The following is a 55379-nucleotide window of genomic DNA, read 5'->3' as shown; positions in this document are numbered from 1 at the left end:
GAGTTGGTCTCACTCCGGGCGGATTCGCTCCAAGGCCGCATTCGCTGCTCTGGCCGGTACCAGCCCGTTGCCGGCCAGCAGCGGGCAGGTCACGCGCTTTCGACTCAACCGTGGCGGCGACAGGCACCTCAACCGCGCCCTTCACCAGGTGATGATCACTCGACTCTCCTGCCATTCACCAACCCGCGAATACGTCCTTCGCCGCGCCACCGACGGAAAGACGCAGCGCGAGGCCCAGCGCTGCATCAAGCGCTATCTGGCCCGACGGATCTGGCGACTGCTCGACCATGGATCAGCAGTCGTCGCCGCTACTTGACAGGCATAGGAGCGTCATTTTCCCGGCAGGTTCCCCTGCGACAGATAGGCCGCCGCCCGGCGCAGAACCTCGTTCTCCTGCTCCAGCAGCCGGATCCGCTTACGAGCCTCCCGCAGATCCGCGTTCTCCACGGCCGCCGTGCCGGGCTTGACCCGTCTTCGACGTCGGCGGTCTTCATCCAGTTCGTCAGGCACGACTCGCTGATGCCGAAGTCGGCCGCGATCTGCTTCGGGTGCTGGCCCGGCTCGCGGTTGCGGGCGACGTTGACGACGTCGTCGCGGAACTCCTTGAGGTAGGGCTTGGGCACGGTAAATATGCTTCCACCGGCACCTCTGGGCACCACAGACCGTCTCGTAGAAAGGCGGCTGCGTGGCCACGAACCGGCCATCGCGCAGCCCACCGCCTTTCACGTAAGAGGCTAAGCAGTCGTCATCCTGCTCGCGAGCAGCAATCGCCATAAGCGACCAACAGGCTGACACGCGCGACGACTTGAGGCCCGCAATGATCAACTCATACCGATCGCGGTCAAGTCTTCACTGAAGAACGGCACGCATGCTACCCATAGGGGTAGTCCGGGCCCCGCTTCGCGGGGCCCATCGTCGCTTCTGGGGGTGACGTGTTGGTCATTGTTGGGTGGCGCTGAGAATGCACGGCGGATTGAAGGTCTACGGTGGCGCCGCTTCGGCTGCCCGCCACTACGTGGAGGCCGGCCGGGGCCGGGCCGATGACTACTACCTCACCGAGGGCATCGGGCTCGCCCGGCGCTACACCGCCGGCGGCGGACGGGTGGCCGAGCTCGCTGCGCTGGCTGGCGACGGCTACGAGGCGTGGGTCGCCGGTACTGACCCCGATACTGGTGAGCCGCGCGGTCGGCTGCGCACCGATGACCGGGCGGTGCGGTTCGTCGAGGTGATCGTCAACGGGCCGAAGTCGTGGTCGCTGGCCGCCGCCTTGCACCCCGACGTCGCCGCCGCCTATGACGCCGCGCAGGACCGTGCCGCGGTCCAGGTCATCGGCTGGCTCGCGCAGCACGCGACCACCCGGATCGGGCCGCGCGGTGGGCAGGTGCAGGTGCCGGTGGAGCGCCTGGAGGCGGTGACGGTGCGGCATTACACCTCCCGGGCCGGGGATCCGCACCGGCACCTGCACCTGCAGGTCAACGCGCGGGTGTTCGCCGCCGGGCGGTGGCGGGGATTGCACACCGTGGGCGTGCGGGACTTCCTCGCCGCGGTCAACGGGATCGGGCACGCCGCGGTCGCCTGTGACCCGCAGTTTCGGGCCGCGCTGGCGGCGCACGGCTACACCGTGGACGGAACCGGAGACGTGCCGGAGCTGGCGGCCTACGCTGCGGCGTTCAGCGCCCGGGCGGCCCAGATCGCCCGCAACGTGGATCGGTACGAGCGGGAGTGGATGGCCGCGCATCCTGGCCAGGTGCCGGGGCCGGGGCTGCGGCGGGCCTGGGATGCGCGGGCGTGGGCCGAAGGCCGCCCGGACAAGGTCACCCCACGACCGGGCACCGATCTGACCGCCCGGTGGGTGGGCGAGCTGGCCGCCCTGGGCTACCGCGGCCCGGGACGACCGGTCGCCCTGACCCCAACTCTGGTTGGCGGGCTGGACCGCGACGGAGCGGTCGAGCGCGTGCTGGCCCGGCTGGCCGCCACTCGGTCGGCGTGGAACGCCGCCGATGTCCGCGGCGAGGTCGAACAGCTGATCGCCGCCACCAGCATCGTCATCGACGCCGGCGTGCGCATCGAGCTGGCCGCGGACCTCACCGCCCGCGCGATGACGCGGTGTGTGTCGCTGCTGGACCAAGCCGGGGCTCCTGAACACATCCGGGCGTGGACCTCCCAGCCGGTGCTCGACGTCGAGGCCGACCTGACCGACCGGCTGGCCGCCCGGAGCAGGACCGCCGCTGACGTGGACTGGCCGACGCTGCCGGATGCCGTGCGCGGACGGCTGGATGCGGGTCAGGCGGCGGCGGTCACCGCGCTGACCGGTGACCGGCCCCTGGTCGTCGTCGAGGGCGCGGCCGGGGCGGGCAAGACCACCACCCTGGCCGCCACCCGGGCGCTGCTGCACGCGCGCGGGCGCAGGCTGGTGGTGGTCACCCCAACGCTCAAGGCGGCCAGGGTCGCCGCCGCCGAGGTCGGCAGTCATACCGGGTCGGCCGCAGGCCTGGCCCACCAGTACGGCTGGCGCTGGAGCGACCACGGCGCCTGGACCCGGCTGGCCCTCGGCCAGGTCGATCCGGTCACCGGCGTGCCCTACACCGGCCCCCGGGAGGCGGCGCGCCTGGGCGCAGGGGACCTGCTGGTGGTCGACGAGGCCGGGATGCTCGACCAGGACACCGCCCGCGCACTGCTGACCGTCGCCGACGAGGCCGGAGCCCCGCTGGCGCTGCTGGGCGACCGGCACCAGCTGGCCGCGGTCGGCCGCGGCGGAGTGCTGGACCTCGCTGTGCGCCGGGTCGACCCAACGGCGCACTTCACCCTGGATGCGGTGCACCGGTTCACCCGCACCGACCAAACAGGCCAGACCACCCCAGATGTCGAGTACGCCGAACTGACCTTGGCCATGCGCACTGGGGAGGATCCGGGCGCGGTGTTCGACGCCCTGTTCGCCCGCGACCAGATCCGCGTGCACCCCGACCCGGCGGCGCTGCAGGAGGCGCTGGCCGCAACCGCCGCCGCACACCACGGCGGCGGCGAGCCGGTGGCGGTGGTGGTCGACACCCGCGAGCAGGCCGCAGAGCTGGGCGCCGCCGTCCGGGACCGGCTGGTCGCGGACGGCAGCGTCGACGATCACGCGGTGGTCACCACTCAGGCCGGGCAGCGGATCGGCGTCGGGGACCGGATCGCCACCCGCCGCAACGACCGCGACCTGGCCGTGGCCAACCGCGACACCTGGACCGTCACAGCCGTCGGCCACCACGGCGAGCTGGTGGTCGAAGGCGGAGATCTCGGCCAGATCGAGGGGACCGCCGCAGGTATCACCCAGTCAGCGGTGGACGGTGTCACCCCGGCCGTTGCCGGTGTCACCCCGGCGCGGGCGGGAGAGCGGGTGCTGCCTGCCGGCTACGTCACCTCCCACGTGGAGCTGGCCTACGCCTCGACCGCGCACGGCGCGCAGGGGGACACCGTGTCAACCGGACACCTGGTGGTCGGCGAGCACACCGGCGCTGCCGCTGCTTATGTCGGGATGACCCGCGGCCGCACCGCCAACACCGCCCACCTGATCGCCGCTGACCTGGACCAGGCGCGCGAGCAGTGGATCGCCGTGTTCGCCCGCGACCGGGCCGACCTCGGCCCCGCCCACGCCGCCGAACTGGCCGCCGCCGAAGCCGCCCTCTACGCCACACCCCGCCCGCTCGAGCAGGTGCTGGCCGATCTGCAGCAGGCGTGGACGGTCGAGCAGCGTTGTGTTGAGCGGCTGGCCGTGCTGGAGCCCTGGTGTGGCGACCTGCGCCAGGCCGTGAAACTGGCGGCCGCTCACGGCGGCGAGCTGGCCCGGCTGGAGGACCACGTCCGGCGAACAGCCCACATCGCCGAGCAGGCGGCGCAGGCGGTTGAGGTCGCTGACGCCGTCCTCACCCAGGAGGCCGAGCGGATCCGCGAGCGCTTGCTCGCCGCCTGGGACACCGACCGCGGCGCCGCTCGCGCCGCGGCAAAGGTGGTGCTCGAAGGCCCGGGCTGGTGGGGGCTCAAGCGTGCCCCCGTCGCTCGGGCCGGGGAGCAATTGGCCGGCTGGGCCCACCGGTGGCGCGGGCACCTACCCGACCTGCCCACGGAGGGGGCGCAGCTGGCGCGGGTGGCCGACCGGTTCGACGACCGGCCGGCGCTGTGGCGGGCATTCGACGTCACCGCCCGCCCCGCCGCCGAAGCAGCTCACCCCGACCGCGCCGGGCTGCACGCCACCGCTCGGGCCGCCGTCCGGGCCAACGAACAGGCCCAGGCCGCCCTGACCGACGCCCACCGTCGGTACACCGAGCGGCTGGCCCCGCTCGGGCCGCTGGCCTTCACAGCCGACCCTGCCGGGACGCTGACCCGCTTTGCGGGCTATGCCGCCACCACCCAGCACGAGCTGGCCACCGCCCGGGCGCGCATCGCCGACCTGCGGGCCGATCCGGCCCTTCTCGGTCAGCCGCCCAACCGGCTCACCGCAGCCCGCGACGCCTGGCGTGCCCACTACGCCGCCGAGCGGCAGCGCGCGGCCGTGACGCCGAACCCGGCCGGCTACCCGGCGGGCGTCTCGCGGCCCGAATTCGAGCGCTACGGGCCACGACCGGTACGCGATGTCACCCCGAGCCTGGGGCGGTGAGCCGGGCTGGTCGCCACTGGACGGCGACCGGCCGGGTCAGCGGGCACTGCAGGAGAACTGCACGAGAACTGAAGGACCACGTCGGGACCTGCCGACCACGGGCGGGTCACCGCTGAAGCCAGCCACCCGGACGCCGTCACCGGCGCCGGTCCCGGCGCCGAGCGGTGGCCTGCAGCGCTCCCGCCCCCGGCCCGGCGACGCTCGGAGTGAGGCAACAGGAGGAAAACAGGAGCTCGACCGAAGAAGTTGGCTGTGGCCTGTCAGCAACGGCCCGCGAACGGCGCCTTCCAGGGCTGGACAGCCGCCCCGACCCGTCGAGCCTCTGGAGACCAGCCATGACCGACCAGATTTCCGCCCCTGATCGGACCGCCGAGCTGCTCACCATCGGAGAAGCCGCCCAGCTGCTGCGCGCCCCGGTCGCCACCCTGCGGTACTGGCGCCACCCGGGCACCGGCCCGCACTCCTTCCGGCTCGGCCGCCGCATCGTCTACCGCCGGGACGACCTGGGCAGCTGGATCGACGGACAAGCCGCCTCCGGCTCGGGCACCTCCAGCGGCCCGCTCGACGCACGGCGCCCCTAGCAATCGGCATATCGCGGTGCATCCGCGTTCAAGGACGGCCGACGGCTTGCTCACCCCGAGACGCGAGTGTCCGTCATGCGGCCATCTCCTCGAACGCATCCCTGCCGCCGCCGGTTATTCACCGGGCGGACAGGAGCAGGACGACCCGGGTCGGCACGGGCGCTGACGACCTCCGTGTCGGTGGTCCAGGCCAGAATGCGCAGCTCACGGACAGGTCCGCAGCGAGGAGGCAGTGAGCGGTGGCATCGATCGCGCGACGGTCGGACGGCACCTACCGACCGCGGTACCGGGACGAGAGCGGCAAGGAACACGCTCGCCACTTCAAGCGCAAGGTCGACGCCCAGCGGTGGCTGGACGAGGTCACCGCGGCGATGGTCACCGGCGACTACGTCGACCCCGCGGCAGGGAGGATCACCTTCAGCACGTGGTTCACGGAGTGGTCCGGTCGGCAGGTATGGGAGCGCGGCACGGTACTTGCGGCCCGCCAGGCCGCCGACTCGGTGACGTTCGCCGACATGCCGATGCGCCAGATCCGCACGTCCCACGTGCAGCAGTGGGTCAAAGCCATGTCTCAGCCGGCGAGCACGCGGAGGACCGGGCTGGCACCCAGCACCGTCCGCACCCGCTACAACTACGTCCACATGGCGCTGCGGGCCGCCGTCGTCGACCGCGTCATCAAGGCAGATCCGTCGGCCGGCGTGCCATTGCCGCGGGCGCGCAAGGCCGCTGCGGCCATGACGATCCCCGTCGCCGGGGAGGTGGGGCGGGCACTCGCCACCGCCTCGGACCGGTTCCGGCCGTTCGTCGCAGTGTGCGCCTTCGCCGGGCTGCGCCTGGGGGAGGCCGCGGGGCTACGGCTGGAGGACATCGACTTCCTGCGCCGCACGATCGCCGTCCGTCGCCAGCTGCAGGGCGAGACCAGCGCGACGACCGAGCCCGTGGCGCCCAAGTTCGGGTCCGAACGGGTCGTCTACATCCCGGCCGAGCTCGTCACCCTGCTCGCGGAGCACCTGCGGAGCACCGGTGTCCGGCCGGGGGACTGGTTGTTCTCCAACGCAGGCGTGCCGCTGAACCGCAACTCGGCGGGGCACCAGTGGCGGCAGGTCCGCAAGGTGGCCGGACTCGATGGGTACACGCTGCACGACCTCAGGCACTTCTACGCCAGCGGTCTGATCGCGTCGGGGTGCGACGTGGTGACGGTGCAGCGGGCGCTGGGACACTCCTCGGCCACGATCACCCTCAGCGTCTACTCCCACCTGTGGCCCACGGCCGAGGACCGCACGCGAGCCGCGGTCGGTGACCTGATGGCCGCCGCGCTCCGCGCCACCGACGACGCTCCACGGACCACGTCACTCTGACAGGCCAGGAAGTGCGCACCAACATCCACGTGGACGGCTCCGACTCTTCCTGCGGCTACCTCAAGGGCACGCCGAACCAGCGGCTCGACATGGCGGCGCTCTGTGCCCGGCTCCTGCCCGAGGACGAGATCAACCAGGCCGGCGACGATGAGCCGCTCCGGGTGGTGCGCCAGGAGCCGGGCCTGACGATCGGTGTGATTGAGTGCGCCGCCGCGGCGGGCAGCGGCCACGCCGTCGTGGTCGTGGCAGACGGAGTCCCCGCGCACGAGCAGCAGCCCGGTGCCACGTGACCCGACACGTGTACGTCGACGAGTCGAAGCGGGGCGGTTATCTCCTGGTGGCTAGCATCCACCACCCCGGAGAGCTGCTGACGTAGGTGCGCTCGCTGATGCGTGGGCTGGTCCTGAAGGGTCAGCCGCTGCACATGACTAAGGAGAGCGATCCCCTCCGCAAGGTCATCGCCGCCAGTCTGGTCGGGGCCGGCATCCGGGCGAACGTCTATGACACCAGTCGCCGCTACGGCCGTGAACTGGATGCTCGCCAGGCCTGCCTCCGCGCTGTGGTCGATGACGTCACACCCCATCCCGGCAGCATGCTGATCCTCGAGCAGGACGACTCGCTCCTGGACTGGGACCGGCGCTGCCTCTATGCCCACACGCGAGCTACCGGGACCACCAGCCTGCACTACGAACACCGCCGAGCCGCCACTGACCAGCTGCTGGGCATTCCGGACGCCATCGCATGGTGCTGGGCCAAAGGCGGGACTGGCGACGGCGCATCGCTCCGGTGGGACGTTCATCAGCGCTGTCCAGGCCACATCCCGCCCGGCGGCGCAGCCGTGCGCTGGACTCCACGTTCTGCGAACAGAGCCGCCCAGCTTTTCGGCGCGGTGTCAGCTGCAGGTCAGCCTGACCAACACCGACCGCCGCACCGTCACCCGCCCCCGGCTGGTGCGCCCGGGAGGACGCAACGGTCCGCCGAGGGCCGGCCCTGCACTGTGCCGAGGCGTGTGAGCGGAGGCGTCACAACCCCGGCGGGCAGGCGGTACCCGTCCGACGCACGGCCCGGCCGTTGAGTACCCGATCACTCCGACAGGGGTGGGTGGGCGGACGAACGAGCAGCCACCGGACCGGATCTCTCGGTGTCCATAGAGCCCGCGGCGCCCCGCCCGGGACGGCAGGCGTAACACCACGGCGGGGCTTCCGAGGCCGCCGGGACAGCGCCGTCACGGTCGCGGCAGTCCGCCGACTTGCGGACTGTGTGCGGACTTGACCAGGTCATCACCGCGCTGACCTGCGCGGATACTGTCGGTCAGCGGTAGTTGTCGAACTGCAGGGCGACGTCGAGGTCCTTGCCGCGCAGCAGCTGCTGCACCGTCTGCAGGTCGTCGCGCTTCTTGCCGCTCACGCGCAGCTGGTCGCCCTGGACCTGCGCCTGCACGCCCTTCGGGCCCTCGTCGCGGATGATCTTCGCGATCTTCTTGGCGGTGTCGGACTCGATGCCCTGCTTGATGCGCGCGGAGATCTTGTAGGTCCGCCCCGAGGACTGCGGGTCGCCGGCGTCCAGGGACTTCAGCGAGATGCCGCGCTTGACGAGCTTCTCCTTGAAGACGTCGAGGGCGGCGACCACGCGCTCCTCGGTGTCGGCGGTGACGGTGACGCCCTCCTCGCCGGCCCACGCGATGGCCGCGTTCGTGCCGCGGAAGTCGAAGCGCTGGGACAGCTCCTTGCCGGCCTGGTTGAGCGCGTTGTCGACCTCCTGGCGGTCGACCTTGCTCACGACGTCGAAGGACGCGTCGGCCATCTCTGCTCCATCCCCCCGCGCGGGGCGACCCGGCGCGGGACCCGTCGGGCCGTCGCCGGCCCGTCTTGTACTCTCTCCCCGTGGGACCACGGCGGGTTGCCCGAGTGGCCAATGGGAGCGGACTGTAAATCCGTCGGCTTAGCCTACGAAGGTTCGAATCCTTCACCCGCCACCCCCGTGCAGCGGCCCCCGACCGGCAGGTCGGGGGCCGCTGTCGTGTTCGGGACCGGTCAGGGGAGCGTGGGAGCCCGGGCGCTGGCGACGGCGGTGACCTCCAGGGGCCGGCCGCCGAGGAACAGCCAGCCGAAGGCGATCTCGACCGACCGCGCGCAGCGGACGGTGACCTCCGCGCCATCGGTCTCGGCCGACCAGGCGTCCAGGCCCGTGCCGCCGTCGGCCAGGTGGTCGGCGACCGCGCCGCGGGCGGTCTCGGTGGTCAGCGGCAGCGAGTCACCGACCCCGGTCGCGTAGACGCGTCCCTCGTCGGTGCGGTTGGCCGCGGCCAGCGCGGCGCCGTCGCAGACCGTCTGCACGTCCTGTCGCTCGAGGAAGGCGTCGGACGCCGCGATCGCGCCGAGGGCCGTGAACGCCGCCACGAGCCAGCAGACGAGCACGAGCGGCAGGGCCGAGCCCCGCTCCCGGTCGGCGTCGGCCGCCCCCGTCCCCGCTGGCACGGCGCGCAGCCTAGGGCCGCCGTCCTGTCGAGGACCGCCTCTCCACAGGAGGGTCCGTCCCTCGTGGTCATCCGTCACCTGATGCGGTGACACACGGAAGAGTCAGAGACACGCCCTGTGAAGAGATAACGGCGTGTCACCTTTTGGTCATTCTCTGTGCTTGCCACGCCCGAGTGAGGGCAGCAACGCTCCAGGCGCGGTCCGTGACGAACGACGCTCTGCCCCCGCGCCTCGGTGACAGCCGCACCAGGAGAGCTGTCTTCCATGCCTGAGGAGGCGCCATGAGCACCACCACGTCCACGACCGAGTCCGCGCGCGGCAACCGGTGGAGCCGGGGTAACCGCTGGAGCCGCGGTAACCGTTGGAGCAGGTGACCTCGGAGCTCGCGAGGGGGTGGACGCCGACCCACCGCAACTGCCTCCGAGGGGTGAAGACGGCCCCTGCTGACGCTGTTAGCCTCGGCCGACGTCGCCCATCTAACAGACAGGGTCCCGTTGGCCGAGTCCCAGGCTCCTGTTGCGGAGCACCGCGAGCCCTCGCCTCCGGATCCCGATCAGCACGTCGTGTCTGTACCGCGGCCTTGGTTACCCGTCGGCGGCATGACCCTGCTGGCGGTGGTCCTCGGTGTGCTCGTGCTGTCCTCCGCCCTGACGGCTCCGTCCGTCCTAGCCGTGTCGGCGGTGTTCGTGGCCTTCGTGGTCACCGAGTCGGTGAAGCTGGACCTCGAGGTACGACGGCAGACCTTCTCGCTGACGCCGATCGAGCTGGTCGTCGTCATCAGCCTGGTCGAGATCGGAGGCCTGTGGACTGCCATCGTCCGGAGCGTCGCCGTGATCGTGGTCCTCCTGCGGCAGCAGTACGCACCTCACAAGACCGTCTTCAACGTCGCACTCGCGGTCATGGAGGTGACCGCCGCCGTAGCGGTCCTGCAGCTGTTCCCCGACCGCGACCTCGCCTCGCCGCTGACGTGGGCCGCGCTCGTGGTGGCCGTCACCATCGCCGATGTCGTGTCGGCCGTCTTCGTCGCCGCCATCATCACGCTGACCGACGGTCGACCAGGCCGGCGGTTCTGGGTCGGTGCTCTCGTGCCGCAGTTCGTCGTCGGTCCGCTGAGCGTCGCGGCCGGGGTCGGGGCGCTGCTCCTCACGCGGTCCAACACCTGGGCCTGGCTCCTCATCCTCCCGGTCCTCGTGGCGATGATCGCCGTCTTCCGGCTCTCCGCCTCGGCGTTGCGGGAGCGGCGCACCGTGCAGCAGGTGTACGAGTTCGCGCGGGAGGTGGAACAGGTCAGCTCCCACGGGGACGGCACCCGGCGCATGGTCGAGGCCGTCCGAGAACTCCTCAACGCCGACCGCGTCGCACTCTGGCTGCCGCCCTACCTCGACGAGGCCCCGCGCCTGGTCGTGGTGGGGGACCAGGGGTCCGCGCACTACGAGGGCCCCGGGAACCCCGACGACGTCCTGCGGCGCCGTGCGCTGGAACCGGGCAACACCGGTCCCGTGCTGGTCGCCGAGGGGCGGGCGACTCCCGACGAGGCGGCCGCCCTCGCCCGCCGCGGTGCCGAGGAGGTCCTCGGTGCCCCCATCGCCACGGCCGCCGGTGAGCCGGGCTACCTCGAGGTGTGCGACCGGCGCAGCGACGTCGTCTCCTTCTCCGAGGGCGACCGCTCCGCGCTGGACTCGATGCTCACCCACGTCAACGCGGCCATCCGCCAGCAGCAGCTGCTCACCCAGATCCGCTACGACGCCGACCACGACCGGCTCACCGGCCTGCCCAACCGGCAGCGGCTGGCCACCGAGATCGACCAGGTGCTCACCGCCGACCCCGTCGGCGCCCGGTTGGGCCTGGTGCTGGCCGCCCTGGACAACCACACCGAGATCGTCGACACCCTCGGGCACGCAGCTGCCGACGAGCTGCTGCTGGTCACCGCCGGTCTGCTGCGCGAGCACGCGCCGCCCGACGCCCTGGTGGCCCGGATGGAGGGCGAGCAGTTCGCCGTCCTGCTGCCGGGACTGTCGCTGGCCGCGGCCGAGCGGGCTGCCCGCCGGCTGCGCGAGGCCACCTCCACCCGGGCCCGGGTGGCCGGGCTGGACCTGGAGGTCACGCTCACCGTCGGCGTCGCCGCGGCGCCGGTGCACGGCACCGACTCCGGCACGCTCATGCAGCGAGCCGACGTCGCGCTCCTGGCCGCCGGCGACGGGGGCGGTGGCCGCGTGGCCAGCTACCACCAGGTGCTCGACCAGCAGAGCCTGCGCCGCCTGCAGCTGGGCACCGAGCTCGAGCAGGCCATGGCCGACGGGCAGATCAGCGTGGTCTTCCAACCGATCATCGACGCCCGGACCTCCGACATCGTCTCGGTCGAGACGCTGGTCCGCTGGGCCCACCCGCGTTTCGGGGCCATCCCGCCGGACGACTTCATCCACCTCGCCGAGCAGATCGGCCGGATCGGCCCGCTCACCGACCACGTCCTCGACCTGGCGCTGGCCCGCTGCCGCCGCTGGCTCGACCAGGACATCGCCCTGTCGGTCGCGGTGAACCTCTCCGCCCGGTGCCTCACCGAGCCGGACCTGGTCGAGCGGGTGCAGCGGGCGCTGCGCCGCCACGGCGTCCCCGGCGAGCTGCTCATCCTCGAGCTCACCGAGGGCAGCGTCATCGACGACTCGGTGCGCTCCAGCAACGTCCTGGCCGAGCTGCACGCCCTGGGCCTGCGACTGTCCATGGACGACTTCGGCACGGGTTACTCGTCGCTGTCCCAGCTGCGACAGCTGCCGATCGACGAGGTGAAGATCGACAAGTCCTTCGTGCTGGGGATGTCCACCAGCCAGGACGCGACGTTCATCGCCCGCTCGATCATCGAGCTGGCCCACAACCTGGGCCTCCTGGTCGTGGCCGAGGGCGTCGAGGACGAGCTGACCCGCAAGCTGCTCACCGAGATGGGCTGCGACAAGCTCCAGGGCTTCCTGGTCAGCCGACCGCTGCCCGACGAGCGGCTGGAGAGCTGGCTGCTCGCCCGCACCGGCGTCCGGTCCGTCGCTCCCGGTGCCCAGCACCGCCGGCTGTTCGTCCGCGCCTGAGGGAGGGCCCCGCGCCCCCGCACCCGGGGTCGCGGCGGGCCCCTGCAGGGGGGTCGCAGGGCGTCGGGTATAGTCCTCGACGGCTCTTCGAGCACGCCCCTTTAGCTCAGTCGGCAGAGCGTCTCCATGGTAAGGAGAAGGTCTACGGTTCGATTCCGTAAAGGGGCTCCGACCACCGGTCCAGTCGCGAGACCGGGCCGCGCGGTCCTCCCGGCGGTGTAGCTCAGCCAGGCAGAGCAAGCGGCTCATAATCGCTGTGTCACCGGTTCAAATCCGGTCACCGCTACCCCAGACGGACCCCGGCTCCCCGGGGTCCGTCGCCGTGTCGGCTCCCGCCGCCACGGATCCCCGGCCCGCTGCGGGCCGGTATCGACAAGGCGAGGAGAGCCCCCATGGCAGCCACCGACGTCCGTCCGAAGATCACCCTGGCCTGCCAGGAGTGCAAGAACCGCAACTACATCACCCGCAAGAACCGTCGGAACGACCCCGACCGGCTCGAGCTGAAGAAGTACTGCCCCACGGACAAGAAGCACACGGTCCACCGCGAGACCCGCTGACGCAGGCCGGCGAGGGACGAGGGAGGGCGGGAGTGGCGCTGGACGCAGGACTGGTCGGGCGCGGCTACCCGCCCTCCGCCGTCTACGAGGTGGGCCGCGCGAAGATCGCCGAGTTCGCCGCCGCCGTCGGCGCGGCCGACCCCGCGCACACCGACCCCGACGCGGCCCGCGCGCTGGGCCACCCGGACGTCGTCGCGCCGCCCACCTTCGCCATCGTGGTCACCCTCGGCGCGGCCGACGTCGTGCTGGCCGACCCCGAGGTGGCCCTCGACTACAGCCGGGTCGTGCACGGCGAGCAGCGCTTCACCCACCACCGCCCGATCCGGGCCGGCGACCGGCTGGTGAGCACGACGACCATCGAGGCGGTCCGGAGCGTGGCCGGCAACGACATGCTCACCACCCGGGTCGACGTCACCACCGAGGACGGCGAGGCCGTCTGCACCGCCACCTCCCTGCTCGTGGCGCGGGGGACGGCGTGACCGCCCGGCCGCGCGCCGCCGAGGTCGCCGTCGGCACCGAGCTGCCCGAGCAGACCCACCGGGTGACCCGCGCCGACCTGGTCCGCTACGCCGGCGCCTCCGGGGACCTCAACCCGATCCACTGGAGCGACCGGGTCGCCACCTCCGTCGGCCTGCCCGGGGTGATCGCCCACGGCATGCTCACGATGGGTCTGGCCGCCCGCGCGGTCACCGACTGGGCCGGCGACCCGGGCGCGGTGGTCGAGTACCAGGTCCGCTTCAGCCGCCCCGTCGTCGTCCCCGACGACGAGACCGGCGCCCAGGTCACCGTCCGCGGGAAGGTCGGGGCCGTCCTCGACGCCGGCCGGGTGCGCGTCGACCTCACGGTCACCAGCGGCGGCGAGAAGGTCCTCTCGCTGGCCCGCGCCACCGTCGCCCTGGCATGACCGCCCGGCGGGTGGTGCCCGCCGCCGTCGCGCTGCTCCTGCTGACCGGCTGCACGTCCTTCGCCCAGACCCTCGCCGCCGAGCGGGACGCGGCCGGCCGGGGCGCCGCCCCGTCGTCGCCGGCCGGTGACCAGGAGGGCTGCCCGGGCGGGCGGGCCGAGCCCGACCCCGACCGCCCCGTCGTCGACCTCGACTTCCGGCTCTCCGACGACCTGCGCAGGGTCACCGGAACCGAGACCGTCGTCTTCACCCCGGACGTCGCCACCGGGGAGATGGTCTTCCGGCTGGTGCCCAACGGCCCCGGCGCGGCGGGGCTCGGCAACCGGCTCACCGTCGACGACGTCCGCGGCGACGACGTCGACCGGTCCGGCTACGAGGACGCCGGCGCCGAGGAGCCCGGTGGCCTCTACGTGGTGACGCTCGACGACGGGCTCGGGGCGGGGGAGTCCACCGAGGTGGAGCTGGACTTCACCGTCGCCCTCGGCGAGCGCGGCTTCGAGCGGCTCGGCGCGGTCGAGGGCGCCTCCTGGTGGGCCAGCGGCTTCCCGCTGCTGGCGTGGGAGCCCGGCGTCGGCTGGGCCCGCGACCCGTTCGTCGGCATCCTCGGCGAGACCGCCACCAGCCCGGTCGCCGACACCACGGTCAGCGTCTCGGTGCCCGAGGAGCTCACCGTGCTGATGACCGGTGACCAGGACGAGCCCACCGCGCCCGAGGACGGGCGCCGTACCTGGACCTCGCACGAGCCGGTGGCCCGCGACGTCAGCGTGGCCGCCGGGGAGTTCCGCACCGCCACGCTCACCACCCCGGCGGGCGTGGAGATCACCACCGGGGTGCTGCCGGACGCCGGGATCGGCCCCGGCGAGCTCGCCGACTGGGCCGGCGAGGACGTCACCGCCCTGGCCGACCGCTTCGGCGCGTTCCCCTACGCCACCCTCACCGTGCCGCTGCTGCCCGACGAGGGCGGCGGCATCGAGTACCCGAGCTCGATCCTGCTCGCCGGCGCCGGCCGGGTGGTCCTCGAGCACGAGGTCGCGCACATGTGGTTCTACGGGATGGTCGGCGACTCGCAGTTCCGCGACCCGTGGCTGGACGAGGCGTTCGCCACCTACGCCGAGTCCCTCGACGACCAGGCGCCGCAGGCGGCGCAGGACAGGGCGCTGGCCGTCCCGGGCGACGTCGGCGCGTCGATGGACAAGTTCGACGACACCGGCACCTACTTCGACGTCGTCTACGGCAAGGGCGGCGCCGCCCTGCTGGCCGCCCGCCGGGCCGCCGGCCCGGAGGCCTTCGACGCGGCGCTGCGCTGCTACGTGCAGGCCAGCGCGTGGACGATCGCCACGCCCGAGGACCTGGCCGCGGCCCTGGCCGACCTCCCGGCCGCCCTCGACGTCCTCGTGCGCGCCGGCGCCCTCGACCGGGCCGACCTCCCCGACTGAGCGCCCGGGAGGCCGGCTCCGTCAGCCGGCGCTGCCGAGCAGCCGCTGCATGCGGCTGACGCCCTCCACCAGGTCGTCGTCGCCGAGCGCGTAGGACATCCGCAGGTAACCGGGGGTCCCGAACGCCTCCCCGGGGACGACGGCGACCTCCGCCTGCTCCAGCACGATCTCGGCGAGCTCCACGCTGTCCGACGCCGTCCGGCCCCCGATCGGACGGCCGAGCAGCGCCTTGACCGACGGGTAGACGTAGAAGGCGCCCTGCGGCTCGGGGCAGGCCACGCCGGGGATCTCCCGCAGCATCGACACGATCGTCCTCCGCCGACGGTCGAACGCCGTCCGCATCTCCGCCACCGCCGACAGGTCACCGGTGAGCGCGGCCACCGCGGCGGCCTGCGACACGTTGGCGACGTTGGAGGTGGCGTGCGACTGCAGGTTGGTGGCGGCCTTGACGACGTCGGCCGGGCCGACCATCCAGCCCACCCGCCAGCCGGTCATCGCGTAGGTCTTGGCCACGCCGTTGACGACGACGCAGCGGTCGGCCAGCTCGGGGACGAGGACCGGCATCGACGGCGCGGTCACGCCGTCGTAGGTGAGGTGCTCGTAGATCTCGTCGGTGAGCACCCACAGCCCGGCCTCGAGCGCCCAGCGGCCGATGGCCTCCACCTGGTCGGGCGGGTACACGGCGCCGGTCGGGTTGGACGGCGAGACGAACAGCAGGACCTTGGTCCGCTCGGTGCGGGCGGCCTCCAGCTGCGCCACCGAGACCAGGTAGCCGCTCTGCTCGTCGGCCACCACGGGCACCGGCACGCCGCCGGCCAGCGCGATGGCCTCGGGGTAGGTGGTCCAGTACGGCGCCGGGACGAGCACCTCGTCGCCGGGGTCGAGCATCGTGGCGAAGGCCTCGTAGACCGCCTGCTTGCCGCCGTTGGTGACCAGCACCTGGGCCGGGGTGACCGACAGGCCCGAGTCCCGGGCGGTCTTGGCGACGATCGCCTCCTTGAGCGCCGGCAGCCCCCCGGCCGGGGTGTAGCGGTGCATCGCCGGCTGGCGGCAGGCGGCGACGGCGGCCTCGACGACGTAGTCCGGCGTCGGGAAGTCCGGCTCGCCGGCCCCGAAGCCGATGACCGGCTTGCCCGCCGCCTTGAGCGCCTTCGCCTTGGCGTCGACCGCGAGGGTCGCGGACTCGGCGATGGACCCGATGCGCCGCGACACGCGGCGCTCGGCGGGGGAGAGGGTGGCGGACTCCGACGGGGAGACGGCGGTCATGTCCCCATCATGTCGGAGGACGCCCGGGTGGGCCCCGTCAGTCCGCGGTCCGGCAGTCCACGGTCCGGCGCAGCCGCACGTGCGGGACCGACGTCGCCGCCACCACCTCGACCGTCCGCCACGCGCCGCGGTCGAGTGCCGTGCCGTCGAGGAGGCGCTCGCCGACCACGCTGGACCCGTCGCACCCGTCCGGAGGGGCGCCGGCCGGAGCGCGGTCACGGGCGCCGGTCGCGGTCCCGTACACTGGCGGCCCTGGGGTGATCGACCCCGCCACCGGCGTGCCTCCGATCCCGGGGGGACCGCGCCGGACGGCGGGCCAGGCCGCCCCGGGGCAGCCCGGAGCCGCCGCCCGCGCGGCGCGCTCCCGGGCACTAGGGGTGTAGCTCAATTGGCAGAGCAGCGGTCTCCAAAACCGCAGGCTGCAGGTTCAAGTCCTGTCACCCCTGCCCGTGCCGCCGGCCGTGCCGGTGGGCAGCACGACCCGGCACCGACCGTGCGCCGGCACGGACGGCGCCGCACGGGACGCACCAGCCCGTGACGCACCAGACCCCAGGGCCCGACACCAGCGGCCACCACCACGACGCGAGCGAGGCGCAGTGAGCGACGAGAAGCCGGGCCGCGGGGAGGACCCCCGCACCGCCTCCGACGCCGAGCTGACCGACGAGCAGCTCGACCGGGAGGCCCCCGGCGTCGAGGACGCCGCCGAGCTCGAGGCCGCCGAGGCCGAGATCGCCGCCGAGGCCGAGGCCGACGAGCAGAAGGTCGTGCCCGCGCCCACCCGCCGGCGCGGTGGCCGCATCGCCGCCGGCGACGACGACGAGGACGGGACCGCCGCACCGCGCACCCGCCGTGCCGCCCGCGGCAGCGGCGCCGCCGGCAGCCGTCCCGCCGGCCGCGCGACCGAGGACGGCGGCACGCGCTCCCGGGCCGCCGCCCAGCGCGCCCGGGCCACCGAGGTCCGTCAGCGCCGCAGCCTGCGCCGCTTCCTCCGCGAGGTGGTCGCCGAGCTGCGCAAGGTCATCTGGCCGGGCCGTCGCGAGCTGGTCACCTACACCACCGTCGTGATCCTCTTCGTGGCCTTCATCGTCGCGCTGGTCGCGGGCCTGGACATCCTCTTCGCGCAGGGCGTGCTCGCCGTCTTCGGCTGACCCGCCCCCGCGCCTGCACGCACCCCGACAAGGAAGAGAACCCCGTGACCGACCCCCGCGAGCCCTTCGACACCGACAGCGACGTCGAGGCCATCGACCTCGACGACCAGCGGATGGACGTGCGCGGCAGCGTCGACCTCGAGACCGGCGCCGGCGAGACCGGCTCCGCCGAGGGCTCGGTCGACACCTCCGGCCAGGACACCGCCACCGGCGTCGCCGACGTGACCCCGGTGGTCGAGAGCGGCGGCCGCGACAGCCTCGTCGGCGACCCGCTCGCCGCGCCCGCCCCCGACCACGACCCGATCGTCACCGAGGCGCTGGCCGAGGCAGCGGCCGAGGACGAGGACCCGCGCGAGACGCTCAAGCGCACCCTGCGCACCCAGTTCGGCGACTGGTACGTCATCCACTCCTACGCGGGCTACGAGAACAAGGTGAAGACCAACCTCGAGTCCCGCATCCAGTCGCTGGACATGGAGGACTACATCTTCCAGATCGAGGTGCCCACCGAGGAGGTCACCGAGATCAAGAACGGCAAGCGCACGCAGGTCAACCGGAAGAAGCTGCCCGGTTACCTGCTCGTCCGCATGGACCTCAACGACGAGTCGTGGGGCGCGGTCCGCAACACCCCCGGCGTCACCGGCTTCGTCGGCGCCACCTCCCGGCCCTCGCCGCTGTCGATCGACGAGGTCGTCAACCTGCTGGTCCCGGCGACCCCGCCGCAGGCGGCCAAGGTCGCCGAGACCGCCTCGCCGGCCGCCGCCGCGGCGCCGACGACCGTCGTCGACTTCGAGATCGGCGAGTCGGTGACCGTCATGGACGGCCCCTTCGCCACCCTCCCGGCGACGATCAACGAGATCAACGCCGAGCAGCAGAAGCTGCAGGTGCTGGTCTCCATCTTCGGCCGGGAGACGCCGGTCGAGCTCTCGTTCACCCAGGTCGCCAAGTTGTAGGACCTCGGTGCCCCCCACCCCACGCTCCGCGCGGGGCGGGGTCCCTGCACCGAGGCCTTCCAGCCCGGACCACGACGTCCCAGTCAGACAGAAGGAAGAAGTCATGCCCCCCAGGAAGCGGTTGACCGCGGTCATCAAGCTCCAGATCAACGCCGGTGCGGCCACCCCCGCCCCGCCCGTGGGTCCGGCGCTGGGCCAGCACGGCGTCAACATCATGGAGTTCTGCAAGGCGTACAACGCCGCCACGGAGTCGCAGCGCGGCAACGTGGTCCCGGTCGAGATCTCGGTCTTCGAGGACCGCTCGTTCACCTTCGTCACCAAGACGCCGCCGGCAGCGCGCATGCTGCTCAAGGCCGCCGGTGTCGAGAAGGGGTCGGGTGAGCCGCACAAGACCAAGGTCGCCACCGTCACGCGCGACCAGGTCCGCGAGATCGCCCAGACCAAGATGGCCGACCTCAACGCCAACTCGCTCGACGAGGCGGAGAAGATCATCGCCGGCACCGCCCGGTCGATGGGCATCACCGTCCAGGGTTGAGACGGAAGCCGCCGGACGACGGCGGCGTTGCACCACCGGGTCCGCACGGACCCGTCTGCGCACTCGTGGGAGGGCCGCGCCAGGCCCGCGCACCACACGATCCCCGGCTCGTCCCGGGGGAGAGGACACCACCATGGCGAATCACGGCAAGAAGTACCGCGAGGTCGCGGCCAAGGTCGACCGCGAGTCGCTCTACAGCCCGCTGCAGGCGGCCGGTCTGGCGAAGGAGACCTCGCCGACCACCTACGACGCCACCGTCGAGGTGGCCATGCGCCTGGGCGTCGACCCGCGCAAGGCCGACCAGATGGTCCGCGGCACGGTCAACCTGCCCCACGGCACCGGCAAGACCGCGCGCGTGATCGTCTTCGCGACCGGTGACCGCGCCGCCGAGGCCGAGGCCGCCGGCGCCGACGTCGTCGGCAGCGACGACCTCATCGAGCGCATCCAGGGCGGCTTCCTGGACTTCGACGCGGCGATCGCCACGCCCGACCAGATGGCCAAGGTCGGCCGGATCGCCCGCATCCTCGGCCCGCGTGGCCTGATGCCCAACCCGAAGACCGGCACGGTGACGCCCGACGTCACCAAGGCGGTCAACGACATCAAGGGCGGGAAGATCAACTTCCGCGTCGACAAGCAGGCCAACCTGCACCTGGTGATCGGCAAGACCTCCTTCGACCAGGAGAAGCTGGTCGAGAACTACGCCGCCGCCCTCGACGAGGTCCTGCGGGCCAAGCCCGCCGCGGCCAAGGGCCGGTACCTGAAGAAGGTCACCATCTCCACGACCATGGGCCCGGGCATCCCGGTCGACCCGAACCGCACCCGCAACATGCTGGTGGACGAGCCCACCGCCTGACCGGGCAGCGACACCCGGAGGCCCCGCAGCGTCTGCTGCGGGGCCTCCGTCGTCTCTGCGGCCAGATCTGCACACTCGGGTGCACCAGCCTCCCGACGGCGGCGAGTGTGCAGATCTCGCGCGGCAACCGGTCGCGCTGCCACGGTCCGCACCGGCGCCGTCACCGCGGATGCCGACGTCGCACCGGACCGGCGGGGCGCCGGCGAGATCGCCCGGCTCGTCTGCTGGCCGGCGCACCAGCCCGCCGGGCGAGGCGCTGGCGGCGGCCTGCCTGCGGTCGCTGGCCGGGTGGGGAGTGCGGCGGTGCTTCGCCGACGGCGACCTCCCCACGCCGGCCACCCACGGCATCCCCGAGGCCTGGCCCCACGTGGCCGGCGTCCTCACCGCCGCCGGCTTCGACGCGGTCCTCGACGGCGAGGTCGTCGGCTCCGTGGAGGCCCAGGACGACCACACCCGCGGCGGCAGCCTCTCCCGCCTGCACGGCTGGGCCGACCTGGCCGAGCTGCACGTCGCCGAGCACGCCCGCGGTGCCGGGATCGGCACCTGGCTGGTGGCGCACATGACCGAGTGGCTCCGGCTGGGCGGGACACGGCGGTTCCTCGTCGCTCTGGGGCAGGACCATCTCGGCCCGGAGTCCTGGTTCGCCCGGTGCGGCTGGCACCGGATCGGACGCGTCCGGCGAGGCTGGGAGCGCTGACCCGGGCCCGGACGACCGGACTCCCACCCCGTGTACTCTTGGCGGCGTTCCCCCCACGACCGCTGGTCGTCGCACGTCCGCGTGTGATCGAAGGTCCCGGATCCCCGGGCGGCCCGCGCAGGAGGACGGATCGATCGACGCGGCGCCCCGTGCCCGCGTCCCTCGCCCCGTGCGCCCTGCGCCGGGGCGTTCCTCGTCTCCGGGCCCGGGATCGCCCGCCCTCGTACGGCGCACGAGCGGTCGCCCGTCAGACGAGAGGAGGCCCATGCCCACGCAGGCGAAGGCCGCGGTGATCGACGAGATCACCGAGCGGTTCCAGAAGTCCAGCGCGGCCGTGCTCACCGAGTACCGCGGGCTGACCGTGGCGCAGCTGACCCAGCTGCGCCGTTCCCTCGGTGCGGGCAGCAGCTACGCCGTCGTCAAGAACACCCTGACGAAGCGGGCGGCGGACTCGGTCGGCCACACCGACCTGGCCCCCCTGCTCAACGGCCCCACCGCGATCGCCTTCATCGAGGGCGACGTCGTCGAGGCCGCCAAGGCGATCCGCGACTTCGCGCGCGCCAACCCGCTGCTCGTCGTCAAGGGCGGCGTCGTCGAGGGCCGCACCGTCAGCCCCGCCGAGGTCACCGCCCTGGCCGACGTCGAGCCGCGCGAGGTGCTGCTGGCCAAGCTGGCCGGCGCGATGAAGGGCAACCTGACCAAGGCCGCCGGTCTGTTCCAGGCCCCGCTGTCGCAGGTCGCCCGCCTGGCCGCCGCGCTGCAGGAGAAGAAGGAGTCCGCCGAGGGCCCCGCCGCTCCCGCCGCCGACACCGCTGCTGCCGACACCACCCCCGACACCGCTGACGCCGCGGACGCCGCGGCCAGCACCGACTGACCCCCAAGGAGAGATCATGGCCAAGCTGTCCACCACGGAGCTGCTCGACGCGTTCAAGGAGATGACGCTGCTCGAGCTGTCCGACTTCGTGAAGCAGTTCGAGGAGACCTTCGAGGTCACCGCGGCTGCCCCCGTCGCCGTCGCGGCCGCCCCGGCCGCCGGTGGTGGCGACGGCGGTGCCCCCGCCGCCGAGGAGCAGGACGAGTTCGACGTCATCCTCGAGGCTGCCGGCGACAAGAAGATCCAGGTCATCAAGGAGGTGCGCGGCCTGACCTCGCTCGGCCTCAAGGAGGCCAAGGACCTGGTCGACGGCGCGCCGAAGCCCGTCCTGGAGAAGGTCGCCAAGGACGCCGCCGAGAAGGCCAAGGCCGCCCTCGAGGGCGCCGGCGCCACCGTCACCGTCAAGTGACCCCCCGCCCGGCCGTCCCCACGGCCGGGTCGGTCACCTTCGAGTGACCCCGCCCGGCCGCACCAGGCCGGGCCGCAGCACCGAGTACGCCACAGGGGCCGTCCTCCTCCGGGAGGGCGGCCCCTGTGGCGTCCCGGGCCGCGCGGCGCGCCTGCCGCCCCCGGCCGGTCGAGGGCCGCCGACCCCTCGCGAGGACGCCGGCCGGGCTCCCCGCGCCCCGCTGGGGGCCGCCGCGCGGGACGCCGAAGGGGGTCAGGTGCGGCCAGGGACTGCCCGCCGGACGGCGTGGCGGAGACAACGGGCACCGGGGACTGGCATCATTGCCGCGCGGAACCGCCCGGACGAGAGTCGCTGTCCTTCCCGGGGGTGTGGTGTGGGTCGCCCCACCTCCCCGACGTGGACAGCGTGCGTCAGCAGGGGTAAGGTTCCCTGTTGCGCTGCCCTCCGACTGCCTGCCCGCCGAGACGGGTCACCTGGGGTGCCCGGGATCGCCCGGTCCCCCGTGGACCTCCCCGTCGACCTCCCCGTCGACACAGTGGGCCGGACGCCGCGGACGGCGCCGCCATCACCGACGACGACCCAGGACGAACCCGCACCGACCGCCCGCACGTCGTGAGGTCCTTGGAAGGACGCATCTTGGCAGGCTCTCGCCCCACCAGCATCAACCCCCGCACCACCGACGCCGGCCCCTACGGCCAGCAGTCACAGGCTCCCCAGACCGGCCCCCGCACCGGTGAGGCCGACCAGCAGAAGATCCCCGGCGCGCCGCTGCGCGTCTCCTTCGCCAAGATCTCCGAGCCCCTCGAGGTGCCGGACCTGCTGGCGCTGCAGACCGCCTCCTTCGACTGGCTGGTCGGCAGCCCCGAGTGGAAGGCCACCCTGGCGCCCGAGGACCAGGCCTCCGCCATCGGCGGCCTGGCCGAGATCCTCGAGGAGATCTCCCCGATCGAGGACTTCAGCGGCTCGATGTCGCTGTCCTTCTCCAACCCGCGCTTCGAGGACGTCAAGGCGTCCCTCGAGGAGTGCAAGGACAAGGACATGACCTACGCGGCGCCGCTGTTCGTCACCGCCGAGTTCATGAACAACACCACCGGCGAGATCAAGAGCCAGACGGTGTTCATGGGCGACTTCCCGATCATGACGAACAAGGGCACGTTCGTCATCAACGGGACCGAGCGCGTCGTCGTCTCGCAGCTGGTCCGCAGCCCCGGCGTCTACTTCGACAAGACCCTGGACAAGACGTCGGACAAGGACGTCTTCAGCGCCAAGGTGATCCCCAGCCGCGGTGCGTGGCTGGAGTTCGACGTCGACAAGCGCGACACCGTCGGCGTCCGCATCGACCGCAAGCGCCGCCAGCCGGTCACCGTGCTGCTCAAGGCGCTGGGCTGGACCGAGGACCGCATCCGCGAGCACTTCCAGTGGTCGCCCACGGTGCTGGCCACCCTGGAGAAGGACCACGTCGCCGGGCAGGACGAGGCCCTGCTCGACATCTACCGCAAGCTGCGGCCGGGCGAGCCGCCGACGCGGGAGAGCGCGCAGGCGCTGCTGGAGAACCTCTTCTTCAACCCGAAGCGCTACGACCTGGCCAAGGTCGGCCGCTACAAGGTCAACAAGAAGCTGGGCGTCGACGTCCCGCAGGGCACCTCGACGCTGACCGAGGACGACATCGTCGCCACCATCGAGTACGTCGTGCGGCTGCACGCCGGCGAGCCCGACCACGGTGTCGACGACATCGACCACTTCGGCAACCGCCGTCTGCGCACCGTCGGTGAGCTGATCCAGAACCAGATCCGGGTCGGCCTCTCCCGCATGGAGCGCGTCGTCCGCGAGCGGATGACGACCCAGGACGTCGAGGCGATCACGCCGCAGACCCTGATCAACATCCGGCCGGTCGTCGCCTCCATCAAGGAGTTCTTCGGCACCAGCCAGCTCTCGCAGTTCATGGACCAGACCAACCCCCTCGCGGGCCTGACCCACAAGCGCCGCCTGTCGGCGCTGGGCCCCGGCGGTCTGTCCCGTGAGCGGGCCGGCATGGAGGTCCGCGACGTGCACCCGAGCCACTACGGCCGGATGTGCCCGATCGAGACCCCCGAGGGTCCGAACATCGGCCTGATCGGCTCGCTGTCGGCCTACGGCCGGGTCAACGCCTTCGGCTTCATCGAGACCCCCTACCGGCGGGTCGAGAACGGCACGGTCACCGACCAGATCGACTACCTGACCGCCGACGAGGAGGACCGCTTCGTCGTCGCCCAGGCCAACTCGCCGCTGGACGCGCAGGGCCGCTTCGCCGAGGAGCGCGTGCTGGTCCGGCGCAAGGGCAGCGAGGTCGACTACCTGCCGCCGGCCGAGGTCGACTACATGGACGTCTCGCCGCGGCAGATGACCTCGGTCGCGACGGCGATGATCCCGTTCCTCGAGCACGACGACGCCAACCGCGCGCTCATGGGCGCGAACATGCAGCGCCAGGCCGTCCCGCTGCTGCGCAGCGAGGCGCCGCTGGTCGGCACCGGCATGGAGCTGCGGGCCGCCGTCGACGCCGGTGACGTCGTCGTGGCGGAGAAGGCCGGTGTGGTCGAGGACTCCACGGCCGACTACGTCACCGTCATGGCCGACGACGGCACCCGGCAGACCTACCGGCTGCTGAAGTTCCGCCGCTCCAACCAGGGCACCTCGATCAACCAGACCCCCGTCGTCGACGAGGGCCAGCGGGTCGAGGTCGGCCAGGTCATCGCCGACGGTCCGTGCACCGACCAGGGCGAGATGGCGCTGGGCAAGAACCTGCTCGTCGCCTTCATGCCGTGGGAGGGCCACAACTACGAGGACGCGATCATCCTGTCGCAGCGCCTCGTGCAGGACGACGTCCTGTCCTCGATCCACATCGAGGAGTTCGAGGTCGACGCCCGCGACACCAAGCTCGGTGCCGAGGAGATCACCCGGGACATCCCGAACGTCTCCGAGGAGGTCCTCGCCGACCTCGACGAGCGCGGCATCATCCGCATCGGCGCCGAGGTCGTCCCCGGCGACATCCTCGTCGGCAAGGTCACGCCGAAGGGCGAGACCGAGCTGACCCCCGAGGAGCGGCTGCTGCGCGCGATCTTCGGCGAGAAGGCCCGCGAGGTCCGCGACACGTCGCTGAAGGTCAAGCACGGTGAGTCCGGCAAGGTCATCGGCGTCCGCGTGTTCTCCCGCGAGGACGGCGACGAGCTGCCCGCCGGCGTCAACGAGCTGATCCGGGTCTACGTCGCACAGATGCGCAAGATCTCCGACGGCGACAAGCTCGCCGGCCGCCACGGCAACAAGGGCGTCATCGCGAAGATCCTGCCGCAGGAGGACATGCCGTTCCTCGAGGACGGCACCCCGGTCGACATCGTGCTCAACCCGCTGGGCGTGCCCGGCCGGATGAACGTCGGCCAGGTCCTGGAGACCCACCTCGGGTGGATCGCCAAGCAGGGCTGGGACGTCGAGGGCACGCCCGGCTGGGCCGCCAACCTGCCGGAGGCCGCGAAGTCGGCCGCCCCGGGGACGCGGACCGCGACGCCGGTCTTCGACGGTGCGCGCGAGGAGGAGATCATCGGGCTGCTGGGCTCGACGACCCCGAACCGCGACGGCAACCGGATGGTGCAGGAGACCGGCAAGGCGCGGCTGTTCGACGGCCGCTCCGGGGAGCCCTTCCCCGAGGCCATCTCGGTCGGCTACGTCTACATCCTCAAGCTGCTGCACCTGGTCGACGACAAGATCCACGCCCGCTCGACCGGCCCCTACTCCATGATCACGCAGCAGCCGCTGGGTGGTAAGGCGCAGTTCGGTGGCCAGCGCTTCGGTGAGATGGAGTGCTGGGCGATGCAGGCCTACGGCGCGGCCTACGCGCTGCAGGAGCTGCTGACCATCAAGTCCGACGACATCCTCGGCCGGGTCAAGGTCTACGAGGCCATCGTCAAGGGCGAGAACATCCCCGAGCCGGGCATCCCCGAGTCGTTCAAGGTGTTGCTCAAGGAGCTGCAGTCGCTGTGCCTCAACGTCGAGGTGCTCTCCGGCGACGGGCAGGCGATCGAGCTGCGCGACACCGACGACGAGGTGTTCCGGGCCGCGGAGGAGCTGGGCATCGACCTGTCCCGTCGCGAGCCCTCCAGCGTCGAGGACGTGTGATCGCACCGCCGGCCGGCCCCGAGCAGCGGGGCCGGCCGGCGCCCCTGACAAACAGCTAGAAGTGCAGTAACGAGCCCCCGGGAAGGGGTCCACTCAGTGCTCGACGTCAACTTCTTCGACGAGCTCCGCATCGGTCTGGCCACCGGCGACGACATCCGCCAGTGGTCGCACGGTGAGGTGAAGAAGCCCGAGACCATCAACTACCGCACCCTCCGCCCGGAGAAGGACGGTCTGTTCTGCGAGAAGATCTTCGGTCCCACGCGGGACTGGGAGTGCTACTGCGGCAAGTACAAGCGCGTCCGCTTCAAGGGCATCATCTGTGAGCGCTGCGGCGTCGAGGTGACCCGGGCCAAGGTCCGCCGCGAGCGGATGGGCCACATCGAGCTGGCCGCGCCGGTCACCCACATCTGGTTCTTCAAGGGCGTCCCCTCGCGCCTGGGCTACCTGCTCGACCTGGCGCCCAAGGACCTCGAGAAGATCATCTACTTCGCCGCGTACCTGATCACCTCGGTCGACGACGAGACGCGCCACCGCGACCTCCCGACCATCGAGGCCGAGATCAGCGCGGAGAAGTCCAACCTCGAGAACCGCCGCGACGCCGACGTCGAGGCCCGCCAGCAGAAGCTGGAGGCCGACCTGGCCGAGCTGGAGGCCGAGGGCGCCAAGTCCGACGTCCGCCGCAAGGTGCGCGAGGGCGGCGAGCGTGAGATGCGCCAGCTGCGCGACCGCGCCCAGCGGGAGATCGACCGCCTCGAGGAGGTGCTCGACACCTTCCGCAAGCTGGAGGTCAAGCAGCTCATCGCCGACGAGGGCCTCTACCGCGAGCTGCGCGACCGCTTCGGTGAGTACTTCGAGGGCGGCATGGGTGCCGCGGCCCTGCAGAAGCTGCTGGCCGACTTCGACCTCGACGCCGAGGCCGCCTCGCTGCGCGACACCATCCGCAACGGCAAGGGCCAGCGCAAGCTGCGGGCCCTCAAGCGCCTGAAGGTCGTCGCGGCGTTCCAGCAGACGCGCAACTCGCCCATGGGCATGGTGCTCGACTGCGTCCCGGTCATCCCGCCGGACCTGCGCCCGATGGTGCAGCTCGACGGTGGCCGCTTCGCCACCAGCGACATGAACGACCTGTACCGCCGGGTCATCAACCGCAACAACCGGCTCAAGCGGCTGCTCGACCTCGGCGCGCCCGAGATCATCGTGAACAACGAGAAGCGGATGCTGCAGGAGTCCGTGGACGCGCTGTTCGACAACGGCCGCCGCGGCCGTCCGGTCACCGGCCCGGGCAACCGCCCGCTGAAGTCGCTCTCCGACCTGCTCAAGGGCAAGCAGGGCCGGTTCCGCCAGAACCTGCTCGGCAAGCGCGTCGACTACTCCGGCCGGTCGGTCATCGTCGTCGGCCCGCAGCTGAAGCTGCACCAGTGCGGCCTGCCCAAGCAGATGGCGCTGGAGCTGTTCAAGCCCTTCGTCATGAAGCGGCTGGTCGACCTCAACCACGCGCAGAACATCAAGAGCGCCAAGCGCATGGTCGAGCGCGCCCGTCCCGTCGTCTGGGACGTGCTCGAGGAGGTCATCACCGAGCACCCGGTCCTGCTCAACCGGGCGCCGACGCTGCACCGCCTCGGCATCCAGGCCTTCGAGCCGCAGCTGGTCGAGGGCAAGGCCATCCAGATCCACCCGCTGGTCTGCACCGCATTCAACGCTGACTTCGACGGTGACCAAATGGCGGTGCACCTGCCGCTGTCGGCCGAGGCGCAGGCCGAGGCCCGCATCCTCATGCTGTCGAGCAACAACATCCTGAGCCCGGCCGACGGTCGCCCGATCACCGCGCCGACCCAGGACATGGTGCTGGGCCTGTACCACCTGACCACCCTGGTGCCCAGCCGGTACGAGGCCGACGGTGGCCAGCCGGCGGCCTACGGCTCGACCGCCGAGGCGATCATGGCGTTCGACAAGGGTGCGCTGGGCCTGCAGGAGCGGGCGCTGATCCGCCTCGACGAGGTGTTCGGCGTCGACAACGGCAAGGTCAACGAGGCCTGGGAGCAGCCGGAGGACTGGACCCCCGGTCAGTCCGCGCTGGTCCGGACCAGCCTGGGCCGCGTGCTGTTCAACGAGGCCCTGCCCGAGGACTACCGCTTCGTCAACTACCAGGTGCCGAAGAAGGAGCTCGGGGCGATCGTCAACGACCTCGCCGAGCGCTACCCCAAGGTGCAGGTCGCGGCGACGCTGGACGCCCTCAAGTCGGCCGGCTTCCGCTGGGCCACCCGCTCGGGCGTCACGATCGCCATCGACGACGTCGTCACCCCGCCGGCCAAGCAGGAGATCCTCGACCGGCACGAGGCCGAGGCCCGGCAGATCGAGCGGCAGTACGAGCGCGGTGTCATCACCGACGCCGAGCGTCGTGGCGAGCTCATCGAGATCTGGACCCGCGCGCGGGCCGAGGTCAGCCAGGCGATGGTGGACAACTTCCCGACCACCAACCCGGTCTGGGTCATGGTCAACTCGGGCGCCCGAGGCAACATGATGCAGATCAGCCAGATCGCCGGCATGCGTGGTCTGGTCGCCAACCCGAAGGGCGAGATCATCCCGCGGCCGATCAAGGCCAACTTCCGGGAGGGTCTGTCCGTGCTGGAGTACTTCATCTCCACGCACGGCGCGCGCAAGGGCCTGGCCGACACCGCCCTGCGGACCGCGGACTCCGGATACCTCACCCGCCGGCTGGTCGACGTCTCCCAGGACGTCATCATCCGCGAGGAGGACTGCGGCACCGAGCGCGGCGTCATCATGCCGATCGCGACGGTGGTCGACGGTCAGCTGACCCGCGACCCGCACGTCGAGACCGGCGTCTACGCCCGCTCCCTGGCCGCCGACGTGACGGCCGAGGACGGCACGCTGATCGCCCAGGCCGGCTCCGACCTCGGTGACGTGCTCATCGGCGCCCTCGTGGACGCCGGCGTGAGCGAGGTCAAGGTCCGCTGCGTCCTGACCTGCGAGTCGCTGCTGGGCACCTGCGCGACCTGCTACGGCCGGTCGCTGGCGACCGGCAAGCTGGTCGACGTCGGCGAGGCGGTCGGCATCATCGCCGCCCAGTCCATCGGTGAGCCCGGCACCCAGCTGACGATGCGCACCTTCCACACCGGTGGTGTCGCGGGTGAGGACATCACCCACGGTCTGCCGCGTGTGGTGGAGCTCTTCGAGGCCCGCGTCCCCAAGGGCAAGGCCCCGATCGCCGAGCTGGCCGGCACCGTCCGGATCGAGGACGGCGAGCAGTTCCGCAAGCTGACCATCACCCCGGACGACGGCTCCGACGAGGTCGTCTACGACAAGCTGTCGCGCCGGTCGCGGCTGCGGGTCGAGGACGGCGCCCACGTCGAGGTCGGTGAGCAGCTGACCGAGGGTGCGGTGGACCCGCACGAGGTGCTGCGGATCATGGGCCCGCGCGAGGTGCAGCTGCACCTGGTCCGCGAGGTCCAGGAGGTCTACCGCAGCCAGGGCGTGTCGATCCACGACAAGCACATCGAGGTGATCATCCGGCAGATGCTCAAGCGGGTGACCATCATCGACTCGGGCGCCACGGAGTTCCTGCCCGGTGCGCTGGTCGAGCGGACGCTGTTCGAGACCGAGAACCGCCGCGTCGTCGCCGAGGGCGGCGAGCCGGCCTCGGCCCGTCCGGTGCTCATGGGCATCACCAAGGCCTCGCTCGCGACCGAGTCGTGGCTGTCGGCCGCCTCCTTCCAGGAGACGACCAAGGTGCTCACCGACGCCGCGATCCAGGGCAAGAGCGACAGCCTGCTCGGCCTCAAGGAGAACGTGATCATCGGCAAGCTGATCCCGGCGGGTACGGGCATCAGCCGCTACCGCAACATCACGGTCGAGCCGACCGAGGAGGCCCGCGCCGCCGTCTACACGATGGCCGGGTACGACGACGGGCAGTACTACAGCCCGGACGTCTTCGGGTCGGGCTCCGGCGAGGCCGTGCGCCTCGAGGAGTACGACTGGCGGGGCTGATGCTCCGCAGCACGTGACGAGGGCCCCCGGACCGATCGGTCCGGGGGCCCTCTCGCGTCTCGGGGCTTGGGTGGGGTCTGGTGGCGATGATCAGGTGACCTGATCATCGCGCGTCCTCCCCGACCACCGACGGTGAGGGAGGACCCGCTGCGGTGAGGGAGGACGGCGACACCCGGTGGGCGCAAGCCACCTCCGCCCGCGTCCCGTCACGTGACGGAACGCGGGCGACTGCCGGCTAGCGGTCGGCCAGCCGGCGCATGGTCTCCACGGTGCGCAGTCGGCCCTCACGGCTGTCGTCGAGCGGCTGCAGCGCCAGGGTGGTGATGCCCGCCTCGGCGTAGGCGGCGACGCGCTCGGCGACGTGGCCCTCGGGCCCGATGAGCGAGACCCTGCGGACGAAGTCCTCGGGCAGGGCGGCGGCGGCCTCGTCCTTCTTCCCGGACAGGTACAGGTCCTGCACGGTGTCGGCCGCCTCCTCGAACCCGTAGCGCCGGGCGAGGTCGTTGTAGAAGTTCTTGCCCTTGGCGCCCATGCCGCCGACGTAGAGCGCCAGGTGCGGGCGCACCCGCTCGTGCAGGTGGTCGACGTCGTCCCCGATGGCCACCGGGACACCGCAGATGACCTGCAGGTCACCGAGCTCGGGGTCGCGCTTGGCCTTCCCGGCGCGCAGCGAGTCGCCCCAGACGGCGTCGGCCTTCTCCGGCATGAACCAGATCGGCTCCCACACCTCGGCGATCTCGGCGGCGAGCTCGACGTTCTTCGGCCCCAGGGCGGCGAGCATGACCGGGATCCGCTCGCGGACCGGGGTGTTGATCAGCTTGAGCGGCTTGCCCAGGCCGGTGCCCTGGTCGGCCGGCAGCGGCACCGTGTACTTGGGCCCCTCGTGCACGAGCCGCTCGCGCCGCCAGACCTGGCGGCAGATCGCGACCACCTCGCGGGTGCGCTGCAGGGGGGCGTCGTAGGGGACGCCGTGCCAGCCCTCGATGACCTGCGGACCCGAGGCGCCCAGGCCCAGGGTGAACCGGCCACCGGACACGAAGTCCAGCCCGGCGGCGGTCATCGCCGTCAGCGCGGGGGTCCGGCTGTAGATCGGCAGGATGGCGCTCATCAGCTCGACCCGCTGGGTGACGGCGGCCAGGTAGCCGAGCTGGCTCACGGCGTCGAAGGTGTAGACCTCCGCGCACATGGCCAGGTCGAGCCCCGCGGCCTCCAGGTCGACGATCTCGGCCGCCGTCTCCTGGAAACCCCCCGCGTAACTGGCCTGGATGCCGATGCGCACCTGCACTCCTCTGGTCGGCGGCGCCCGCGTCGGCGCCACCGGGACCGTAGCGGGTGCCCCGGGTCAGGCCGTGCGGCTGCGCAGGGGGCGGATGGCCCCCACGACCTCGGTGACCACCCGCACGCCGTCGACGTCACCGGGGACCCGGCCGGCCGCGTCCACGTCGGCCACGTCGACCTTGACGACGTAGCCGGTGTCCCGTCGGGCCAGGCCGATGCCGACCACGCCCGACTGGGCGGACAACCGGTCGGTGAGGGTCTTCTTGGCGGCACGGGCGGCGGCACGGTCGGTCACGAGATCTCCTCGCTGACGCCCGGAGGCCTGTCGCCCGGAGGTGGGGGGTCCCCGGACGGCCGTGCGGGCTCGGTCACCTCCCCATGGTGCCCCGTCCCCGCCTGGAGCGACATACCCCCGGCCCAGGAGGGGACCCCTTCACCTCAGGGGGTGACGCGTCCCGTCCCAGGAGTCCTACTCAGCAGGCGACCCACTCGACCCCGAGCGTGGCCAGCACGGTGGACAGCGGGTTGGCGAAGGTGAGCCCGGCGCCGTTGCCCCCGCCCTCGGTGCTGCCGGCGAAGAGCAGCGCCAGCGGCGCGCGGTCGCTGGACCGCCAGATGACCGAGCCGCTGTCCCCACCGCTGGAGAAGGGGCCCGACAGGCCCTCGATCTCGATCTGGTCGTCGAACACGTGCACACCGTCGTCGTACTGCACGGCGACGCCGTCGACCTCGACCGCGGTGATCCGGCCCCGGGTGTGCCCGGTGGTCCTGCCGATCTTCTCGACCTCCTCGTCGGGCTCGACCTCCACCCCGTCGGGCACGGTGGCGGCCAGTGGGCCGCCGGGGACCCGGCCGGGCTGGGCGTCGACACCCTCGTCGAGCACGGCGACCGCGGCGTCGACGCGGTTCGGGCCGCCGGACAGGCGCTGGAACGCGGTCAGGGTGGCCACCCGGTCGGCGACGGTCCCGCCGTCGGCCGGTCCCGGCTGCAGGACCGCGTCGCCGACCTCGGCCGCGTCGCCCGCCGCCAGCACGTGGTTGTTGGAGAGGACGGCCAGCCGGCCGCCGAGCCGGACGAAGCCGCCCAGGGTGCCCGCGCTGACCGCCGGGTGCGCCACGGACAGGCCGGGGAACAGCGGGCGGGTGCGCCGCTGCAGCGCCTCGGGGGCGGGGGAGGACTGGGGCACGATCGGTCCGGTCACCCGGACGTCGACCTCCGCGCGGACCACGTCGTCGAGGTCGCCGAGGAGCAGCCGGGCGTCGGCGGCCGCGGCCACCCGGATGGCGAGGCGGAACCGGCCGGGGGCGACCGGGGCCAGGCCGAGCGCGGGGCGGGTCCACAGCCGGCCACCCAGGTCGCTGGCCCGGACCGGGGAGAAGCCCTCGGCCAGCCGGGCGGACAGACGCGCCTTGAGCTCGCGCGCCGAGTCGATCTGCACGGTGACCTCCGTTGCGGTGTGTGTCCCTATTGCGACCGACGGTAGGGGGAAGTGCTGACAATCCGCGCGCGGACCACCCGTCGGGACGACACGTGAGGCCCACGGCCCGCGTCGGGTGTCACGGGACGGTGTCGGAGCCCTGGCGCCCGGGCCGTGCCGCGGTACAGTCCTCGCCACCCGCCGCCGCGTCCGACCGCCGGCGCCCGGAATGCCCCGGGGCCCCGCGTCGTTGCTCCGGTGCCGCCTCGCGAGGCAGGTCGTCTGCCCGCCCCGGGGCCCCGGGGCCCCGGGACCCGGCTTTGACCGGCTCCGAGCACGCGGGTATCGTGGTGAGCCGTGCCCAGGGTGCCCTGGGCCTGCTCCCGTTCGCGGTGCGCCTGGGTGTCCGGAGGTCCGTCCTCCAGGCCGCGGGTCCCCACCGGCCGGACCGTCCCGAGGACGGTCGCCGGAGGTGGCGGCGCCGAGTCGCGGGGGGCGACCGATCCGGTTCGACTCACCGGCCGGTTCCGGAAAGGGCGACACGCCCGACCCCGGGGACCGGAGGGTGGGTGGCGGCCGGCAGCGGCCGACCCCGGCAGGACCGGCACCGGCGACACGACAGCAGCACCGTCCACAGCACCACCGCAGCGCAGGTAGGAGATCCAGGCCACCCATGCCCACGATCAACCAGCTGGTCCGCAAGGGCCGCGAGGACAAGGTCGAGAAGACCAAGACCCCGGCACTGAAGGGCTCCCCTCAGCGCCGCGGCGTGTGCACCCGCGTGTACACGACGACGCCGAAGAAGCCGAACTCGGCGCTGCGCAAGGTCGCTCGCGTCCGCCTCACCAGTGGCATCGAGGTGACCGCCTACATCCCGGGCGTCGGCCACAACCTGCAGGAGCACTCCATGGTGCTCGTGCGCGGCGGCCGCGTGAAGGACCTCCCCGGCGTGCGCTACAAGATCATTCGTGGCTCGCTGGACACCCAGGGCGTCCGCAACCGCAAGCAGGCCCGCAGCCGCTACGGCGCGAAGAAGGAGAAGAGCTGACATGCCGCGCAAGGGCCCCGCACCGCGCCGTCCGCTGGTCGCCGACCCCGTCTACCAGTCGCCGCTGGTGACCCAGCTGGTCAACAAGGTGCTCGTCGACGGCAAGCGCTCGGTCGCCGAGGCGATCGTCTACGGCGCCCTCGAGGGCGCCCGCGCCAAGACCGACACCGACCCGGTGGTCACGCTCAAGCGCGCGCTGGACAACGTCAAGCCGGCCCTCGAGGTCCGCAGCCGCCGCGTCGGTGGTGCGACCTACCAGGTCCCGGTCGAGGTCCGCGCCTCCCGGAGCACCACCCTCGGCCTGCGCTGGCTGATCCAGTACAGCCGCGCCCGTCGGGAGAAGACGATGACCGAGCGCCTCATGAACGAGCTGCTCGACGCCAGCAACGGCCTCGGTGCCGCGGTCAAGCGCCGCGAGGACACCCACAAGATGGCCGAGTCGAACAAGGCCTTCGCGCACTACCGCTGGTAGTCGCACCACGCTGGCCTGAGCCAGCACCCGCGGCCGGCGGAGGAGTCCGGGCCACCCCCGGACGTCCGCACGCGGACCCTGAGCACAGAGGAGTGAGGAATGGCCAGCAACGAGGCCCAGCTCGCCAAGACCCGCAACATCGGGATCATGGCGCACATCGACGCCGGCAAGACCACGACGACCGAGCGCATCCTCTTCTACACCGGCATCAACTACAAGATCGGTGAGGTCCACGACGGCGCGGCCACGATGGACTGGATGGAGCAGGAGCAGGAGCGCGGCATCACCATCACGTCCGCCGCGACGAAGTGCTCCTGGAACGGCTACGACATCAACATCATCGACACCCCGGGGCACGTCGACTTCACCGTCGAGGTGGAGCGGTCCCTGCGCGTGCTCGACGGTGCCGTGGCCGTCTACGACGGTGTCGCCGGCGTCGAGCCGCAGACCGAGCAGGTCTGGCGGCAGGCGGAGAAGTACGGCGTCCCGCGCATGTGCTTCGTCAACAAGCTCGACCGCACCGGCGCGGACTTCTTCCGCTGCGTCGACATGATGGTCGAGCGGCTGGCTGCCAACCCGGCGGTGCTGCAGCTGCCGATCGGCGCCGAGGCCGACTTCATCGGCGTCGTCGACCTGGTGCAGATGCGGGCGCTCACCTGGCGCGGTGAGACCGCGATGGGTGAGGACTACGCCATCGAGGAGATCCCCGCCGAGCTCGCCGACCAGGCCGCGGAGTACCGCGAGAAGCTGCTCGAGACCGTCGCCGAGACCGACGACGAGCTCATGGAGGCCTACCTCGGTGGCGAGGAGATCTCCGTCGAGACGCTGAAGGCCGCCATCCGCAAGGCCACCATCGCCGCGCAGATCAACCCGGTGCTCACCGGGACGGCGTTCAAGAACAAGGGCGTGCAGCCCCTGCTCGACGCCGTGACCGACTACCTGCCCAGCCCGCTGGACGTCGAGGCGATCGTCGGCACCGCCATGGACGGCGAGACCGAGGTCCTGCGGCACGCCGACGAGGACGAGCCGTTCTCCGCGCTGGCCTTCAAGATCCAGACCGACCAGCACCTCGGCAAGCTGACCTACGTCCGGGTCTACTCCGGCCGGCTGTCCTCCGGGTCCCCGGTGCTCAACAGCACCAAGGACCGCAAGGAGCGGATCGGCAAGATCTACCAGATGCACGCCAACAAGCGCGAGGAGCGCCAGGGCGTGGGTGCCGGTCAGATCGTCGCCGTCGTCGGCCTGAAGCAGACGACCACGGGGGACACCCTCTGCGACCCGCAGAACCCGGTGATCCTCGAGTCGATGACCTTCCCGGCCCCGGTCATCTCCGTCGCCATCGAGCCGAAGACCAAGGGCGACCAGGAGAAGCTGGGCACGGCGATCCAGAAGCTGGCCGAGGAGGACCCGACCTTCCAGGTCAAGCTCGACGAGGAGACCGGCCAGACGGTCATCTCCGGCATGGGCGAGCTGCACCTGGAGATCCTCGTCGACCGCATGCGGCGCGAGTTCAAGGTCGAGGCCAACGTCGGCAAGCCGCAGGTCGCCTACCGCGAGACCATCCGCAAGGCGGTGGAGAAGGTCGACTACACCCACAAGAAGCAGACGGGTGGGTCGGGCCAGTTCGCCAAGGTGCAGGTCAGCATCGAGCCACTGGAGGTCGCCGCCGACGGCCCGACCTACGAGTTCGTCAACGCCGTCACCGGTGGTCGCATCCCCAAGGAGTACATCCCCTCGGTCGACCAGGGCATGCAGGACGCCATGCAGTACGGCATCCTCGCCGGCTACCCGATGGTGGGCGTCAAGGCGACCCTCGTCGACGGCCAGTACCACGAGGTCGACTCCTCGGAGATGGCCTTCAAGATCGCCGGCTCGATGGTCTTCAAGGAGGCCGCCCGCAAGGCCAGCCCGGCCCTGCTCGAGCCGATGATGGCCGTCGAGGTCGTCACGCCCGAGGACTACATGGGCGACGTCATCGGCGACCTGAACTCCCGGCGCGGGATGATCCAGGCGATGGAGGAGCGCTCCGGCGCCCGCGTCGTCCGGGCCCTGGTCCCGCTCTCGGAGATGTTCGGCTACGTGGGCGACCTGCGCAGCCGCACCCAGGGGCGGGCGAGCTACACCATGGTGTTCGACTCGTACGCCGAGGTCCCGCAGAACGTGGCCAAGGAGATCATCGCCAAGGCCACCGGCGAGTGACCCGCCGGGCGGGGTGCGTCCCCGCCCGGCTCCCCAGCAAGCCCACCCCAGAGTTCGCGCACGACTGCGACACCACGAGGAGAGGAACCCAGTGGCCAAGGCCAAGTTCGAGCGGACCAAGCCGCACGTCAACATCGGCACCATCGGGCACATCGACCACGGCAAGACCACGCTGACCGCGGCGATCACCAAGGTGCTGCACGACAAGTACCCCGACCTCAACGAGGCGTCGGCCTTCGACCAGATCGACAAGGCGCCCGAGGAGAAGGCCCGCGGCATCACGATCTCGATCGCCCACGTCGAGTACCAGACGGAGAACCGTCACTACGCGCACGTCGACTGCCCCGGGCACGCCGACTACATCAAGAACATGATCACCGGTGCGGCGCAGATGGACGGCGCCATCCTGGTGGTCGCCGCGACCGACGGCCCGATGCCGCAGACCAAGGAGCACGTCCTCCTGGCCCGCCAGGTCGGCGTCCCCTACATCGTCGTGGCGCTGAACAAGGCCGACATGGTCGACGACGAGGAGATCCTCGAGCTCGTCGAGCTGGAGGTCCGCGAGCTGCTCAGCGAGTACGAGTTCCCGGGCGACGACGTCCCCGTGGTCCGCGTCTCGGCGCTCAAGGCCCTCGAGGGCGACGCCGAGTGGGGCGACAAGCTCATGGAGCTCATGACCGCCGTCGACACTGCGATCCCCGAGCCGCAGCGCGAGATCGACAAGCCGTTCCTCATGCCCGTCGAGGACGTCTTCACCATCACCGGCCGCGGCACCGTGGTGACCGGTCGCGTGGAGCGCGGCATCGTCAAGGTGTCGGAGACCGTCGAGATCGTCGGCATCCGCCCGAACTCGACCTCGACCACCGTCACCGGCGTCGAGATGTTCCGCAAGCTGCTCGACCAGGGCCAGGCCGGCGACAACGTGGGCCTGCTGCTGCGCGGCATCAAGCGCGAGGACGTCGAGCGCGGCCAGGTCGTCGTGAAGCCGGGCTCGATCACCCCGCACACCAACTTCGAGGGGTCGGTCTACATCCTCTCGAAGGACGAGGGTGGTCGTCACACGCCCTTCTTCAACAACTACCGTCCGCAGTTCTACTTCCGGACCACGGACGTCACGGGCGTCGTGACCCTGCCGGCCGGCACCGAGATGGTCATGCCGGGCGACAACACCGAGATGACGGTCGAGCTCATCCAGCCGATCGCCATGGAGGAGGGCCTGCGGTTCGCCATCCGTGAGGGTGGCCGCACCGTCGGCGCCGGTCGCGTTACCAAGATCATCAAGTAACACCCCCGACGGGCGGCGGTGCACCCCTGCACCGCCGCCCGTCCCCGGGTGGCGGCGTCCCGTGTGGGCAGCGCCACCCGAACCGCTGGGGCCGACCGGATGACGGTCGCGACCACCCGGCGTTCCCCAGCTACGAACGAACACCGATCGGCAGGAGCAGAAGACAGCGATGGCGGGACAGAAGATCCGCATCCGGCTGAAGGCCTACGACCACGAGGCGATCGACGCCTCGGCGCGGCGCATCGTCGACACGGTGACCAAGACCGGTGCGCGCGTCGTCGGCCCGGTGCCGCTGCCGACGGAGAAGAACGTGTACTGCGTCATCCGCTCGCCGCACAAGTACAAGGACTCGCGCGAGCACTTCGAGATGCGCACGCACAAGCGCCTCATCGACATCCTCGACCCGACGCCGAAGACGGTCGACGCGCTCATGCGCATCGACCTGCCGGCCTCGGTCGACGTGAACATCCAGTAAGGGACCGAGACCAGTCATGGCGAGTACGTTCCGCGGGCTCCTCGGCGAGAAGCTGGGGATGACCCAGGTATTCGACGAGAACAACCGCATCGTGCCGGTGACCGTCGTCAAGGCGGGTCCGTGCGTGGTGACGCAGGTGCGCACCCCCGAGGTGGACGGCTATTCGGCCCTCCAGCTCGGCTTCGGCGAGATCGACCCCCGCAAGGTGAACAGGCCCGAGGGCGGCCACTTCGCGAAGGCCGGCGTGACGCCGCGGCGCCACCTCGTGGAGCTGCGCACCGAGGACGCCGCGAACTACACGGTCGGCCAGGAGTTGACCGCCGAGGTGTTCGACGGCATCGCCAAGGTCGACGTCATCGGCACGAGCAAGGGCAAGGGCACCGCCGGTGTCATGAAGCGCCACGGGTTCAAGGGCCTCGGCGCCGCGCACGGCACCCAGCGCAAGCACCGCTCGCCCGGCTCCATCGGTGGCGCGTCCACCCCCGGCCGCGTGTTCAAGGGCCTGCGGATGGCCGGCCGCATGGGCGCGGTCAAGACCACGACCCTCTCGCTCAACGTCCACAAGGTGGACACCGAGCGCGGGCTGCTGCTGATCAAGGGCGCCATCCCGGGCCCCAAGGGCGGCCTCGTGCTCGTCCGTTCGGCCGTCAAGGGCGGCCCCGTGGGGAGTGAGAACCAGTGACCCAGTCGACCACGACCGAGGCCGCGCGCACCGACCGCCAGGTCGACGTCCGCACGCCGGCGGGGGAGACGGCCGGCAGCGTGACGCTGCCCGGCGCCCTGTTCGACGCGTCGGCCAACGTCTCGCTCATGCACCAGGTGGTCGTGGCCCAGCTGGCCGCCGCCCGCCAGGGCACGCACGCGACGAAGACGCGCGGCGCCGTCAGCGGTGGTGGCGTCAAGCCCTACCGCCAGAAGGGCACCGGTCGCGCCCGGCAGGGCTCGATCCGCGCGCCGCAGTTCACCGGCGGTGGCACCGTGCACGGTCCCCAGCCGCGCGACTACTCCCAGCGCACGCCCAAGAAGATGAAGGCCGCCGCCCTGCGCGGTGCCCTCTCCGACCGGGCCCGCGAGGGCCGCGTGCACGTGGTCACCACCTTCGTCGAGGGCGACGCCCCGAAGACCAAGGCGGCCCTGGCCACCCTCGACGCGCTCACCTCGGCCAAGCGGGTGCTCGTGGTCCTCGACCGCGACGACGTCCTCAACTGGGTGAGCCTGCGCAACGAGCCGCGGGTGCACCTGCTCGAGGCCGGCCAGCTCAACACCTACGACGTGCTGCTCAGCGACGAGGTGGTCTTCACCGAGACCGCCCTCGCCGAGTTCGTCGCCGGCCCGCACGGTGGCGCGGTCTCGCTGGCCAAGCCCGACCTGACGACGCCGGACATCCCGGGTGCGATCCCGTCGATCCAGCCGGCCGAGGGCACCACCGACCTCGACCTCGCCCCGACCGAGGCCGCCGACAGCACGGAGGAGAGCAAGTGAGCGTCCGCGACCCCCGGGACGTCCTGCTGTCCCCGGTCATCTCGGAGAAGAGCTACGGGCTGCTGGACGACAACCAGTACACGTTCGTGGTCCTGCCCGAGGCGAACAAGACGCAGATCAAGATCGCCGTCGAGCAGGTCTTCAACGTGAAGGTCCTGTCGGTGAACACCGCCAACCGCCAGGGCAAGCGCAAGCGCAGCCGCGGGACCCGGATGGGCAAGCGCAAGGACACCAAGCGCGCCATCGTCTCGCTGGCCCCCGGCGACCGCATCGAGATCTTCGGCGGTCCGGGCGCCTGAGCCGGCGCACGCCGACCCGCACCCGCGACCACTGATCCGGACCAGAGAGAACAGACAGGGACTCCAGACCCATGGCCATCCGCAAGTACAAGCCGACGACGCCGGGCCGCCGCGGCTCCAGCGTCGCCGACTTCGCCGAGGTCACCCGCGACCATCCCGAGAAGTCGCTGGTCCGGCCGCTGCACGGTCGCGGCGGGCGCAACGTGCACGGGAAGGTCACCGCCCGTCACCAGGGCGGTGGCCACAAGCGCGCCTACCGCCTGATCGACTTCCGCCGGGCGGACAAGGACGGCGTGCCGGCGAAGGTCGCGCACATCGAGTACGACCCGAACCGCACCTCGCGCATCGCGCTGCTGCACTTCGCCGACGGGGAGAAGCGCTACATCCTGGCGCCGGCGCGGCTCAGGCAGGGCGACACGGTGGAGTGCGGCCCCGCGGCCGACATCAAGCCGGGCAACAACCTGCCGCTGCGCAACATCCCGGTCGGCACGGTGGTCCACGCCATCGAGCTGCGTCCCGGTGGCGGCGCGAAGATCGCCCGGTCGGCGGGCACCAGCGTCCAGCTGGTCGCCCGTGAGGGCCGCTTCGCGCAGCTGCGCATGCCCTCGGGCGAGATCCGCAACGTCGACGTCCGCTGCCGCGCGACGGTCGGCGAGGTGGGCAACGCCGAGCAGTCCAACATCAACTGGGGCAAGGCCGGCCGCATGCGCTGGAAGGGCAAGCGCCCGACCGTCCGCGGTGTCGCCATGAACCCGGTCGACCACCCGCACGGTGGTGGTGAGGGCAAGACCTCCGGTGGCCGCCACCCGGTCAACCCGAAGGGCAAGCCGGAGGGCCGCACGCGCAAGCGCAAGGCCAGCGACGCCCTGATCGTGCGCCGTCGCCGCACCAACAAGAAGCGCTGAGCGGGTAGAGGAGTCCGACAGACATGCCACGCAGCCTGAAGAAGGGCCCGTTCGTCGACGACCACCTGCTCGCCAAGGTGGACGCCCAGAACGACAGGGGCACCAAGACCGTCATCCGGACCTGGTCCCGGCGCTCGACGATCATCCCCGACATGCTCGGCCACACCATCGCCGTGCACGACGGGCGCAAGCACGTCCCGGTCTTCGTGACCGAGGCGATGGTCGGGCACAAGCTGGGCGAGTTCGCCCCCACCCGGACCTTCCGGGGCCACGTCAAGGACGACCGCCGGTCCCGGCGGGGCTGAGCACGGTCCCGGGAGAGAGAGACACGAGATGACTTCCCAGCTGGGAGAGGAGACGCAGGTCGCCCGGGCCACCGCCCGGTTCGTCCGCGTCGCCCCCATGAAGGCACGCCGGGTGGTGGACCTGATCCGCTACCTGCCCACCGACGAGGCCCTGGCCCTGCTGCGGTTCGCCCCGCAGGCGGCCAGCGAGCCGGTGGCCAAGGTCGTCGCCAGCGCCGTCGCCAACGCCGAGCACAACCTGCGGCTGGACCCGGCCGCGCTCGTCGTCAGCGCCGCGTACGTCGACGAGGGCCCGACGCTCAAGCGGATCCGTCCGCGCGCCCAGGGTCGCGCCTACCGCATCAACAAGCGGACCAGCCACATCACCGTCGAGGTGACCGAGGTCAGCGCCAGCGCCGACCTCGCCGGCAAGTCCCGCACCGCCCGTCGCCGTACCGGCCAGTCCGGTCCCGCGGCGCAGCAGCAGGGCACGCAGCAGCGCTCCAACACGAGGGGAGGGACCCGCTAGTGGGTCAGAAGGTCAACCCGCACGGGTTCCGCCTGGGCATCACCACCGACTACAAGTCCCGGTGGTACGCCGACAAGCTGTACAAGGACTACGTCAAGGAAGACGTGGCCATCCGCAAGCTCATGTCCAAGGGCATGGAGCGCGCCGGCATCTCGAAGGTGGAGATCGAGCGCACCCGTGACCGGGTCCGCGTCGACATCCACACCGCCCGGCCGGGCATCGTCATCGGCCGCCGCGGCGCGGAGGCCGACCGCATCCGCGGCGAGCTGGAGAAGCTGACCGGCAAGCAGGTGCAGCTCAACATCCTCGAGGTGAAGAACCCCGAGGCCGACGCCCAGCTGGTCGCGCAGGCCGTGGCCGAGCAGCTGTCCAGCCGGGTGAGCTTCCGCCGCGCCATGCGCAAGGCGATGCAGTCCGCGCAGCGCAGCCCGCAGGTCAAGGGCATCCGGGTGCAGTGCTCCGGGCGCCTGGGCGGCACCGAGATGAGCCGGTCGGAGTTCTACCGCGAGGGCCGCGTGCCCCTGCACACCCTCCGGGCGAACATCGACTACGGCCTCTACGAGGCCCGCACCACCTTCGGCCGGATCGGCGTCAAGGTGTGGATCTACAAGGGTGACGTCAGCGGCTCCCGTGCCGAGCGGGAGGCCCTCGAGGCCCTCGCCGCCCGGCAGCAGCGCCGTGAGCGGCCGCAGCGCCCCCGCCGGTCGGGCTCCAGCGGCACGACCGCCGGTGGCACCGAGGCCGGCCGGGCCGCGGCCGAGTCGTCCGGGACCCCGGCCGGCCCGGACACCGCCGACAGCACCCTGGCGGTGACCTCCGGCGAGGTCGCGCCCGAGCAGACCGTCGCCCAGGCCGCCGGGCCCGAGGCGACCGCCGCGGCCGAGACGACCGCGGCCGAGACCACGACGGAGGGCTGACACGTGCTGATCCCCCGGCGCGTCAAGCACCGCAAGCAGCACCACCCGAGCCGCTCCGGCCGGGCCAAGGGCGGTACCGAGATCAACTTCGGTGAGTACGCCATCCAGGCCCTGGAGCCGGCCTACGTGACCAACCGGCAGATCGAGTCCGCCCGTATCGCCATGACCCGCCACATCCGGCGTGGTGGCAAGGTCTGGATCTCCATCTACCCGGACCGTCCGCTCACCAAGAAGCCGGCCGAGACCCGCATGGGTTCCGGCAAGGGCTCGCCGGAGTGGTGGGTGGCCAACGTCAAGCCGGGCCGGGTGCTCTTCGAGCTCTCCGGTGTGGCCGAGCCGGTGGCCCGCGAGGCCATGCGCCGCGCCATCCACAAGCTGCCCATGAAGTGCCGCTTCATCACGCGTGAAGGAGAGGTGTGATGGCCGCCGGCCTGACCGCCCCGGAGCTGCGCGAGCTCTCGGCCGACGAGCTCGCCACGCGGCTGCGTGAGTCCAAGGAAGAGCTGTTCAACCTGAGATTCCAGGTGGCCACCGGCCAGCTGGACAACAACCGGCGGCTGCAGACCGTCCGCCGCGACATCGCCCGGATCTACACGATCATGCGCGAGCGCGAGCTGGGTCTCTCGGTCGCCCCGAGCGAGGGTGTGGCATGAGCGAGCCCGAGAACACCGCTGTCGCCAGCGGCCCCGGCCTGGCCGGTCGTGGCTACCGCAAGGTCCGCGAGGGTCTGGTCGTCAGCGACAAGATGGAGAAGACCATCGTCGTCGAGGTCGAGGACCGCGTGAAGCACGGCCTCTACGGCAAGGTCCTCCGGCGTACCAGCAAGCTGAAGGCCCACGACGAGCAGGGGGTCGCCGGGATCGGCGACCGCGTGCAGATCATGGAGACCCGGCCGCTGTCGGCCACCAAGCGGTGGCGGCTGGTCGAGGTCCTCGAGAAGGCCAAGTAGGACCGTTCGGGGTCCACCGGACCCTGTGACCCACGCCCTCCGGGCAGCGTCACGGGACCGGGTACCCTGAAGGACTGGCGCCCCTCCGGGAGTGCGCCACATCCCGGTACCCGTGTCGGACGCACCGGCGGCATCCGCTGCCGGTGCGTCCGCACGTGGGTGCCGGACAGCCGGTTCACCGATCCGGCCCGGCTGTCACCACTGAGATTGGGAGTAGGACGTGATCCAGCAGGAGTCGCGGCTCCGGGTCGCCGACAACACCGGTGCGAAGGAGATCCTCTGCATCCGGGTGCTCGGTGGCTCCGGGCGGCGCTACGCGGGCATCGGCGACGTCATCGTCGGCACCGTGAAGGACGCCATCCCCGGCGCCGGCGTCAAGAAGGGCGACGTCGTCAAGGCCGTCGTCGTCCGCACGGCGAAGGAGCGGCGTCGTCCCGACGGCTCCTACATCCGCTTCGACGAGAACGCCGCGGTGATCATCCGCGACAGCGGCGACCCGCGGGGGACCCGCATCTTCGGTCCCGTCGGCCGCGAGCTGCGCGACAAGCGCTTCATGCGGATCATCTCGCTCGCCCCGGAGGTGCTCTGACCATGGCAGAGACGAAGAAGACCCCGTCCATGAAGGTCAAGAAGGGCGACACCGTCGTGGTGCTGTCCGGCAAGGACAAGGGCGCCCGGGGCCGCGTCATCGCCGCCTACCCCAAGCTGCAGAAGGTCCTCGTCGAGGGCGTCGGCCGCGTCAAGAAGCACACCCGCATCAGCTCGAACCAGCGGGGCGCGCAGCAGGGCGGGATCGTCACCCAGGAGGCTCCCATCCACGTCAGCAACGTGATGGTGATCGACTCCGAGGGCAAGCCGACCCGGGTCGGCCACCGCAAGGACGAGGAAGGCCGCAACATCCGGGTGTCGCGGCGGACCGGTAAGGACCTGTGACGATGACTGCCCCCACCCGCGAGCTCCCGCGCCTCCTGGAGCACTACCGCGAGTCGATCGTGCCGGCCCTCCAGGACGAGTTCGGCTACGCCAACGTCATGCAGATCCCGCGGCTGACCAAGATCGTGGTCAACATGGGTGTCGGCGAGGCCACGCGTGACGCCAAGCTGATGGACGGCGCGGTCCGCGACCTGACCGCCATCACCGGTCAGCGTCCCGCCGTCGTCCGCGCGCGCAAGTCCATCGCCCAGTTCAAGCTGCGCGAGGGCATGCCGATCGGCGCCAAGGTCACCCTCCGCGGCGACCGGATGTGGGAGTTCCTCGACCGGCTCCTGGCGCTGGCCCTGCCCCGCATCCGCGACTTCCGCGGCCTGTCGGCCAAGCAGTTCGACGGACACGGGAACTACACCTTCGGGCTGACCGAGCAGTCGATGTTCCGCGAGATCGACGTCGACAAGATCGACCGTCCCCGCGGCATGGACATCACCCTCGTCACCACCGCCACGACCGACGAGGAGGGTCGCGAGCTGCTCCGCCTGCTCGGCTTCCCCTTCGCCGGCCTGACCGTCGTGACCACGACCCGCTGAGCCGGGGCAGGAGAGACAGATGGCCAAGAAGGCGCTGATCAACAAGGCGGCCCGCACGCCCAAGTTCGCGGTCCGCGGCTACACCCGCTGCCAGCGGTGCGGTCGTCCGCACTCGGTCTTCCGCAAGTTCGGCCTGTGCCGGATCTGCCTGCGGGAGATGGCGCACGCCGGCGAGCTGCCCGGCGTCAGCAAGTCCTCCTGGTAACGGAGGCACCTGGCACACGGCCGCCCTGCAGGGTCCCGTCACGAGCGTGCGAGTGACGGGGGGCAGGGGGGTCCTTACCGCCGAGAGGCCCACGCGAGGGACGCGTGCGGAACCGCGGCGAGAGAGGCACGACACCCATGACGATGACCGACCCGATCGCGGACATGCTCACGCGGCTGCGCAACGCGAACACGGCCTACCACGACCAGGCGGCGATGCCGTCGTCGAAGCTCAAGACGCACATCGCCGAGATCCTCCAGCAGGAGGGCTACATCGCCGGCTGGCGCGTCGACGAGGTCGAGAAGGACGGCGCCACCCGCAAGGAGCTGGTGATCGACCTGAAGTACGGCCCCAACCGCGAGCGCAGCATCGCCGGTGTGCGCCGGGTGTCCAAGCCGGGCCTGCGGGTCTACGCCAAGTCGAACGCCCTGCCGAAGGTGCTCGGCGGCCTCGGGGTGGCGATCATCTCCACCTCCACCGGGCTGCTGACCGACCGGCAGGCGACCAAGAAGGGCGTGGGCGGGGAAGTCCTCGCCTACGTCTGGTAAGAGGAGCGAGCGAGATGTCACGGATCGGACGACTCCCGATTCCCGTGCCGAGCGGCGTGGATGTGTCCGTCGACGGCCAGACGGTCAGCGTGAAGGGCCCCAAGGGCCAGCTGGCGCACACCGTCGCGGCGCCCATCACCGTCACCAGGGGCGAGGACGGCGTCCTGTCGGTGCAGCGCCCCGACGACGAGCGCGAGAGCCGGGCCCTGCACGGCCTGTCCCGCACCCTGATCGCCAACATGATCACCGGCGTCACCGAGGGCTACACCAAGACCCTCGAGATCGTGGGTGTCGGTTACCGCGTCCAGGCGCGGGGGTCGGACCTCGAGTTCGCCCTCGGTTTCAGCCACCCGGTGCCCGTCCGGGCCCCGGAGGGCATCACCTTCACCGTCGAGTCGCCGACGCGCCTGCGCGTCACCGGCATCGACAAGCAGCAGGTCGGTCAGGTGGCCGCCAACATCCGCGGGCTGCGCCGGCCGGACCCCTACAAGGGCAAGGGCGTCCGGTACCAGGGCGAGGTCGTGAAGCGCAAGGTCGGGAAGACGGGTAAGTGATGGCACAGACCGAGAAGGCCGCTCGGGTGCACACGCCCGTCGGCACCGACATCAGCACCGCGCGCCGCGTCTCGCGGCTGCGCCGCCACAACCGGCTCCGCAAGCGCGTGGCGGGGACCGCCGAGCGCCCGCGCCTGGTGGTCAACCGCAGCTCGCGGCACATCCACGTGCAGGTGGTCGACGACACCGTCGGCCGTACGCTGGTGAGCGCCTCGACGCTGGACGCCAGCCTGCGCAGCGCCGAGGGCGACAAGTCCGCCCTGGCCCGCCGGGTGGGGGCCCTGGTCGCCGAGCGTGCCCAGGCCGCAGGCATCAGCCGGGTCGTGTTCGACCGGGGTGGCAACCGCTACCAGGGCCGCATCGCCGCGCTCGCCGACGGCGCGCGCGAGGGCGGGCTGGACTTCTGATGAGCAGCACCGCGAACCAGCAGATCGAGAGGGACGTCTGATGCCAGGACCACAGCGACGCGGCGGCGGCGCCGGCGGCGGCAACGACCGCCGGGACCGTCGTGACGGCGGGCGGGGGCCCGGCGGCGCGCCTGCCGAGAAGAGCAACTTCATCGAGCGCGTGGTGGCGATCAACCGCGTGTCGAAGGTCGTCAAGGGCGGTCGGCGCTTCAGCTTCACCGCCCTGGTGATCGTCGGCGACGGTGACGGCACCGTCGGCGTCGGCTACGGCAAGGCCAAGGAGGTGCCCGCGGCCATCGCCAAGGGCGTCGAGGAGGCTAAGAAGCACTTCTACAAGGTGCCGCGCATCGCCAGCACCATCCCGCACCCGGTGCAGGGTGAGGCCGCGGCCGGCGTCGTGCTGCTCAAGCCGGCCAGCCCCGGTACCGGTGTCATCGCCGGTGGCCCGGTGCGTGCCGTCCTCGAGTGCGCGGGCATCCACGATGTGCTCTCGAAGAGCCTCGGCTCGTCCAACCCCATCAACATCGTGCACGCCACCATGCAGGCGCTGAAGGACCTCGTCCGCCCCGAGGAGATCGCCGCCCGTCGCGGGCTGCCCCTCGAGGACGTCGCCCCGGCCGCCATGCTGCGGGCGCGTGCGGGCCAGGGGGTCTGACGTGGCGCAGCTGAAGGTCACCCAGGTCCGGTCGACGATCGGCACGAAGCCCAACCAGCGGCAGACGCTGCGCTCGCTGGGCCTCAAGCGGATCAACGACACGGTCGTGCAGGAGGACCGTCCCGAGATCCGCGGGATGGTCGCCGCGGTGACGCACCTCGTCGCCGTCGAAGAGATCTGAGCAGGGACTCACCATGACTCTCAAGGTCCACCACCTGCGCCCGGCCCCGGGCGCCCACACCGCCAAGACGCGCGTCGGCCGGGGTGAGGGCTCCAAGGGCAAGAGCGCCGGTCGCGGCACCAAGGGCACCGGAGCGCGCGGCAACACCTCCCCGCGCTTCGAGGGCGGCCAGACGCCGCTGCACATGCGGCTGCCCAAGCTGTCGGGCTTCAAGAACCGGAACAAGGTCGTGTTCCAGGTCGTCAACCTCGACCGGATCGCGGTGCTGTTCCCCCAGGGCGGGCACGTCGACCCCGACTCCCTGGCCGCGGCCGGCGCCGTCCGCCGCGGTCAGCCGGTGAAGGTCCTCGGCTCCGGGGACCTCGGCGACGTCCGGGTCACCGTGCACGCGCACGCCTTCTCGGGCTCGGCCGCCGAGAAGATCGCCGCGGCCGGGGGCAGCGCCACCCGCATCTGAGCGACGACGGCCCCCGGGGCGCGCCATCGGCGCCCCGGGGGTCGTTCCGCTGCTCAGCCCACCGGAGGCGAGACCCCGCGGCCGCCCTGCAGGGCCCGCCGCGAGCCTGCGAGTGGTGGGGGGCAGGGTGGTCCTTACACTCATCCGACCGAGCAGGGGAGGGCACGTGCTGCAGGCGTTCGCCGCGGCGTTCCGGACGCCAGACCTCCGGCGCAAGTTGCTGTTCTCCCTGGCGATGATCGCCGTCTACCGGCTGGGCGCCTCGGTGCCGGGGCCCGGGGTGTCGATCGAGGCCATCAACAGCTGTCTCGAGCAGGCCCAGTCGGGGTCGCAGCGCGACGTCTACTCGCTGGTCAACCTGTTCTCCGGCGGGGCGCTGCTGCGACTGTCGGTCTTCGCGCTCGGGATCATGCCCTACATCACGGCCAGCATCATCGTGCAGCTGCTGGTCGTGGTCATCCCGCGGTTCGAGCAGCTGAAGAAGGAAGGCCAGTCGGGCCAGCAGAAGCTGACCCAGTACACGCGCTACCTGACGATCGCCCTGGCGATCCTGCAGAGCACCGGCATCATCGCGCTGGCCCGCAGCGGCCAGCTGTTCCCCGGCTGCCAGCAGGAGATCATCCCGTCGGACAGCATCTGGTCGACGATCGTCCTGGTCATCACGCTCACCGCCGGCACGGCCGTGATCATGTGGCTGGGGGAGCTGCTGACCGAGAAGGGGATCGGCAACGGGATGTCCGTGCTGATCTTCACCTCGATCGCCGCGCGCATCCCGGCCGAGGGCGGCTCCATCCTGCAGACCCGCGGCGGCGTCGTCTTCGCCGTCGTCTGCGCCTTCGCGCTGCTGATCATCGGCGCGGTCATCTACGTCGAGCAGGCGCAACGACGCATCCCGGTGCAGTACGCCAAGCGCATGGTCGGCCGCCGCATGTACGGCGGGACGTCGACCTACCTGCCGCTGAAGGTCAACCAGGCGGGCGTCATCCCGGTCATCTTCGCCTCCTCGCTGCTCTACCTGCCGCAGCTGATCACCCAGCTCCAGGGCGACGAGACCGGCCCGGTGCGCCAGTTCTTCGAGAACTACGTCATCGACCAGGCCAGCCCGGTGCACGTGGCCCTGTACTTCGGTCTGATCGTCTTCTTCACGTACTTCTACGTGTCGATCACCTTCAACCCGGAGGAACGGGCCGACGACATGAAGCGCTACGGCGGCTTCATCCCCGGCATCCGCCCCGGACGGCCGACGGCGGAGTACCTGCAGTACGTGCTGTCCCGGATCACCCTGCCCGGGTCGATCTACCTCGGGATCGTGGCCGTGCTGCCGAACTTCTTCCTGTCCATCACGCAGCAGGGAGCGAACCAGAACTTCCCGTTCGGTGGGACGGCAGTTCTGATCATGGTGGGAGTGGGCTTGGAGACCGTGAAGCAGATCGAGACGCAGCTCAACCAGCGCAACTACGAAGGGTTCCTGAAGTAGTGCGCGTCGTGCTGCTCGGCCCCCCGGGGGCGGGCAAGGGGACCCAGGCCCAGATCATCGCCGGCCGGCTCGGGGTGCCGGCCATCTCCACCGGCGACATCTTCCGCGCCAACGTCAGCGGCCAGACCGACCTCGGCAAGCAGGCCAAGGCCTACATGGACGCCGGTGACCTGGTGCCCGACGAGATCACCGTCGCCATGGTCCGTGACCGGCTCGCCGAGCCCGACGCCAAGGCCGGGTTCCTGCTCGACGGCTTCCCGCGGACCATCGCCCAGGCCGAGCAGCTGCGCGGCTCCCTCGACGAGCTGGGGCAGCACCTCGACTGCGTCCTCGAGCTCGTGGTCGACCAGGACGAGCTGGTGCGCCGGCTGTCCGGTCGCCGCATGCTCGTCGACGGCGAGTGGGTGCAGCGCGACGACGACAAGCCCGAGACCGTCCGGCACCGCCTCGAGGTGTACCGGGAACAGACCGCCCCCCTCTCCGGCTTCTACGACACCGAGGGGCTGCTCGCGCAGATCGACGCGATCGGGACCGTCGAGGAGGTCACCGACCGGGCGATGTCCGCGCTGGGGCAGGCCGGGCAGTCGAACGACAGCTGAGGGGACGGCGGCGCCGATGTCGGCCGGGATCCTGACCCGCCTCCCGCTGCTGGCGAAGTGGAGTGGACGCATGATCCAGATCAAGACGCCGCACGAGATCGAGCTGATGCGCGCCTCCGGCCTGGTGACGGCCGGAGCGATCGCCGCCGTCACGGCGGCCGTCCGCCCCGGTGTCAGCACGAAGGAACTCGACGCCGTCGCCGAGGACCACATCCGGTCCCACGGTGCGGTGCCGAACTTCCTGGGCTACCACGGCTTCACCGGCACGATCTGCGCGTCGATCAACGACGAGATCGTGCACGGGATCCCCGACCCCGACCGGCGGCTGGCCGAGGGCGACAACATCTCCATCGACTGCGGCGCGATCCTCGAGGGCTGGCACAGCGACTCGGCGGTGACCGTCACGGTGGGGGAGCCGTCGGCCGAGGACGCCGCGCTGCTGGAGGTCACCGAGCGCTCGATGTGGGCGGGGCTGGCCCGTGCCGTCGCGGGCGGCCGGCTCACCGACATCAGCGCCGCCGTCGAGTCCGTCGTCACCGCCGAGACGCACCCCTACGGCATCGTCGACCACTACGGCGGCCACGGGATCGGCACCGAGATGCACCAGGACCCGCACGTCCTCAACTACGGGCGGCCGGGGCGCGGGCCGCGGCTGGTCCCGGGCCTGGCGCTGGCCATCGAGCCGATGGTGACCGTCGGCGACCCGGCCACCGCCGAGCTCGACGACGGCTGGACCGTGGTCACCAAGGACGGCTCGCGGGCCGCCCACTTCGAGCACACCGTCGCCATCACGCCCGAGGGGCCCTGGGTCCTGACGGCGGTGGACGGCGGCGTCGCGGGGCTCGCCCCCTTCGGGATCACCCCCCGCCAGTAGGCCCCCTGCAGGCGCCCGCCGCGAACGCGCGAGTGGCGGGGAGCACGGGGTCCTTGCTGGAGGGCGGGTTGGAGGGGCCCGGGACAGCGGGGTACAATGAACGACGGCGTTCGCGCCGTCCTGTCGTCGTGCTGTGGCCGCGCGGCACGGGACGCCCTCGCGGGAGCGCCTGCACCAGTTGTCCCGCAAACCACCGTGTGCGACCCCGGCCGGGCTCCGGCATGGTCGCACGCGATCCAGCACCACACCGGAATGCACCACCGAGTCAGGGAGGCCGTGTCGGGCATGGCGAAGAAGGACGGGGCCATCGAGGTCGAGGGTCGCGTCGTCGAGCCGCTGCCCAACGCGATGTTCCGGGTCGAGCTGCAGAACGGACACCGGGTGCTCGCCCACATCAGCGGCAAGATGCGCCAGCACTACATCCGCATCCTGCCGGAGGACCGCGTCGTCGTGGAGCTCTCGCCCTACGACCTGACCCGCGGTCGCATCGTCTACCGCTACAAGTGACCGCCGCCGGCGCGGGGTGCCTCCGGGTGCCGTGCGGGCGGCCATCGATCGACAGGAATGAGGGGCGGCACCGGTGAAGGTCCAGCCGTCGGTGAAGAAGATCTGCGACAAGTGCAAGGTGATCCGCCGGCACGGCCGGGTCATGGTCATCTGCGACAACGCCCGCCACAAGCAGCGGCAGGGCTGAGGGAGTACCTGGACATGGCACGACTGGCCGGCGTCGACCTGCCCCGCGACAAGCGGATGGAGATCGCGCTCACCTACATCTACGGCATCGGCAAGACCCACGCCAAGGAGACCCTGGCCGCGACGGGCGTCAGCCCCGACCTGCGCGTCCGGGACCTCGGCGACGAGGACCTGCTGAGGCTGCGCGACTACATCGACGAGCACTTCCGCGTCGAGGGTGACCTGCGCCGCGAGGTGGCTGCCGACATCCGCCGCAAGGTGGAGATCGGCTGCTACCAGGGCCTGCGCCACCGCCGCGGGCTGCCCGTCCACGGTCAGCGCACCCGCACCAACGCGCGCTCGAGCAAGGGCCCGCGCAAGACCATCGCCGGCAAGAAGAAGGCCGGCAAGAAGTAAGCCGTGAGGCGCGTCGTCGCACGACCCGTGAGGGCGGGAGCGACGGCGCGCCGCTCGTGCTCACCTGGCCACTGATCGTCAGAAGGAAACCGGAGAGACATGCCTCCCAGGGCTCGCGCCGCGGCTGGTGCCAAGAAGGTCCGCCGCAAGGAGAAGAAGAACGTCGCCCACGGCGCCGCGCACATCAAGAGCACGTTCAACAACACGATCGTGTCGATCACCGACCCCACCGGCAACGTGATCAGCTGGGCGTCCGCCGGCCACGTCGGCTTCAAGGGCTCCCGCAAGTCGACGCCGTTCGCCGCCCAGATGGCTGCCGAGAACGCCGCGCGCAAGGCGCAGGAGCACGGCATGCGCAAGGTCGACGTCTTCGTCAAGGGCCCCGGCTCCGGCCGCGAGACCGCGATCCGCTCGCTGCAGGCCACCGGCCTCGAGGTCGGGCAGATCCAGGACGTCACCCCGCAGCCGCACAACGGCTGCCGCCCCAAGAAGCGCCGCCGGGTCTGACCGGCCACTGACGAGAAGAACGAGGAGTACCTGACGTGGCCCGTTACGCCGGAGCCGACTGCCGCATGTGCCGGCGCGAGAAGATGAAGCTGTTCCTCAAGGGCAGCAAGTGCGAGTCCCCGAAGTGCCCGATCGAGATCCGGCCCTACCCGCCGGGCGAGCACGGCCGGGGCCGCAGCAAGGACAGCGAGTACCTCCTGCAGCTGCGCGAGAAGCAGAAGGCCCGCCGCATCTACGGCGTCCTCGAGAAGCAGTTCCGCGGCTACTACGAGGAGGCCAACCGCAAGACCGGCAAGACCGGTGAGGTCCTGCTGCAGATCCTCGAGTCGCGGCTGGACAACGTCGTGTACCGGGCCGGCTGGGGCGAGAGCCGCGACATGGCCCGCCAGCTGGTCAAGCACGGCCACATCCGCGTGAACGGCCGCAAGGTCGACATCCCGTCCTACCGGGTGAGCGCGAACGACATCGTCGAGGTCGCCGAGAAGTCGCGGCGGATGGTGCCCTTCGAGATCGCCCAGGCCCGCGCCGGCGAGCGGCCCGTGCCGCCGTGGCTGGAGGTCATCAGCGGCCAGCTGCGCGCCGTCGTGCACAGCGTCCCGGCCCGCCAGGTGATCGACACCCCGGTCCAGGAGCAGCTGATCGTCGAGCTCTACTCCAAGTAGTCGAAGGACCCCGTCCTCCTCATCCCTCGCACGCTCGGGACGAGCCTCGGGACGGGGCCGACGGCCCCGGCGGGCGGACGGATGTCCGCCGGGGCCTGCACCACCCCCCTCACGGCGTCATATGGCGGGCGTCGGAGGACCCTGAGGAGAACACCCATGCTCATCGCACAGCGCCCCACGCTGACCGAGGAGACCATCTCCGAGCAGCGCTCGCGGTTCGTCATCGAGCCGCTGGAGCCCGGCTTCGGCTACACCCTCGGCAACTCCCTGCGCCGCACCCTCCTGTCGTCGATCCCCGGCGCTGCTGTCACCAGCATCCGGATCGAGGGCACCCTGCACGAGTTCACGACCGTGCCGGGCGTCAAGGAGGACGTCACCGAGATCATCCTGAACCTCAAGGGTCTGGTGGTCAGCTCCGACTCCGACGAGCCGGTGACCATGTACCTGCGCAAGCAGGGGCCCGGTGAGGTCACCGCCGCCGACATCGCGCCGCCGGCCGGTGTCGAGGTGCACAACCCCGACCTGCACATCGCCACCCTCAACGGCAAGGGCCGCCTCGAGGTCGAGCTGGTGGTCGAGCGGGGCCGCGGCTACGTGCCGGCGCCGCAGAACAAGCAGCCCGGCCAGGAGATCGGCCGGATCCCGGTCGACTCCATCTACTCGCCGGTCCTCAAGGTCACCTACGCCGTCGAGGCCACCCGCGTCGAGCAGCGCACCGACTTCGACCGCCTGGTCGTCGACGTCGAGACCAAGCCGTCGATCGCCCCGCGCGACGCGATCGCCTCGGCCGGGTCCACGCTGGTCGAGCTGTTCGGTCTGCTGCGCGAGCTCAACGTCGACGCCGAGGGCATCGAGGTCGGCCCCAGCCCGGCCGAGGCCGCCGACATCGCGAACTTCTCGATGCCGATCGAGGACATGGACCTCACCGTCCGGTCCTACAACTGCCTCAAGCGCGAGGGCGTGCACACCGTCGGGGAGCTGGTCACCCGCTCGGAGGCCGACCTGCTCGACATCCGCAACTTCGGGGCCAAGTCCATCGACGAGGTCAAGATGAAGCTGGCGGCCATGGGCCTGGCGCTCAAGGACAGCCCGCCCGGGTTCATCCCGACCTCGGTCGAGAGCTACGACGAGGGCTACGAGACCGACGCCTACCACGGCACCACCGAGTACGGCGCCGAGTACGGCCAGGTCCAGTACGACGACGGCTCCTACCAGGAGACCGAGCAGCTCTGACGAAGGACCCCGCTGCTCCCCACCGCTCGCAAGCTCGCGGCGGGACCCTGCAGCGGGGCCCGGCCGGGCGGCGGGGCGACCCGCCGCCCGGCCGGGCCGCGTGGGCCCCGGACCCGGCGGCCCGCCACACTGATCAGCGACGACAGCACCACCTGGATGCGACCGGCACCCGCCCGCCCGGCCGCGTGAGGAAGGACCGACATGCCCACCCCCACCAAGGGCCCCCGTCTCGGCGGATCCCCCTCGCACGAGCGGCTGATGCTGGCCAACCTGGCCACGTCGCTGTTCGAGCACGGGCGGATCACCACCACCGAGGCCAAGGCGAAGCGGCTGCGCCCGTACGCCGAGAAGCTGGTCACCTTCGCCAAGCGCGGCGACCTGCACGCCCGGCGCCAGGTGATGACGGTCATCCGCGACAAGGACGTCGTCCACCACCTGTTCGCCGAGATCGGCCCGCGCTACGAGAACCGGTCGGGCGGCTACACGCGCATCACCAAGGTCGGCCCGCGCAAGGGTGACAACGCGCCCATGGCGGTCATCGAGCTGGTCGAGGGCCTGACCGTGGCGCAGGAGGCCGTGGGCGAGGCCGAGCGCGCCCGGGGCACCCGCTTCGCCGCGGGCGCCGGTGCCGCCTCCGCCGCCGGTGAGGTCACTGCCGACGCGGTCGAGGCCGCCGACGACGACACCACCGACACCGACGCCCCCGCTGCCGACGCCCCCGCTGCCGACGCCCCCGCCGCCGACGACGCCTCTGCCGTCGCCGTCGACGAGGACGCCGACGAGGACGCCGCGGCGGACGCCGTCGCCGCCGACGAGGCCGCTGCCGACGAGGCCGTGGCCACCGACGCCGTCGCTGCCGACGCCGAGTCCCCCGGGGACACCGGCGGCGCACGGTGAGCGACCGCGAGGCCGGCGAGGGCGGCAACGCCGGCGCGGTCGGGGTCCCCGCCAGCGGCGGTGACCGGTCGGCC

General features: G+C 71.6%; 62 protein-coding genes, 4 tRNA genes and 1 pseudogene (2 of these 67 cut by a window edge). 59 read left to right on the top strand and 8 right to left on the bottom strand.

Annotated elements, in window-relative coordinates:
* A protein-coding gene (locus ACU616_RS05190; protein WP_446756511.1) for an IS110 family transposase crosses the window boundary here: on the top strand, positions 1 to 316 show its final stretch. 737 nt of this gene lie to the left of the window's left edge; only the last 316 of its 1053 coding nucleotides appear in the window; its start codon lies off the left edge, out of view; the stop codon is at positions 314 to 316.
* Positions 317 to 339: 23 nt separating this feature from the next.
* On the opposite strand, the pseudogene ACU616_RS05185 reads toward ACU616_RS05190, so the two are convergent.
* A pseudogene (locus ACU616_RS05185) lies at positions 340 to 623 on the bottom strand (transposase); the annotation flags it as partial.
* A 338-nt stretch (positions 624 to 961) separates the two neighbouring features.
* Here ACU616_RS05185 and mobF point away from each other — a divergent pair.
* The 4 genes from mobF to ACU616_RS05165 all read left to right on the top strand — a co-directional run bounded on the left by mobF (position 962) and on the right by ACU616_RS05165 (position 6862).
* Positions 962 to 4633 carry a MobF family relaxase gene (gene mobF / locus ACU616_RS05180; RefSeq protein WP_446761452.1) on the top strand — a complete coding sequence of 1224 codons (3672 nt, stop codon included), beginning with the start codon at positions 962 to 964 and terminating at the stop codon, positions 4631 to 4633.
* Positions 4634 to 4968: 335 nt separating this feature from the next.
* A complete protein-coding gene (locus tag ACU616_RS05175) occupies positions 4969 to 5214 on the top strand; it encodes a helix-turn-helix domain-containing protein (RefSeq protein WP_446757411.1) in 246 nt (81 codons plus the stop codon).
* A gap of 239 nt (positions 5215 to 5453) precedes the next feature.
* Positions 5454 to 6572, top strand: coding sequence for a tyrosine-type recombinase/integrase (locus ACU616_RS05170; protein WP_446757410.1), 1119 nt, complete (start codon positions 5454 to 5456; stop codon positions 6570 to 6572).
* A gap of 11 nt (positions 6573 to 6583) precedes the next feature.
* Positions 6584 to 6862, top strand: coding sequence for a hypothetical protein (locus ACU616_RS05165; protein WP_446757409.1), 279 nt, complete (start codon positions 6584 to 6586; stop codon positions 6860 to 6862).
* A 1021-nt stretch (positions 6863 to 7883) separates the two neighbouring features.
* Here the strand turns inward: ACU616_RS05165 and ACU616_RS05160 are convergent.
* On the bottom strand, positions 7884 to 8375 hold the full coding sequence (locus ACU616_RS05160) for a YajQ family cyclic di-GMP-binding protein (RefSeq protein WP_446757408.1): 492 nt from the start codon (positions 8373 to 8375) through the stop codon (positions 7884 to 7886).
* Positions 8376 to 8465: 90 nt separating this feature from the next.
* On the opposite strand from ACU616_RS05160, the gene ACU616_RS05155 reads away from it, so the two are divergent.
* Positions 8466 to 8547: transfer RNA gene (locus ACU616_RS05155), tRNA-Tyr, on the top strand.
* A gap of 58 nt (positions 8548 to 8605) precedes the next feature.
* Here the strand turns inward: ACU616_RS05155 and ACU616_RS05150 are convergent.
* Entirely contained in the window at positions 8606 to 9049 is a 444-nt protein-coding gene (locus ACU616_RS05150; protein WP_446757407.1) for a pilus assembly protein TadG-related protein, read from the bottom strand.
* A gap of 599 nt (positions 9050 to 9648) precedes the next feature.
* Here ACU616_RS05150 and ACU616_RS05145 point away from each other — a divergent pair.
* From ACU616_RS05145 to ACU616_RS05115, 7 genes are all read left to right on the top strand, one after another.
* A complete protein-coding gene (locus ACU616_RS05145) occupies positions 9649 to 12123 on the top strand; it encodes a putative bifunctional diguanylate cyclase/phosphodiesterase (protein WP_446757406.1) in 2475 nt (824 codons plus the stop codon).
* Between the two features lie 95 nt (positions 12124 to 12218).
* Positions 12219 to 12291 (top strand) — tRNA-Thr (locus ACU616_RS05140).
* Between the two features lie 44 nt (positions 12292 to 12335).
* Positions 12336 to 12409: transfer RNA gene (locus ACU616_RS05135), tRNA-Met, on the top strand.
* 106 nt (positions 12410 to 12515) lie between these two features.
* The gene (gene rpmG, locus ACU616_RS05130; protein WP_055764573.1) at positions 12516 to 12680 is read left to right on the top strand and encodes a 50S ribosomal protein L33; all 165 of its coding nucleotides are present in this window, start codon (positions 12516 to 12518) and stop codon (positions 12678 to 12680) included.
* Between the two features lie 32 nt (positions 12681 to 12712).
* Complete coding sequence (locus ACU616_RS05125; protein WP_446757405.1) at positions 12713 to 13159, top strand: FAS1-like dehydratase domain-containing protein; 447 nt, start codon at positions 12713 to 12715, stop codon at positions 13157 to 13159.
* Entirely contained in the window at positions 13156 to 13584 is a 429-nt protein-coding gene (locus tag ACU616_RS05120; RefSeq protein ID WP_446757404.1) for a MaoC/PaaZ C-terminal domain-containing protein, read from the top strand. The genes ACU616_RS05125 and ACU616_RS05120 overlap by 4 nt, the downstream gene beginning before the upstream one ends.
* The gene (locus tag ACU616_RS05115; RefSeq protein ID WP_446757403.1) at positions 13581 to 15020 is read left to right on the top strand and encodes a M1 family aminopeptidase; all 1440 of its coding nucleotides are present in this window, start codon (positions 13581 to 13583) and stop codon (positions 15018 to 15020) included. The genes ACU616_RS05120 and ACU616_RS05115 overlap by 4 nt, the downstream gene beginning before the upstream one ends.
* A 21-nt stretch (positions 15021 to 15041) precedes the next feature.
* Here ACU616_RS05115 and ACU616_RS05110 read toward each other — a convergent pair whose 3' ends face one another.
* Together ACU616_RS05110 and ACU616_RS05105 are read right to left on the bottom strand one after the other, a co-directional pair.
* Complete coding sequence (locus tag ACU616_RS05110; RefSeq protein WP_446757402.1) at positions 15042 to 16286, bottom strand: pyridoxal phosphate-dependent aminotransferase; 1245 nt, start codon at positions 16284 to 16286, stop codon at positions 15042 to 15044.
* Between the two features lie 37 nt (positions 16287 to 16323).
* Positions 16324 to 16455, bottom strand: a complete 132-nt coding sequence (locus ACU616_RS05105; RefSeq protein WP_446757401.1) for a hypothetical protein — start codon at positions 16453 to 16455, stop codon at positions 16324 to 16326.
* Between the two features lie 204 nt (positions 16456 to 16659).
* Here ACU616_RS05105 and ACU616_RS05100 point away from each other — a divergent pair.
* From ACU616_RS05100 to ACU616_RS05055, 10 genes are all read left to right on the top strand, one after another.
* Positions 16660 to 16732 (top strand) — tRNA-Trp (locus ACU616_RS05100).
* Between the two features lie 150 nt (positions 16733 to 16882).
* The gene (gene secE, locus ACU616_RS05095; RefSeq protein ID WP_446757400.1) at positions 16883 to 17434 is read left to right on the top strand and encodes a preprotein translocase subunit SecE; all 552 of its coding nucleotides are present in this window, start codon (positions 16883 to 16885) and stop codon (positions 17432 to 17434) included.
* 44 nt (positions 17435 to 17478) lie between these two features.
* Positions 17479 to 18384, top strand: a complete 906-nt coding sequence (nusG, locus tag ACU616_RS05090; protein ID WP_446757399.1) for a transcription termination/antitermination protein NusG — start codon at positions 17479 to 17481, stop codon at positions 18382 to 18384.
* A gap of 103 nt (positions 18385 to 18487) precedes the next feature.
* Positions 18488 to 18919, top strand: coding sequence for a 50S ribosomal protein L11 (rplK, locus tag ACU616_RS05085; protein WP_446757398.1), 432 nt, complete (start codon positions 18488 to 18490; stop codon positions 18917 to 18919).
* A gap of 133 nt (positions 18920 to 19052) precedes the next feature.
* Positions 19053 to 19772: a 50S ribosomal protein L1 gene (gene rplA / locus ACU616_RS05080; RefSeq protein ID WP_446757397.1), complete on the top strand. Its 720-nt coding sequence runs from the start codon at positions 19053 to 19055 to the stop codon at positions 19770 to 19772.
* Between the two features lie 169 nt (positions 19773 to 19941).
* A complete protein-coding gene (locus ACU616_RS05075) occupies positions 19942 to 20469 on the top strand; it encodes a GNAT family N-acetyltransferase (RefSeq protein WP_446757396.1) in 528 nt (175 codons plus the stop codon).
* Between the two features lie 265 nt (positions 20470 to 20734).
* Positions 20735 to 21343, top strand: coding sequence for a 50S ribosomal protein L10 (rplJ, locus tag ACU616_RS05070; protein WP_446757395.1), 609 nt, complete (start codon positions 20735 to 20737; stop codon positions 21341 to 21343).
* Between the two features lie 16 nt (positions 21344 to 21359).
* Positions 21360 to 21752: a 50S ribosomal protein L7/L12 gene (gene rplL, locus ACU616_RS05065; RefSeq protein ID WP_446757394.1), complete on the top strand. Its 393-nt coding sequence runs from the start codon at positions 21360 to 21362 to the stop codon at positions 21750 to 21752.
* Between the two features lie 636 nt (positions 21753 to 22388).
* A complete protein-coding gene (rpoB, locus tag ACU616_RS05060) occupies positions 22389 to 25898 on the top strand; it encodes a DNA-directed RNA polymerase subunit beta (RefSeq protein ID WP_446757393.1) in 3510 nt (1169 codons plus the stop codon).
* A gap of 96 nt (positions 25899 to 25994) precedes the next feature.
* Entirely contained in the window at positions 25995 to 29900 is a 3906-nt protein-coding gene (locus tag ACU616_RS05055; RefSeq protein WP_446757392.1) for a DNA-directed RNA polymerase subunit beta', read from the top strand.
* 235 nt (positions 29901 to 30135) lie between these two features.
* Here the strand turns inward: ACU616_RS05055 and ACU616_RS05050 are convergent, their stop codons facing one another.
* From ACU616_RS05050 to ACU616_RS05040, 3 genes are all read right to left on the bottom strand, one after another.
* Complete coding sequence (locus ACU616_RS05050) at positions 30136 to 31179, bottom strand: LLM class F420-dependent oxidoreductase (protein WP_446757391.1); 1044 nt, start codon at positions 31177 to 31179, stop codon at positions 30136 to 30138.
* Between the two features lie 63 nt (positions 31180 to 31242).
* Positions 31243 to 31473 carry a hypothetical protein gene (locus ACU616_RS05045; protein WP_446757390.1) on the bottom strand — a complete coding sequence of 77 codons (231 nt, stop codon included), beginning with the start codon at positions 31471 to 31473 and terminating at the stop codon, positions 31243 to 31245.
* Between the two features lie 178 nt (positions 31474 to 31651).
* Positions 31652 to 32617, bottom strand: a complete 966-nt coding sequence (locus tag ACU616_RS05040) for a hypothetical protein (protein WP_446757389.1) — start codon at positions 32615 to 32617, stop codon at positions 31652 to 31654.
* 652 nt (positions 32618 to 33269) lie between these two features.
* On the opposite strand from ACU616_RS05040, the gene rpsL reads away from it, so the two are divergent.
* The 36 genes from rpsL to ACU616_RS04860 all read left to right on the top strand — a co-directional run.
* Positions 33270 to 33644, top strand: a complete 375-nt coding sequence (gene rpsL / locus ACU616_RS05035) for a 30S ribosomal protein S12 (protein ID WP_012950487.1) — start codon at positions 33270 to 33272, stop codon at positions 33642 to 33644.
* 1 nt (position 33645) lies between these two features.
* A complete protein-coding gene (gene rpsG, locus ACU616_RS05030) occupies positions 33646 to 34116 on the top strand; it encodes a 30S ribosomal protein S7 (protein ID WP_073421335.1) in 471 nt (156 codons plus the stop codon).
* Positions 34117 to 34215: 99 nt separating this feature from the next.
* Positions 34216 to 36315 (top strand): elongation factor G, encoded by a 2100-nt coding sequence (gene fusA / locus ACU616_RS05025; protein WP_446757388.1) that lies wholly within the window; start codon positions 34216 to 34218, stop codon positions 36313 to 36315.
* A gap of 91 nt (positions 36316 to 36406) precedes the next feature.
* Positions 36407 to 37600: an elongation factor Tu gene (gene tuf, locus ACU616_RS05020; protein WP_446757387.1), complete on the top strand. Its 1194-nt coding sequence runs from the start codon at positions 36407 to 36409 to the stop codon at positions 37598 to 37600.
* Positions 37601 to 37769: 169 nt separating this feature from the next.
* On the top strand, positions 37770 to 38075 hold the full coding sequence (gene rpsJ / locus ACU616_RS05015) for a 30S ribosomal protein S10 (RefSeq protein ID WP_014742859.1): 306 nt from the start codon (positions 37770 to 37772) through the stop codon (positions 38073 to 38075).
* Between the two features lie 16 nt (positions 38076 to 38091).
* Positions 38092 to 38757, top strand: coding sequence for a 50S ribosomal protein L3 (gene rplC, locus ACU616_RS05010; protein ID WP_446757386.1), 666 nt, complete (start codon positions 38092 to 38094; stop codon positions 38755 to 38757).
* Positions 38754 to 39557 (top strand): 50S ribosomal protein L4, encoded by an 804-nt coding sequence (gene rplD, locus ACU616_RS05005; protein ID WP_446757385.1) that lies wholly within the window; start codon positions 38754 to 38756, stop codon positions 39555 to 39557. Before rplC ends, rplD begins: the two co-directional genes overlap by 4 nt.
* Complete coding sequence (gene rplW, locus ACU616_RS05000; protein WP_446757384.1) at positions 39554 to 39856, top strand: 50S ribosomal protein L23; 303 nt, start codon at positions 39554 to 39556, stop codon at positions 39854 to 39856. Before rplD ends, rplW begins: the two co-directional genes overlap by 4 nt.
* Positions 39857 to 39927: 71 nt before the next feature.
* Positions 39928 to 40761 (top strand): 50S ribosomal protein L2, encoded by an 834-nt coding sequence (gene rplB, locus ACU616_RS04995; RefSeq protein ID WP_446757383.1) that lies wholly within the window; start codon positions 39928 to 39930, stop codon positions 40759 to 40761.
* Positions 40762 to 40784: 23 nt separating this feature from the next.
* The gene (rpsS, locus tag ACU616_RS04990) at positions 40785 to 41066 is read left to right on the top strand and encodes a 30S ribosomal protein S19 (protein ID WP_446757382.1); all 282 of its coding nucleotides are present in this window, start codon (positions 40785 to 40787) and stop codon (positions 41064 to 41066) included.
* Positions 41067 to 41094: 28 nt separating this feature from the next.
* Complete coding sequence (gene rplV, locus ACU616_RS04985) at positions 41095 to 41574, top strand: 50S ribosomal protein L22 (RefSeq protein ID WP_446757381.1); 480 nt, start codon at positions 41095 to 41097, stop codon at positions 41572 to 41574.
* On the top strand, positions 41574 to 42491 hold the full coding sequence (gene rpsC, locus ACU616_RS04980) for a 30S ribosomal protein S3 (protein WP_446757380.1): 918 nt from the start codon (positions 41574 to 41576) through the stop codon (positions 42489 to 42491). The genes rplV and rpsC overlap by 1 nt, the downstream gene beginning before the upstream one ends.
* 3 nt (positions 42492 to 42494) lie before the next feature.
* Positions 42495 to 42911 (top strand): 50S ribosomal protein L16, encoded by a 417-nt coding sequence (gene rplP / locus ACU616_RS04975; RefSeq protein WP_014377986.1) that lies wholly within the window; start codon positions 42495 to 42497, stop codon positions 42909 to 42911.
* Positions 42911 to 43144, top strand: a complete 234-nt coding sequence (rpmC, locus tag ACU616_RS04970; protein ID WP_446757379.1) for a 50S ribosomal protein L29 — start codon at positions 42911 to 42913, stop codon at positions 43142 to 43144. The genes rplP and rpmC overlap by 1 nt, the downstream gene beginning before the upstream one ends.
* On the top strand, positions 43141 to 43440 hold the full coding sequence (rpsQ, locus tag ACU616_RS04965) for a 30S ribosomal protein S17 (protein ID WP_446757378.1): 300 nt from the start codon (positions 43141 to 43143) through the stop codon (positions 43438 to 43440). The genes rpmC and rpsQ overlap by 4 nt, the downstream gene beginning before the upstream one ends.
* Before the next feature lie 220 nt (positions 43441 to 43660).
* Positions 43661 to 44029 (top strand): 50S ribosomal protein L14, encoded by a 369-nt coding sequence (gene rplN / locus ACU616_RS04960; protein ID WP_073421359.1) that lies wholly within the window; start codon positions 43661 to 43663, stop codon positions 44027 to 44029.
* Positions 44030 to 44031: 2 nt separating this feature from the next.
* Positions 44032 to 44373, top strand: a complete 342-nt coding sequence (gene rplX / locus ACU616_RS04955; protein WP_446757377.1) for a 50S ribosomal protein L24 — start codon at positions 44032 to 44034, stop codon at positions 44371 to 44373.
* Positions 44374 to 44375: 2 nt separating this feature from the next.
* Positions 44376 to 44960, top strand: a complete 585-nt coding sequence (gene rplE / locus ACU616_RS04950; RefSeq protein ID WP_446757376.1) for a 50S ribosomal protein L5 — start codon at positions 44376 to 44378, stop codon at positions 44958 to 44960.
* Positions 44961 to 44979: 19 nt separating this feature from the next.
* On the top strand, positions 44980 to 45165 hold the full coding sequence (locus ACU616_RS04945) for a type Z 30S ribosomal protein S14 (protein WP_446757375.1): 186 nt from the start codon (positions 44980 to 44982) through the stop codon (positions 45163 to 45165).
* A 143-nt stretch (positions 45166 to 45308) separates the two neighbouring features.
* The gene (gene rpsH / locus ACU616_RS04940; RefSeq protein ID WP_446757374.1) at positions 45309 to 45713 is read left to right on the top strand and encodes a 30S ribosomal protein S8; all 405 of its coding nucleotides are present in this window, start codon (positions 45309 to 45311) and stop codon (positions 45711 to 45713) included.
* A gap of 14 nt (positions 45714 to 45727) precedes the next feature.
* Positions 45728 to 46267, top strand: coding sequence for a 50S ribosomal protein L6 (gene rplF, locus ACU616_RS04935; RefSeq protein WP_446757373.1), 540 nt, complete (start codon positions 45728 to 45730; stop codon positions 46265 to 46267).
* Complete coding sequence (gene rplR, locus ACU616_RS04930; RefSeq protein WP_446757372.1) at positions 46267 to 46674, top strand: 50S ribosomal protein L18; 408 nt, start codon at positions 46267 to 46269, stop codon at positions 46672 to 46674. The genes rplF and rplR overlap by 1 nt, the downstream gene beginning before the upstream one ends.
* Positions 46675 to 46714: 40 nt before the next feature.
* Complete coding sequence (gene rpsE / locus ACU616_RS04925; protein WP_072919083.1) at positions 46715 to 47329, top strand: 30S ribosomal protein S5; 615 nt, start codon at positions 46715 to 46717, stop codon at positions 47327 to 47329.
* A 1-nt stretch (position 47330) separates the two neighbouring features.
* On the top strand, positions 47331 to 47510 hold the full coding sequence (gene rpmD / locus ACU616_RS04920) for a 50S ribosomal protein L30 (protein ID WP_446757371.1): 180 nt from the start codon (positions 47331 to 47333) through the stop codon (positions 47508 to 47510).
* Between the two features lie 13 nt (positions 47511 to 47523).
* The gene (rplO, locus tag ACU616_RS04915; protein WP_446757370.1) at positions 47524 to 47967 is read left to right on the top strand and encodes a 50S ribosomal protein L15; all 444 of its coding nucleotides are present in this window, start codon (positions 47524 to 47526) and stop codon (positions 47965 to 47967) included.
* 166 nt (positions 47968 to 48133) lie between these two features.
* The gene (secY, locus tag ACU616_RS04910) at positions 48134 to 49444 is read left to right on the top strand and encodes a preprotein translocase subunit SecY (protein WP_446757369.1); all 1311 of its coding nucleotides are present in this window, start codon (positions 48134 to 48136) and stop codon (positions 49442 to 49444) included.
* Complete coding sequence (locus tag ACU616_RS04905) at positions 49444 to 50043, top strand: adenylate kinase (RefSeq protein ID WP_446757368.1); 600 nt, start codon at positions 49444 to 49446, stop codon at positions 50041 to 50043. Before secY ends, ACU616_RS04905 begins: the two co-directional genes overlap by 1 nt.
* Before the next feature lie 70 nt (positions 50044 to 50113).
* A complete protein-coding gene (gene map / locus ACU616_RS04900) occupies positions 50114 to 50917 on the top strand; it encodes a type I methionyl aminopeptidase (RefSeq protein ID WP_446757367.1) in 804 nt (267 codons plus the stop codon).
* A 285-nt stretch (positions 50918 to 51202) separates the two neighbouring features.
* Complete coding sequence (gene infA / locus ACU616_RS04895) at positions 51203 to 51424, top strand: translation initiation factor IF-1 (protein ID WP_012950459.1); 222 nt, start codon at positions 51203 to 51205, stop codon at positions 51422 to 51424.
* A 73-nt stretch (positions 51425 to 51497) separates the two neighbouring features.
* Positions 51498 to 51611: a 50S ribosomal protein L36 gene (gene rpmJ, locus ACU616_RS04890; protein ID WP_012950458.1), complete on the top strand. Its 114-nt coding sequence runs from the start codon at positions 51498 to 51500 to the stop codon at positions 51609 to 51611.
* Positions 51612 to 51625: 14 nt separating this feature from the next.
* Positions 51626 to 52006, top strand: coding sequence for a 30S ribosomal protein S13 (gene rpsM, locus ACU616_RS04885; RefSeq protein WP_012950457.1), 381 nt, complete (start codon positions 51626 to 51628; stop codon positions 52004 to 52006).
* Between the two features lie 99 nt (positions 52007 to 52105).
* A complete protein-coding gene (gene rpsK, locus ACU616_RS04880; RefSeq protein ID WP_012950456.1) occupies positions 52106 to 52513 on the top strand; it encodes a 30S ribosomal protein S11 in 408 nt (135 codons plus the stop codon).
* 35 nt (positions 52514 to 52548) lie between these two features.
* Entirely contained in the window at positions 52549 to 53175 is a 627-nt protein-coding gene (rpsD, locus tag ACU616_RS04875; protein WP_091108653.1) for a 30S ribosomal protein S4, read from the top strand.
* A 156-nt stretch (positions 53176 to 53331) separates the two neighbouring features.
* Positions 53332 to 54408, top strand: coding sequence for a DNA-directed RNA polymerase subunit alpha (locus ACU616_RS04870; protein WP_446757366.1), 1077 nt, complete (start codon positions 53332 to 53334; stop codon positions 54406 to 54408).
* 201 nt (positions 54409 to 54609) lie between these two features.
* A complete protein-coding gene (gene rplQ, locus ACU616_RS04865; RefSeq protein WP_446757365.1) occupies positions 54610 to 55305 on the top strand; it encodes a 50S ribosomal protein L17 in 696 nt (231 codons plus the stop codon).
* On the top strand, positions 55302 to 55379 hold the start of the coding sequence (locus ACU616_RS04860) for a hypothetical protein (protein WP_446757364.1). Its footprint extends 303 nt past the window's final position; 78 of the gene's 381 nt are visible here — the first part of the coding sequence; its start codon is at positions 55302 to 55304; its stop codon lies off the right edge, out of view. Before rplQ ends, ACU616_RS04860 begins: the two co-directional genes overlap by 4 nt.

Source organism: Geodermatophilus sp. URMC 62 (assembly GCF_052931475.1).
The sequence above is the reverse complement of the archived record's forward strand: the minus strand, read 5'-3'. Positions and strand labels throughout refer to the sequence as shown.

What these genes read in the sequence shown, in the direction of transcription:
- mobF (WP_446761452.1), top strand. Translation starts at nt 962, where the DNA reads ATGCACGGCGGATTGAAGGTCTACGGTGGCGCCGCTTCGGCTGCCCGC.
- ACU616_RS05175 (WP_446757411.1), top strand. Translation starts at nt 4,969, where the DNA reads ATGACCGACCAGATTTCCGCCCCTGATCGGACCGCCGAGCTGCTCACC.
- ACU616_RS05160 (WP_446757408.1), bottom strand. Translation starts at nt 8,375, where the DNA reads ATGGCCGACGCGTCCTTCGACGTCGTGAGCAAGGTCGACCGCCAGGAG.
- ACU616_RS05145 (WP_446757406.1), top strand. Translation starts at nt 9,649, where the DNA reads ATGACCCTGCTGGCGGTGGTCCTCGGTGTGCTCGTGCTGTCCTCCGCC.
- rpmG (WP_055764573.1), top strand. Translation starts at nt 12,516, where the DNA reads ATGGCAGCCACCGACGTCCGTCCGAAGATCACCCTGGCCTGCCAGGAG.
- ACU616_RS05115 (WP_446757403.1), top strand. Translation starts at nt 13,581, where the DNA reads ATGACCGCCCGGCGGGTGGTGCCCGCCGCCGTCGCGCTGCTCCTGCTG.
- ACU616_RS05110 (WP_446757402.1), bottom strand. Translation starts at nt 16,286, where the DNA reads ATGACCGCCGTCTCCCCGTCGGAGTCCGCCACCCTCTCCCCCGCCGAG.
- rplK (WP_446757398.1), top strand. Translation starts at nt 18,488, where the DNA reads ATGCCCCCCAGGAAGCGGTTGACCGCGGTCATCAAGCTCCAGATCAAC.
- rplA (WP_446757397.1), top strand. Translation starts at nt 19,053, where the DNA reads ATGGCGAATCACGGCAAGAAGTACCGCGAGGTCGCGGCCAAGGTCGAC.
- ACU616_RS05075 (WP_446757396.1), top strand. Translation starts at nt 19,942, where the DNA reads ATGCCGACGTCGCACCGGACCGGCGGGGCGCCGGCGAGATCGCCCGGC.
- rplJ (WP_446757395.1), top strand. Translation starts at nt 20,735, where the DNA reads ATGCCCACGCAGGCGAAGGCCGCGGTGATCGACGAGATCACCGAGCGG.
- rplL (WP_446757394.1), top strand. Translation starts at nt 21,360, where the DNA reads ATGGCCAAGCTGTCCACCACGGAGCTGCTCGACGCGTTCAAGGAGATG.
- rpsL (WP_012950487.1), top strand. Translation starts at nt 33,270, where the DNA reads ATGCCCACGATCAACCAGCTGGTCCGCAAGGGCCGCGAGGACAAGGTC.
- rpsG (WP_073421335.1), top strand. Translation starts at nt 33,646, where the DNA reads ATGCCGCGCAAGGGCCCCGCACCGCGCCGTCCGCTGGTCGCCGACCCC.
- fusA (WP_446757388.1), top strand. Translation starts at nt 34,216, where the DNA reads ATGGCCAGCAACGAGGCCCAGCTCGCCAAGACCCGCAACATCGGGATC.
- rpsJ (WP_014742859.1), top strand. Translation starts at nt 37,770, where the DNA reads ATGGCGGGACAGAAGATCCGCATCCGGCTGAAGGCCTACGACCACGAG.
- rplC (WP_446757386.1), top strand. Translation starts at nt 38,092, where the DNA reads ATGGCGAGTACGTTCCGCGGGCTCCTCGGCGAGAAGCTGGGGATGACC.
- rplB (WP_446757383.1), top strand. Translation starts at nt 39,928, where the DNA reads ATGGCCATCCGCAAGTACAAGCCGACGACGCCGGGCCGCCGCGGCTCC.
- rpsS (WP_446757382.1), top strand. Translation starts at nt 40,785, where the DNA reads ATGCCACGCAGCCTGAAGAAGGGCCCGTTCGTCGACGACCACCTGCTC.
- rplV (WP_446757381.1), top strand. Translation starts at nt 41,095, where the DNA reads ATGACTTCCCAGCTGGGAGAGGAGACGCAGGTCGCCCGGGCCACCGCC.
- rpmC (WP_446757379.1), top strand. Translation starts at nt 42,911, where the DNA reads ATGGCCGCCGGCCTGACCGCCCCGGAGCTGCGCGAGCTCTCGGCCGAC.
- rpsQ (WP_446757378.1), top strand. Translation starts at nt 43,141, where the DNA reads ATGAGCGAGCCCGAGAACACCGCTGTCGCCAGCGGCCCCGGCCTGGCC.
- rplX (WP_446757377.1), top strand. Translation starts at nt 44,032, where the DNA reads ATGGCAGAGACGAAGAAGACCCCGTCCATGAAGGTCAAGAAGGGCGAC.
- rplE (WP_446757376.1), top strand. Translation starts at nt 44,376, where the DNA reads ATGACTGCCCCCACCCGCGAGCTCCCGCGCCTCCTGGAGCACTACCGC.
- ACU616_RS04945 (WP_446757375.1), top strand. Translation starts at nt 44,980, where the DNA reads ATGGCCAAGAAGGCGCTGATCAACAAGGCGGCCCGCACGCCCAAGTTC.
- rpsH (WP_446757374.1), top strand. Translation starts at nt 45,309, where the DNA reads ATGACCGACCCGATCGCGGACATGCTCACGCGGCTGCGCAACGCGAAC.
- rplF (WP_446757373.1), top strand. Translation starts at nt 45,728, where the DNA reads ATGTCACGGATCGGACGACTCCCGATTCCCGTGCCGAGCGGCGTGGAT.
- rplR (WP_446757372.1), top strand. Translation starts at nt 46,267, where the DNA reads ATGGCACAGACCGAGAAGGCCGCTCGGGTGCACACGCCCGTCGGCACC.
- rpsE (WP_072919083.1), top strand. Translation starts at nt 46,715, where the DNA reads ATGCCAGGACCACAGCGACGCGGCGGCGGCGCCGGCGGCGGCAACGAC.
- rplO (WP_446757370.1), top strand. Translation starts at nt 47,524, where the DNA reads ATGACTCTCAAGGTCCACCACCTGCGCCCGGCCCCGGGCGCCCACACC.
- map (WP_446757367.1), top strand. Translation starts at nt 50,114, where the DNA reads ATGATCCAGATCAAGACGCCGCACGAGATCGAGCTGATGCGCGCCTCC.
- infA (WP_012950459.1), top strand. Translation starts at nt 51,203, where the DNA reads ATGGCGAAGAAGGACGGGGCCATCGAGGTCGAGGGTCGCGTCGTCGAG.
- rpsM (WP_012950457.1), top strand. Translation starts at nt 51,626, where the DNA reads ATGGCACGACTGGCCGGCGTCGACCTGCCCCGCGACAAGCGGATGGAG.
- rpsK (WP_012950456.1), top strand. Translation starts at nt 52,106, where the DNA reads ATGCCTCCCAGGGCTCGCGCCGCGGCTGGTGCCAAGAAGGTCCGCCGC.
- ACU616_RS04870 (WP_446757366.1), top strand. Translation starts at nt 53,332, where the DNA reads ATGCTCATCGCACAGCGCCCCACGCTGACCGAGGAGACCATCTCCGAG.
- rplQ (WP_446757365.1), top strand. Translation starts at nt 54,610, where the DNA reads ATGCCCACCCCCACCAAGGGCCCCCGTCTCGGCGGATCCCCCTCGCAC.